At 63.1% G+C, this 55,450-nt stretch carries 59 protein-coding genes (2 of these 59 running past the window's edge); 33 read left to right on the forward strand and 26 right to left on the reverse strand.

Annotated elements, in window-relative coordinates:
- Together DT068_RS04120 and DT068_RS04125 are read right to left on the reverse strand one after the other, a co-directional pair.
- On the reverse strand, positions 1-574 hold the 5' portion of the coding sequence (locus DT068_RS04120) for a carbohydrate ABC transporter permease (RefSeq protein WP_119388513.1). The gene continues 329 nt to the left of window position 1, outside the view; only the first 574 of its 903 coding nucleotides appear in the window; its start codon is at positions 572-574; the stop codon falls past the left edge of the window.
- Between the two features lie 166 nt (positions 575-740).
- On the reverse strand, positions 741-2,177 hold the full coding sequence (locus DT068_RS04125; RefSeq protein ID WP_119388514.1) for a substrate-binding domain-containing protein: 1,437 nt from the start codon (positions 2,175-2,177) through the stop codon (positions 741-743).
- A gap of 339 nt (positions 2,178-2,516) precedes the next feature.
- Here DT068_RS04125 and DT068_RS04130 point away from each other — a divergent pair, with 339 nt between their 5' ends.
- A complete protein-coding gene (locus DT068_RS04130; RefSeq protein WP_368904420.1) occupies positions 2,517-3,782 on the forward strand; it encodes an ROK family transcriptional regulator in 1,266 nt (421 codons plus the stop codon).
- Between the two features lie 21 nt (positions 3,783-3,803).
- Here DT068_RS04130 and DT068_RS04135 read toward each other — a convergent pair whose 3' ends face one another.
- Positions 3,804-4,610, reverse strand: a complete 807-nt coding sequence (locus DT068_RS04135; RefSeq protein WP_119388516.1) for an SDR family NAD(P)-dependent oxidoreductase — start codon at positions 4,608-4,610, stop codon at positions 3,804-3,806.
- A 201-nt stretch (positions 4,611-4,811) separates the two neighbouring features.
- Between DT068_RS04135 and DT068_RS04140 the strand changes: the two genes are divergently transcribed.
- From DT068_RS04140 to aac(3)-IV, 7 genes are all read left to right on the forward strand, one after another.
- Complete coding sequence (locus tag DT068_RS04140) at positions 4,812-5,606, forward strand: DeoR/GlpR family DNA-binding transcription regulator (RefSeq protein WP_438816412.1); 795 nt, start codon at positions 4,812-4,814, stop codon at positions 5,604-5,606.
- A 24-nt stretch (positions 5,607-5,630) separates the two neighbouring features.
- A complete protein-coding gene (locus DT068_RS04145) occupies positions 5,631-6,431 on the forward strand; it encodes a BtpA/SgcQ family protein (protein WP_119388518.1) in 801 nt (266 codons plus the stop codon).
- 11 nt (positions 6,432-6,442) lie between these two features.
- Complete coding sequence (locus DT068_RS04150) at positions 6,443-7,954, forward strand: FGGY-family carbohydrate kinase (protein ID WP_119388519.1); 1,512 nt, start codon at positions 6,443-6,445, stop codon at positions 7,952-7,954.
- The gene (locus DT068_RS04155; protein ID WP_119388520.1) at positions 7,951-8,631 is read left to right on the forward strand and encodes an HAD family hydrolase; all 681 of its coding nucleotides are present in this window, start codon (positions 7,951-7,953) and stop codon (positions 8,629-8,631) included. Before DT068_RS04150 ends, DT068_RS04155 begins: the two co-directional genes overlap by 4 nt.
- Positions 8,632-8,633: 2 nt before the next feature.
- Positions 8,634-8,957: a N,N-dimethylformamidase alpha subunit family protein gene (locus tag DT068_RS04160; protein ID WP_119388521.1), complete on the forward strand. Its 324-nt coding sequence runs from the start codon at positions 8,634-8,636 to the stop codon at positions 8,955-8,957.
- An 18-nt stretch (positions 8,958-8,975) separates the two neighbouring features.
- Complete coding sequence (locus tag DT068_RS04165) at positions 8,976-11,246, forward strand: N,N-dimethylformamidase beta subunit family domain-containing protein (protein WP_119388522.1); 2,271 nt, start codon at positions 8,976-8,978, stop codon at positions 11,244-11,246.
- A 153-nt stretch (positions 11,247-11,399) separates the two neighbouring features.
- Entirely contained in the window at positions 11,400-12,188 is a 789-nt protein-coding gene (gene aac(3)-IV / locus DT068_RS04170; RefSeq protein ID WP_119388523.1) for an AAC(3)-IV family aminoglycoside N-acetyltransferase, read from the forward strand.
- Here aac(3)-IV and DT068_RS04175 read toward each other — a convergent pair.
- From DT068_RS04175 to hemP, 4 genes are all read right to left on the reverse strand, one after another.
- Positions 12,169-12,960, reverse strand: a complete 792-nt coding sequence (locus DT068_RS04175; RefSeq protein ID WP_119388524.1) for a heme ABC transporter ATP-binding protein — start codon at positions 12,958-12,960, stop codon at positions 12,169-12,171. The genes aac(3)-IV and DT068_RS04175 overlap by 20 nt on opposite strands.
- A 164-nt stretch (positions 12,961-13,124) precedes the next feature.
- A complete protein-coding gene (locus DT068_RS04180; RefSeq protein WP_119388525.1) occupies positions 13,125-14,186 on the reverse strand; it encodes a FecCD family ABC transporter permease in 1,062 nt (353 codons plus the stop codon).
- Positions 14,187-14,191: 5 nt separating this feature from the next.
- Positions 14,192-15,094 carry a heme/hemin ABC transporter substrate-binding protein gene (locus tag DT068_RS04185; RefSeq protein WP_368904423.1) on the reverse strand — a complete coding sequence of 301 codons (903 nt, stop codon included), beginning with the start codon at positions 15,092-15,094 and terminating at the stop codon, positions 14,192-14,194.
- A 7-nt stretch (positions 15,095-15,101) separates the two neighbouring features.
- Entirely contained in the window at positions 15,102-15,302 is a 201-nt protein-coding gene (gene hemP / locus DT068_RS04190; RefSeq protein WP_119388526.1) for a hemin uptake protein HemP, read from the reverse strand.
- 311 nt (positions 15,303-15,613) lie between these two features.
- Here hemP and hmuQ point away from each other — a divergent pair, with 311 nt between their 5' ends.
- Entirely contained in the window at positions 15,614-15,958 is a 345-nt protein-coding gene (gene hmuQ / locus DT068_RS04195) for a heme-degrading protein HmuQ (protein WP_368904425.1), read from the forward strand.
- Positions 15,955-16,464, forward strand: coding sequence for a heme utilization cystosolic carrier protein HutX (gene hutX / locus DT068_RS04200; RefSeq protein ID WP_119388528.1), 510 nt, complete (start codon positions 15,955-15,957; stop codon positions 16,462-16,464). The genes hmuQ and hutX overlap by 4 nt, the downstream gene beginning before the upstream one ends.
- An 88-nt stretch (positions 16,465-16,552) precedes the next feature.
- Here the strand turns inward: hutX and denD are convergent, their stop codons facing one another.
- From denD to DT068_RS04235, 7 genes are all read right to left on the reverse strand, one after another.
- The gene (gene denD / locus DT068_RS04205) at positions 16,553-17,539 is read right to left on the reverse strand and encodes a D-erythronate dehydrogenase (RefSeq protein ID WP_119388529.1); all 987 of its coding nucleotides are present in this window, start codon (positions 17,537-17,539) and stop codon (positions 16,553-16,555) included.
- Between the two features lie 75 nt (positions 17,540-17,614).
- A complete protein-coding gene (locus DT068_RS04210) occupies positions 17,615-18,397 on the reverse strand; it encodes an SDR family NAD(P)-dependent oxidoreductase (RefSeq protein WP_119388530.1) in 783 nt (260 codons plus the stop codon).
- 193 nt (positions 18,398-18,590) lie between these two features.
- A complete protein-coding gene (locus tag DT068_RS04215) occupies positions 18,591-19,361 on the reverse strand; it encodes an SDR family oxidoreductase (protein ID WP_119388531.1) in 771 nt (256 codons plus the stop codon).
- The gene (locus DT068_RS04220) at positions 19,358-20,353 is read right to left on the reverse strand and encodes an ABC transporter permease (RefSeq protein WP_119388807.1); all 996 of its coding nucleotides are present in this window, start codon (positions 20,351-20,353) and stop codon (positions 19,358-19,360) included. The genes DT068_RS04215 and DT068_RS04220 overlap by 4 nt, the downstream gene beginning before the upstream one ends.
- Positions 20,354-20,553: 200 nt before the next feature.
- Entirely contained in the window at positions 20,554-21,597 is a 1,044-nt protein-coding gene (locus DT068_RS04225; RefSeq protein WP_119388532.1) for a sugar ABC transporter substrate-binding protein, read from the reverse strand.
- A 183-nt stretch (positions 21,598-21,780) separates the two neighbouring features.
- A complete protein-coding gene (locus tag DT068_RS04230) occupies positions 21,781-22,563 on the reverse strand; it encodes an ATP-binding cassette domain-containing protein (protein WP_119388533.1) in 783 nt (260 codons plus the stop codon).
- Positions 22,560-23,732 (reverse strand): ROK family transcriptional regulator, encoded by a 1,173-nt coding sequence (locus DT068_RS04235; RefSeq protein WP_119388534.1) that lies wholly within the window; start codon positions 23,730-23,732, stop codon positions 22,560-22,562. The genes DT068_RS04230 and DT068_RS04235 overlap by 4 nt, the downstream gene beginning before the upstream one ends.
- Positions 23,733-24,019: 287 nt before the next feature.
- Here DT068_RS04235 and DT068_RS04240 point away from each other — a divergent pair, with 287 nt between their 5' ends.
- From DT068_RS04240 to DT068_RS04250, 3 genes are all read left to right on the forward strand, one after another.
- Positions 24,020-24,502 carry a DUF5681 domain-containing protein gene (locus tag DT068_RS04240; RefSeq protein WP_162913995.1) on the forward strand — a complete coding sequence of 161 codons (483 nt, stop codon included), beginning with the start codon at positions 24,020-24,022 and terminating at the stop codon, positions 24,500-24,502.
- A gap of 136 nt (positions 24,503-24,638) precedes the next feature.
- Positions 24,639-25,277: a Panacea domain-containing protein gene (locus tag DT068_RS04245; protein WP_162913996.1), complete on the forward strand. Its 639-nt coding sequence runs from the start codon at positions 24,639-24,641 to the stop codon at positions 25,275-25,277.
- A complete protein-coding gene (locus DT068_RS04250; RefSeq protein WP_119388537.1) occupies positions 25,264-25,491 on the forward strand; it encodes a hypothetical protein in 228 nt (75 codons plus the stop codon). The genes DT068_RS04245 and DT068_RS04250 overlap by 14 nt, the downstream gene beginning before the upstream one ends.
- Positions 25,492-25,666: 175 nt before the next feature.
- On the opposite strand, the gene DT068_RS04255 is transcribed toward DT068_RS04250, so the two are convergent.
- From DT068_RS04255 to DT068_RS04265, 3 genes are all read right to left on the reverse strand, one after another.
- On the reverse strand, positions 25,667-26,590 hold the full coding sequence (locus DT068_RS04255; protein ID WP_119388538.1) for an HNH endonuclease: 924 nt from the start codon (positions 26,588-26,590) through the stop codon (positions 25,667-25,669).
- Positions 26,591-26,963: 373 nt separating this feature from the next.
- Positions 26,964-28,235, reverse strand: coding sequence for an MFS transporter (locus tag DT068_RS04260; RefSeq protein ID WP_119388539.1), 1,272 nt, complete (start codon positions 28,233-28,235; stop codon positions 26,964-26,966).
- A 137-nt stretch (positions 28,236-28,372) separates the two neighbouring features.
- The gene (locus DT068_RS04265; protein ID WP_119388540.1) at positions 28,373-28,654 is read right to left on the reverse strand and encodes a hypothetical protein; all 282 of its coding nucleotides are present in this window, start codon (positions 28,652-28,654) and stop codon (positions 28,373-28,375) included.
- Positions 28,655-29,011: 357 nt separating this feature from the next.
- Here DT068_RS04265 and DT068_RS04270 point away from each other — a divergent pair, with 357 nt between their 5' ends.
- From DT068_RS04270 to DT068_RS04330, 13 genes are all read left to right on the forward strand, one after another.
- The gene (locus tag DT068_RS04270; protein ID WP_119388541.1) at positions 29,012-30,343 is read left to right on the forward strand and encodes an ABC transporter substrate-binding protein; all 1,332 of its coding nucleotides are present in this window, start codon (positions 29,012-29,014) and stop codon (positions 30,341-30,343) included.
- A 138-nt stretch (positions 30,344-30,481) separates the two neighbouring features.
- Positions 30,482-31,450, forward strand: coding sequence for a carbohydrate ABC transporter permease (locus DT068_RS04275; protein ID WP_119388808.1), 969 nt, complete (start codon positions 30,482-30,484; stop codon positions 31,448-31,450).
- Entirely contained in the window at positions 31,447-32,403 is a 957-nt protein-coding gene (locus tag DT068_RS04280; protein ID WP_119388542.1) for a carbohydrate ABC transporter permease, read from the forward strand. The genes DT068_RS04275 and DT068_RS04280 overlap by 4 nt, the downstream gene beginning before the upstream one ends.
- A complete protein-coding gene (locus DT068_RS04285) occupies positions 32,400-32,588 on the forward strand; it encodes a hypothetical protein (protein ID WP_119388543.1) in 189 nt (62 codons plus the stop codon). Before DT068_RS04280 ends, DT068_RS04285 begins: the two co-directional genes overlap by 4 nt.
- Before the next feature lie 276 nt (positions 32,589-32,864).
- A complete protein-coding gene (locus DT068_RS04290) occupies positions 32,865-33,968 on the forward strand; it encodes an ABC transporter ATP-binding protein (protein ID WP_119388544.1) in 1,104 nt (367 codons plus the stop codon).
- A 258-nt stretch (positions 33,969-34,226) separates the two neighbouring features.
- Positions 34,227-35,240 (forward strand): ABC transporter ATP-binding protein, encoded by a 1,014-nt coding sequence (locus tag DT068_RS04295; RefSeq protein WP_119388809.1) that lies wholly within the window; start codon positions 34,227-34,229, stop codon positions 35,238-35,240.
- 2 nt (positions 35,241-35,242) lie between these two features.
- Positions 35,243-35,842 carry a dihydroxyacetone kinase subunit DhaL gene (dhaL, locus tag DT068_RS04300; RefSeq protein ID WP_119388545.1) on the forward strand — a complete coding sequence of 200 codons (600 nt, stop codon included), beginning with the start codon at positions 35,243-35,245 and terminating at the stop codon, positions 35,840-35,842.
- 180 nt (positions 35,843-36,022) lie between these two features.
- Positions 36,023-36,421: a dihydroxyacetone kinase phosphoryl donor subunit DhaM gene (dhaM, locus tag DT068_RS04305; protein WP_119388546.1), complete on the forward strand. Its 399-nt coding sequence runs from the start codon at positions 36,023-36,025 to the stop codon at positions 36,419-36,421.
- Entirely contained in the window at positions 36,418-36,720 is a 303-nt protein-coding gene (locus DT068_RS04310) for an HPr family phosphocarrier protein (RefSeq protein ID WP_119388547.1), read from the forward strand. Before dhaM ends, DT068_RS04310 begins: the two co-directional genes overlap by 4 nt.
- Positions 36,704-38,296 (forward strand): phosphoenolpyruvate--protein phosphotransferase, encoded by a 1,593-nt coding sequence (gene ptsP, locus DT068_RS04315; RefSeq protein WP_119388548.1) that lies wholly within the window; start codon positions 36,704-36,706, stop codon positions 38,294-38,296. Before DT068_RS04310 ends, ptsP begins: the two co-directional genes overlap by 17 nt.
- Positions 38,296-38,730 (forward strand): hypothetical protein, encoded by a 435-nt coding sequence (locus tag DT068_RS04320; RefSeq protein ID WP_119388549.1) that lies wholly within the window; start codon positions 38,296-38,298, stop codon positions 38,728-38,730. Before ptsP ends, DT068_RS04320 begins: the two co-directional genes overlap by 1 nt.
- Complete coding sequence (dhaK, locus tag DT068_RS04325) at positions 38,727-39,716, forward strand: dihydroxyacetone kinase subunit DhaK (protein WP_119388550.1); 990 nt, start codon at positions 38,727-38,729, stop codon at positions 39,714-39,716. Before DT068_RS04320 ends, dhaK begins: the two co-directional genes overlap by 4 nt.
- Positions 39,717-39,723: 7 nt before the next feature.
- Positions 39,724-40,011: a hypothetical protein gene (locus tag DT068_RS04330; protein ID WP_119388551.1), complete on the forward strand. Its 288-nt coding sequence runs from the start codon at positions 39,724-39,726 to the stop codon at positions 40,009-40,011.
- A gap of 232 nt (positions 40,012-40,243) precedes the next feature.
- On the opposite strand, the gene DT068_RS04335 is transcribed toward DT068_RS04330, so the two are convergent.
- The 4 genes from DT068_RS04335 to hmgA form a co-directional block, all read right to left on the reverse strand.
- Positions 40,244-42,226 carry a VIT domain-containing protein gene (locus DT068_RS04335; protein ID WP_119388552.1) on the reverse strand — a complete coding sequence of 661 codons (1,983 nt, stop codon included), beginning with the start codon at positions 42,224-42,226 and terminating at the stop codon, positions 40,244-40,246.
- Entirely contained in the window at positions 42,213-42,569 is a 357-nt protein-coding gene (locus tag DT068_RS04340) for a helix-turn-helix domain-containing protein (RefSeq protein ID WP_119388553.1), read from the reverse strand. The genes DT068_RS04335 and DT068_RS04340 overlap by 14 nt, the downstream gene beginning before the upstream one ends.
- 261 nt (positions 42,570-42,830) lie before the next feature.
- A complete protein-coding gene (locus DT068_RS04345; RefSeq protein WP_119388554.1) occupies positions 42,831-43,841 on the reverse strand; it encodes a fumarylacetoacetate hydrolase family protein in 1,011 nt (336 codons plus the stop codon).
- On the reverse strand, positions 43,838-45,148 hold the full coding sequence (gene hmgA / locus DT068_RS04350; protein WP_119388555.1) for a homogentisate 1,2-dioxygenase: 1,311 nt from the start codon (positions 45,146-45,148) through the stop codon (positions 43,838-43,840). Before hmgA ends, DT068_RS04345 begins: the two co-directional genes overlap by 4 nt.
- A gap of 77 nt (positions 45,149-45,225) precedes the next feature.
- Here hmgA and DT068_RS04355 point away from each other — a divergent pair, with 77 nt between their 5' ends.
- Genes DT068_RS04355 through DT068_RS04365 form a run of 3 tightly spaced genes read left to right on the forward strand, consistent with a single transcriptional unit; the run spans position 45,226 to position 47,306 of the window.
- Positions 45,226-45,678 carry a MarR family winged helix-turn-helix transcriptional regulator gene (locus DT068_RS04355; protein WP_119388556.1) on the forward strand — a complete coding sequence of 151 codons (453 nt, stop codon included), beginning with the start codon at positions 45,226-45,228 and terminating at the stop codon, positions 45,676-45,678.
- Positions 45,675-46,316 (forward strand): maleylacetoacetate isomerase, encoded by a 642-nt coding sequence (maiA, locus tag DT068_RS04360; RefSeq protein ID WP_119388557.1) that lies wholly within the window; start codon positions 45,675-45,677, stop codon positions 46,314-46,316. The genes DT068_RS04355 and maiA overlap by 4 nt, the downstream gene beginning before the upstream one ends.
- A gap of 36 nt (positions 46,317-46,352) precedes the next feature.
- Positions 46,353-47,306: a DedA family protein/thiosulfate sulfurtransferase GlpE gene (locus DT068_RS04365; protein WP_119388558.1), complete on the forward strand. Its 954-nt coding sequence runs from the start codon at positions 46,353-46,355 to the stop codon at positions 47,304-47,306.
- A 273-nt stretch (positions 47,307-47,579) separates the two neighbouring features.
- On the opposite strand, the gene DT068_RS04370 is transcribed toward DT068_RS04365, so the two are convergent.
- On the reverse strand, positions 47,580-48,032 hold the full coding sequence (locus DT068_RS04370) for an Lrp/AsnC family transcriptional regulator (protein ID WP_119388559.1): 453 nt from the start codon (positions 48,030-48,032) through the stop codon (positions 47,580-47,582).
- Between the two features lie 108 nt (positions 48,033-48,140).
- Between DT068_RS04370 and hppD the strand changes: the two genes are divergently transcribed.
- Positions 48,141-49,253 carry a 4-hydroxyphenylpyruvate dioxygenase gene (hppD, locus tag DT068_RS04375; RefSeq protein WP_119388560.1) on the forward strand — a complete coding sequence of 371 codons (1,113 nt, stop codon included), beginning with the start codon at positions 48,141-48,143 and terminating at the stop codon, positions 49,251-49,253.
- 27 nt (positions 49,254-49,280) lie between these two features.
- Here hppD and DT068_RS04380 read toward each other — a convergent pair whose 3' ends face one another.
- On the reverse strand, positions 49,281-49,715 hold the full coding sequence (locus tag DT068_RS04380; RefSeq protein ID WP_119388561.1) for an Lrp/AsnC family transcriptional regulator: 435 nt from the start codon (positions 49,713-49,715) through the stop codon (positions 49,281-49,283).
- Between the two features lie 165 nt (positions 49,716-49,880).
- On the opposite strand from DT068_RS04380, the gene DT068_RS04385 reads away from it, so the two are divergent.
- Entirely contained in the window at positions 49,881-50,720 is an 840-nt protein-coding gene (locus DT068_RS04385; RefSeq protein ID WP_119388562.1) for an EamA family transporter, read from the forward strand.
- On the opposite strand, the gene sucD is transcribed toward DT068_RS04385, so the two are convergent.
- Genes sucD through DT068_RS04400 form a run of 3 tightly spaced genes read right to left on the reverse strand, consistent with a single transcriptional unit; the run spans position 50,721 to position 53,988 of the window.
- Complete coding sequence (gene sucD, locus DT068_RS04390; protein ID WP_119388563.1) at positions 50,721-51,611, reverse strand: succinate--CoA ligase subunit alpha; 891 nt, start codon at positions 51,609-51,611, stop codon at positions 50,721-50,723. It lies immediately after the preceding gene.
- Entirely contained in the window at positions 51,608-52,795 is a 1,188-nt protein-coding gene (locus DT068_RS04395; protein WP_119388564.1) for a malate--CoA ligase subunit beta, read from the reverse strand. Before DT068_RS04395 ends, sucD begins: the two co-directional genes overlap by 4 nt.
- Positions 52,796-52,797: 2 nt before the next feature.
- On the reverse strand, positions 52,798-53,988 hold the full coding sequence (locus DT068_RS04400; protein ID WP_119388565.1) for an aminotransferase class V-fold PLP-dependent enzyme: 1,191 nt from the start codon (positions 53,986-53,988) through the stop codon (positions 52,798-52,800).
- Positions 53,989-54,169: 181 nt separating this feature from the next.
- On the opposite strand from DT068_RS04400, the gene DT068_RS04405 reads away from it, so the two are divergent.
- A complete protein-coding gene (locus DT068_RS04405; protein ID WP_368904426.1) occupies positions 54,170-54,805 on the forward strand; it encodes a LuxR C-terminal-related transcriptional regulator in 636 nt (211 codons plus the stop codon).
- Positions 54,806-55,116: 311 nt separating this feature from the next.
- Positions 55,117-55,450: the start of an HpcH/HpaI aldolase/citrate lyase family protein gene (locus tag DT068_RS04410; RefSeq protein ID WP_119388567.1), read on the forward strand. Its footprint extends 644 nt past the window's final position; 334 of the gene's 978 nt are visible here — the first part of the coding sequence; its start codon is at positions 55,117-55,119; its stop codon lies off the right edge, out of view.

The following is a 55,450-nucleotide window of genomic DNA, read 5'->3' on the forward strand; positions in this document are numbered from 1 at the left end:
TCGAGAGCAGTCCGGCATAGAGGACGATGGCGAAGAACGGCGTCCATTGCCAGATATCGGCGAACAGCACGGCCCACAGCGCGGTGGTGCTCGAGCCGAGAATGCCTTGCGGCGGCAGCGGGATGCCGAGAGAGGTCAGAAGCCACGGGATGAGGCCGCCACCCGGGTCATACATGTAGCGGAACAGGAAGCCGACCACGATGGGCGCGATGGTCGTCGGCATGATGAGGAGGGCCCGCGTCATATTCATGCCCGGCACCTTGTGGACCAGCAGCAGCGCTATTGCGAGTCCGAGCGTGAATTCGATCGCCGTTCCGACGACGGTGATGAGCAGCGTGTTGAGAAGCGCGCCGAAGAAGAACCCGCCCGACAGCGCCATCTCGTAATTGCCCCAGCCGATGAAGCCCATGGGCGTCGGGCTCATCTGCAGGTTCCAGAAATAGAAGCTGTTCTTGAGGGCGAAGAGCAGCGGAAAGGCGATCAGCGCCACGAGCAGGATGATCGACGGGCTGATCAGCAGCCAGGGAATGAAGGCTGGCAGGCGCCGCGGTCTATGGGCCAAGGTGCTGTTCATCTACTGCCCTTTTCGTCATCCCGGCGAAAGCCGGGATCCCCTGAATTCGCTCCAGGCGAACAACGCTGCCCGCTTTCACCTGTTCAATGGATATCGGCTTTCGCCGGGATGACGGATTGGTGGAGGACGCGCGAGCCGGGAGGTGTGGCCCGCGCGCCCGTTCTCTCTACGCCAGCGAGGCCATCAAGGCCTTGGTGGCATCGAGCGTGTCGTCATAGGACGCCTGCTGATAGGGGATCAGGAAGTTGCCCTTGAGGATCGTCTGGAAGAACACCGAGGTTTCCTTCAGGCATTGTTCCGGCGTCAATTCTCCCGACAGCACCTTGTTGAGATTGAGGCCATAGATGCCTTCGAGCGTGGTGTAGACCGGGCAGGGCGGCCGCACGATCTTGCCATTGCCCTCCTCGAGATCGGCCAGCTGGCCCGGCAGATGCGGGTAGATCTTGATGAGATCGGGGTCCTTGTAGAGGGACGGTCTCGCGAAGTCGGAGAACTGGTAGCCGAACTTGTTGAAGAGGGCCATTTCCTTCTGCGTCTTGGCGGACGTCGCCCATTTGATGAATTGCCAGGCGGCATCGCGATTTTGGGTGTTGCCGGCGATGCCGAGGCTGTGGCCGCCGATGCTGACGACCTGCTTCTTGCCGGGCGCCGTCGGCAGCCGGGCAATGCCGATCTTGTCGGCGATGACGGAATCCTTGCCCGTCATATAGCCGTCCTTCTTGCACAGATAGGCGTAAGGCGTCCACCAGTAGAAGATGCCGATATCGCCCTTGGCGAAGCGCATGCCGGCATCGAACCAGTTATAGCCGACCGCCTCCGGTGGCGAATTCTTGTAGAGCGCCTGGAAGGTCTTGAGCGCTTCCAGCGTTTCGGGTGAATCGATGGTCGGCTCGAAATCCCATTTCCCGGTCGGGAATTGCTTGAACCAGTGCGTGCCCATGCTGGCGGCAAGCTGCGTGAACATATGCACGACCGGCGCCGGCTGCTGGCCCGAAACGACGGTGCCGGCCATCTTGGCGCCGGAGAAGTCCTTGCCGTTCAGTTTCTCGACGATCGCCAGATAGTCGGCCCAGCTCCAGCTTCCGTCGGTCGGGATCTTGACGCCGGCCTGCTCGACATAATCCTTGTAGTAGAGGACGGTCTGGCCATAGGTGGCCACGGGGAGCGTGCCGACCTGGCCGCGCCAGGTATTCATCGAATAGAGCGCCTGCGGCACATAATCGGCGATGTCGGTGTCCTTGTCCGCCTTGATGAACTCGTTGAGCGGCAGGATCCATTTGCTTTCGAGATACTGGCCGAGCCACATCTGGTCGACCGAGATGACATCGGCATCCGGCTGGTTGCTGATGAAGGACGAGGTGAGGCGCGCCTGCAGCGCCTCGAGCGAGATCGCCTCGATCTGCAATTTGATGCCGGTGGCCTGCTGGAACTGATCGGCAAGGCCTTCGATGGCGTAGTAGAAGGGATCGCCGGCAAGCAGGACGCGCAGCGTCTTGTCCTGCGCCGAAGCCCGCCTGGGCTTCAAGCCGAGGGCGCTGGTGCCGGCAAGGGCGGCGCCACTTTTCAAGACGGTGCGGCGGGAAATCTTAGGCGTCGTCATCATGGTCGTTCCTCCTCCTGTTGTGACGTCAAACGGATGTCTGGGTCATTTCTTTTGATGGGTCGGCTGGTGAGGACCGGCATCCGCCATTGCCTGGGGCAACAGCAGAATGAGCCCGTCGAAAGAGCTGGAGACCCATCGCCTGGGAAACCGGATCTTTTTAACTTGCCACCTTCTTATGTTTGTTTGATGCTTGCACATACTTACGGTATCGTCAAGGCGGCGCGCGAGCCGGAGGGGTGCAGCGCCATGGGATTCGCCGACAAGGCTTCCCGGTGCTAGGCCTCGCGCAGAGCATGTAGGATTCGCCCGGCCATGCCGGGTCGAAAAGGATCGAGAGCGATGGCGTCCGACGGAAGATCGTCGTCCGAAAAAGAAAAAGCCGGTCTGACGGCGATGAGCGAATTGTTCGATGAGGCGCGTCCCCGCCGAAGCCAGGGCCTGATCTCGTCCTCCGCCATCGGCCTCGCCAATCGCGGCCGCGTGCTGCAGGCGCTGTTCGATCTCGGCCCCACCAGCCGTGCCGAGCTCGCCCGCCATGTCGGCGTGAACCGCGCCACCATCACCGGCATCATCCAGCCCCTGATCGATCAGGGCCTGCTCGTCGATGGCGATCCCCTGCCGTCGAAGGGAAGCGGCGGCAAGCCGGCCAAGCCCATGTGGTTCGCCAGAGATGCGGCGCCGATCTGCGCCGTGCTCCTGATGCATGACAGTGTCCATTGCTGCCTGGTTTCGCTGAGCGGCACGATCACGGCGGAAGTCAAGGCGGACTTCCCGCCGGAAGCCGGCGAGGTCGAGATCCTGGCGCGCACGATCTTCGCCTCGATCAGCCAGACCCTGGCACTCGCCCACCGCCCGCCGCTCGGCATCGGCGTGGCGGCCGGCGGCATGATCGATACCGACAGGGGCGCGATCGTCGCCGTGAACCTGGCGCCGCTGCTGGCCCATTTCCCGTTGGGCGAGGAGCTGACGCGCCGTTTCGGTTTGACCACGCGCGTCGACCATCATCCGCGCGCGCTGCTGGTCGGCGACCGCTGGTTCGGCATCGGCCGCGGCAAGCGCAACTTCGCCGTCATCTATACGGGTGAGGTGCTGGGCGGCGCCCTGTTCCTCGATGGTCATCTCTATCGCGGGCGCGCCGGCGCCGGCGGCGAGCTTGGCCATACTTTCGTGGCCGTTGACGGCTCGATCTGCCGCTGCGGCCGCCGGGGCTGCTGGGAGACCATCGCCACGCTGGGCTGGCTGCGCCGCGAGGCCCGGCTCGCCGGCCTCGCTGCCGCGGAAATGATGGATTCGCAGCGTCTCGTTGCGCTGGCCGAGAGCGGTGCCGCGGGCGCCGCGGAACTGCTTGACCGCTATGCCCGCAATGTCGCGATAGGCATTGCTAATCTGCAACAGACCATGGCGCCGAACTTCATCGTCCTGCATGGCGATGTCGTCGGGGGCGGGTCTCGCTTGCTCGATGCCATAACTCAGCATGTTCGCGATCTCGTGCCTTGGCGCCCGGGTGGCGATATCGAACTCGTCATGGGAGATCTCGAGGACCGGGCGGCATTGCGCGGCGCCGCCGGCCTCGTTCTCTCGGAGTTGCTCCATTTCACCTTGTGAGAGTCCGCCGCCCTCACAAGATCAGCCCATGTAAACGCCGCCGGTCACATTGATCCCCTGCCCGGTCATGAAGCGGGCGGCATCGGAACAGAGAAACACGGCGAGACCTGCCACATCTTCCGGCTTTTCGAGCCGGCCGAGCGGCGTCTGGTTCACATAGTCCCTGATCACTTGTTCGGGCGTCAGGCCGCGCAATCTGGCTTCCCACGCCACTTCGCGTTCCTGCATCGAGGTCTTGACGAAACCGGGGCAGACCGCATTGACGCGGATGCCTTGCGCCGCGACCTCGCGCGCCAGCGCCTGCGTCCATCCGAGGACCGCGAACTTGCTGGCGGAATAATGCGCCAGCAAGGGCGCGCCGACCTTGCCGGCGAGAGACGCTGTGTTGACGATCACGCCCTTCTTCTTGGTCCTCTCGAAATAGCGGACCGCCGCCTGGTTGGTCAGGAAGATGCCTTTGATATTGACGGCGAAGTTGAAATCCCATTCCTCGTCGGTGAGGTCGACGGCGCGGTTCATGGTCGACACGCCGGCATTGGCGATCAGTATTTCATAGCCGCCGAGCGCCTGCTCGATCTCGGCGAAGGTTTTCTCGACCGATGCGCGCTGGCTGACATCGATGCCGAAGGCGGCATTCCCTGATCCGAGATCCGCGGCCGCTTTCCGGGCGGCAGCCTGGTCGAGATCGGCAATGACGATGCGCACCCCATGGGCCGCGAGTGCCGTGGCAATGGCCTTGCCGATGCCCGTGGCGCCGCCGGTGACGATGGCCGTCTGGCCTTTCAGGTCGGCCCCTAGCGTCGGAACTTTTTGTGAAGCGTCCGCCATGATTCCCGTTCAGTAATGTTTGAAACCACACATATCGTAACAAATATGAAGTGTAAAACACTTTGTTGTGTTCGATTTTGTTTGAACCACCCTGGAGCTGTGCTATCCCTTGATCGAAACCCATAAGGATTCGTTCATATGGCGACGCCCTCAGATCCGCCTGTTTCCCTGACCGAACCGCGCAGCGAAGTTGTCCGGCGGATGCCGGGAGAGCTGCGCCAGGCCCACATCGTCGAGCAATTGCGCAAATCGGGCTTCGTCTCGGTGGCCGAGGTCGCCGCGGCGCTCGCCGTTTCTGAAATGACGATCCGCCGGGACCTCATCGATCTCGAGGCCGAGGGCCGCCTGATCCGCACCCATGGCGGCGCCATCGCCCCCGAAGGGACGACGATGCCGGCTTTCGACCGTGAGGAGCCGGCTTTCGAGCAGCGCCTGCGCCAGAACAATTTCGCCAAGGAATCGATCGCATCGGAAGCGCTGAGTCTCATCAGCCCGCGCCAGACGGTGGCGCTCGACGTCGGCTCGAGCACATTCGTGCTCGCCGCGCGCCTCGCCAGCTTTCCCTCGATCAAGGTCTTCACCAATTCGCTGCGCATCGCCACCTTGCTGGGCCGCGAAAGGCGTGATGTCTATCTGCCGGGTGGCGAGGTGCGCGGCGACGAGATGTCGATGTGCGGGCCTACCGCCGTCGCCCAGTTCGAGCAGCTGTGGTTCGACATCGCGTTCCTCGGCGCATCCGGCCTCACCAAGGCCGGCTTTTTCGATTATTCGCTCGAAGACAGCGAGCTGAAGCGCGTCTATTTGCGCCGCTCCAGCCGCAAGGTTCTCCTGTGCAACGCCGCCAAGTTCAATCATCTGTCGCTGGTCCAGGTGGCCGGCCTCGAGACGATCGACATGCTGATCACCGACCAGGCGCCGGTCGGCGATCTGGCTGTCGCATTGGCTGAGGCCAATGTCGAGATCCGCATTGCCCGTCCCGCTTCCATTTCTTCGTGATCGATCCTCCAGGAGACTGTCCAGATGCCGTTTGAGTTCTTTGGGCCCAAGAAGAAGCCCGTCATTGCCATGGCCCATATCGGGGCTCTGCCGGGCGCGCCGCTCTACGACGCGAAAGCGGGCGTGGCCAGGCTGATCGAAGACGTGCTGAAGGATGTCGAGAAGCTGCAGGCCGGCGGTGTCGATGCCATCATGTTCGGCAATGAGAATGATCGTCCCTATGTCTTCTCGGCCCCTCTCGAAGGCATTGCGGCGATGACGGCGGTGGTCCAGGCGGTGAAGCCGGCGCTCAAGGTGCCGTTCGGCGTCAATTACCTGTGGGATCCGAAAGCCAGCGTTGCGATCGCGGCGGCGACCGGCGCCAAATTCGTGCGCGAGATATTCACCGGCGTCTTCGCCTCCGACATGGGTATCTGGGAGCCCGATTGCGCCGGCGCGGCGCGGCTTCGGACCAATCTCGGCTGTGCCGGCGTGAAGCTGCTCTTCAACATCAATGCCGAATTTGCCCATTCGCTCGACCAGCGTCCGATCGAATTGCGCGCCAAGAGCGCCGTCTTCTCCTCGCTCGCCGATGCGATCCTGGTTTCGGGCCCGCTCACCGGTGAGCCCGCGGCGCAGTCCGACCTGCGCAAGGTCAAGGATGCGGTGAAGTCGGTGCCGGTCTTCGCCAATACCGGCGTCAATCTCGACAATGTCGCCGATGTTCTCTCCGTCGCCGACGGCATCGTCATCGGCACGCATTTCAAGGTCGACGGCAATACCTGGAACGCCGTCGATGCCGCCCGCGTCAAGCGGTTCATGGACAAGGTCGGGACCTTGCGCTGACGAGCCCGCTCATGAGCTATGTCATCGGTTTCGATATCGGCACGACATCGACGATCGGCATTCTGATCGGCCTGCCTGACCGCATCCTTCACATCGCCACGCGCCCGGTGACGCTGACCGCCAAACATCCGGGCTGGGCCGAGGAGGATCCCGGGCAATGGTGGTCGAATGTCGGCGAGATCGCGCGCGAGCTCTTGGCGGTCGGCGGCATCAAGGCATCCGACGTGAAGGCGGTGGGCGTCACCGGCATGCTGCCGGCTGTGCTGCTGCTCGATGCCGACGGCAAGCTTCTGCGGCCCAGCATCCAGCAGAGCGATGCGCGCTGCGCCGCCGAGGTCGAGGACTTGCGTCGCAAGGTGGATGAGACGGAATTCACGCGCAAGACCGGCAACGGCGTCAACCAGCAGCTCGTCATCGCCAAGCTGCTGTGGATCAGGAAGCATGAGCCGGAAATTTTCGCGAAAATAGCGACCGTCTTCGGCTCCTATGACTATATCAACTGGCGGCTCACCGGCGAACGCGCGGTCGAGCAGAACTGGGCGCTGGAAGGCGGCTTCGTCAATCTCGAGACCCATGCGATCGATGATGAGCTGGTGAAGCTTTCGGACCTTCCCCGCAAGGCGCTGCCGCGCAAGACCGTCTCGCATGAGCTCCTGGGCCACATCACCGAAATCGCGGCCGGGGATACGGGTCTCGCCCAGGGGACGCCGGTCATTGCCGGGGCCGCCGATCATATAGCCTCGGCACTTGCCGCCGGCATCGCGCGCCAGGGCGAAGTGCTGCTCAAATTCGGCGGCTCTGTCGATGTGCTGATCGCCACCGATCGGGTGGCGCCCGATCCCCGCATGTATCTCGACTATCATCTGGTGCCCGGCCTCTATGTGCCCAATGGCTGCATGGCGACCGGAGGCTCCGGTCTCAACTGGTTTGCTGCGAGCTTCGCCGAGGGCGAGCGCGGCAAGGCGGAAGCGGCCGGCATGAGCGTGCATCAATGGCTCGACAGGCTGGCGGCCGGCATCCCGGCGGGTGCCGAAGGCGTGCAGATCCTTCCCTATTTCCTGGGCGAGAAGACACCGGTCCATGATGCCGATGTCAGGGGGGCCATCCTCGGTTTGAGTCTTGCCCATGGCCCCGCCCATCTGTGGCGCGCTCTGCTTGAAGCCTATGCCTATGGCATCGCCCATCATATCGAGGTGCTCAACGACATGGGCCATGCGACGGAGACCTATGTCGCTTCCGATGGCGGATCGAAGAGCGCGGTATGGATGCAGATCGTCGCCGATGTGCTGCAGAAACCGGTGCAGCGCCTCGCGGGCCATCCGGGCTCGTGCCTCGGCGCCGCCTGGACGGCGGCGATGGGCCTGGGGCTGGCCCATGACTGGTCGGCCATCTCGCGCTTCGTCAGCTTCGCCGATCGTCTCGAGCCCAACCCGGCTCACGCAGCCGTCTATGCCAAGGGCTATGCGTCCTTCCGGCGGCTCTATCAGCCGATCGCCGCACTTGAAATCAGGGAAACATCATGACCATTCGCGCCATTGCCTGGGATGTCGATGGCACGCTGGTCGACAGCGAGCCTCTGCATCATGACGCTCTCTTCGCCGCCTGCGGCAAATGGGGCGTAGACATCTCCGACATCTCCGATGATGAGTTTCGCGGCGTCCATATGGGCGATGTGTGGCGGGCGCTCGCCCCGCGCATGCCGGCATCGGCGCGCGAGGCTGACTGGGTGCAGGCCAATGACGACTACTATGTGAAGCATCGCAATCTCCTGGTGCCGATGCCACGCGCGGTCGAGACGGTCAGGCAGCTCGCCCAGGCCGGCATTGCCCAGATCTGCGTCTCCAATGCCAGCCGCCTGATTCTCGATGCCAATATCGATGCGCTGGGCCTGCAGGATGTGATCGAATTCTCGATCAGTATCGATGACGTCGGCCATGGCAAACCGCATCCCGAACCCTATGCCACGGGCTGCACGCGCTTTGGCCTCAAGCCGCATGAGGTCGCCGCCATCGAGGACAGTGCCACCGGCAGGCGCTCGGCCCGGGCCGCCGGCCTCCTGGTGATCGCTTACGATCATCTGAACGAAGGGGTGACCGATGCGGATCACGCGATCCGCGACCTGGCCTTGCTGCCGGGCTTGATCAGGGCGCACCCAGCTGCAAGCATAGGTGTGGAACTCGAGGGAACAGGCGGAGCCTGACGATGGTCTACAAGATCGATGCCGAGCGTGACCGGCAATATATCGAGGAATTCCGGGCGCAGCCCATTGGCGCTCACAGCCCGGGCCTGCAGCGCCTGCTCAACATCATGCGCAACGACACGACGGGCTATCAGATCGTGCTGATCTGCCGCAAGCCTTTCGCCGAATGGGTCCTCGGCACCATGCCGCCCAACCGGCTCGATGGCCCGATCGTCGTCGAGGACGAGCCGGTATTCACCAGCCGCGAGGAGGCGGAGTGGGAAGTCTTCCGCCGCCGCTGGCGCCGCTATACCGGCGAGGACATCAACTTGCCGTATCGCGATTGACGGGGAAACGGGAACGCCATGCTTAAGATCGTCGGATATCCGGACCGCTATAGTGTAGCACCTGGCGAGAAGATCGCTTTCAAGATATCGCTCGAAGAGGGCAGCCATTTCGACGCGCGGTTGGTCCGGGTCGTCCATGGCGATTGCAATCCGGAGGGGCCGGGGCTGAAATTCCGGCATGTGAAGACATCGGCCGATGGCCGCCACAAGGGCCGGCCGCAACGCGTCGATGCCGGCTCCTATATGGTGGTCGAGGACTTCCCGGCGCTGACATCGGGGCCTTTCACCTTCTGCGCGATGATCTGGCCGACATTGCCGACGCGTTCGGATCAGACTTTGCTGGCGCAATGGGATGGCGCGGCGCAAAGCGGTTTCCGCATCGCGATGACCGATGGCGGAGAGCTTTCGGTCACGCTCGCCGATGGATCCGGCGGGACGGCGGAGCTCAAGAGCGGCAGGCCGATGCTCGAGCGGCAATGGTATGCGGTCGCCGTCTCGATCGATCCCGCGACCGGCATGGTGACGCTCGACCAGCGCCCGCTCCAGCCCTATGCGCAGATTGCCGACCGCGCCCATGCGAGCGCCAGGCTTGCGGTCCTGCCGAAGGCCGTGACGGCGCCGCTCTTCATGGCGGGCTGCCCCGAGAAGGACGGCACGGTTGGCCGTCACTTCGACGGCAAGATCGACGATCCGCTGCTCTTGAGAGGCGCGCATGCGGCCGACCGGCACGATCTCTATCTGCGCCCCGTCATCGATCCCGCACTCCTTCCCGACATCATCGCAAGATGGGACTTCTCGCAGGGCATCCGCACCACGCGCACCATCGATATCGGCCCGTCGCAATATCCCGGCCGCATCGTGCATCTGCCGGCGCGCGGCATGAAGGGCTGGAACTGGACCGGCGAGGAAATGAGCTGGATGCGAAAGCCTGAGCACTATGGCGCCATCCATTTCCACAGCGACGATGTCTATGACGCCGGCTGGGAGACATCGGTGGAGCTCACCATACCCGTCGATCTCAAGAGCGGGCCTTACGCGCTGCATGTGAAATGCGGCGAGAATGACCGCGAGGCGACGCGCGAGGAATATATCGCCTTCTTCGTGCGCCCGCCGCGCCGCCACAAGGATCGCCGGGAGCGGCCCAAGGTGCTGGTGCTCGCCTCGACCGCTTCCTATATCGCCTATGCCAATCATGGCGAGCACATCACGGCGAGGGGCGCCGAGCGCCAGATGGGGCGCCTCCTGACATTCGGTCATACCGATCTCTATATGTATGACCATCCCGAGCTCGGCGGCTCGCTCTATGACCGCCACGCCGATGGGTCCGGCGTATGTTACTCCTCCAGGCTCAGGCCCAATCTCAATTTCTCGCCGCAATATCATTCCTGGCTCGGCGGCCATGGCTCGGCGCTCTATCAGTACAATGCCGATACGCATCTCTATGACTGGCTCGATCACAAGGGCGTCGATTACGATCTCATCACCGATGAGGACCTTCACACCGACGGCTATGAGCTTCTGCGCGACTATCGCGTGGTGGTGACCGGCACCCATCCCGAATATCATTCGACGCCGATGTGGGATGCGATGAAGGCGTGGATCGATCGCGGCGGCCGCCTCATGTATATGGGCGGCAATGGCTGGTACTGGCGCATCGCCTATCATGACGAATTGCCGGGTGTCATCGAGGTCAGGCGTGCCGAGGATGGCATCCGCACCTGGGAGGCGGAGCCGGGCGAATATCATCACTCCTTCACCGGTGAGTATGGCGGCTTGTGGCGGCGCGTCGGCCGGGCCCCCAATGTCATCTGCGGCGTCGGCTTCATCGCCCAGGGCTTCGACATCTCCTCCTATTATCGACGTGGCCCCGATGCCGACAATCCGCGCGCCAGCTTCATCTTCAAGGATGTGCCGGATGAGATCATCGGCGATTTCGGCCTGATCGGCGGCGGCGCGTCGGGCATCGAGCTCGACTGCATCACCACCAATCTCGGCTCCCCGCCCAATATGCTGAGACTCGCGTCATCGGAGAACCACAATTCGATGATGATGCTGGTGAATGAGGAATTCACCGTCGTGCCGCCCAATCTGGGCGGCGATCAGAATGAAAGGGTCAGGGCCGATCTTTCCTTCGGGGAGACGCCCTCGGGCGGCGCCCTCTTCGCGACATCCTCGATCGCCTGGTGCGGATCGCTCTCCCACAACAACTATGACAACAATGTCTCGAAGATCTGCTGGAACGTGCTGCAACGCTTCGCCGATCCCGAGCCGTTCAAGGGCGCCTTCTAGAGCATCGGATTATCCGAAAACCGCATGGCGCGTGATCAGGAAAAGTGTGCGCGGTTTTCCGTCCGATCACGCGCCAAATTTTTGGACTGGATGGCCGCCTCTCGGGGCGGCCATGGACTTTTCGGTCCGATGCTCTAGCGCCGAGCGCCGCTCATGATCGGGCGCGTCGAGCTGGTTCGGCAGCTGCGGTCTCTCGGCGTCGCGGAAGGCGACATTCTGCTGGTTCACACCTCCTTCCGCACCGTAGGTCCCGTCGAAGGCGGGCCGCTCGGCCTGATCTCTGCTTTGCGTGGAGCGCTGGGACCGGCCGGCACATTGGTCATGCCCTCCTGGTCGGGCGAGGACGATGAGCCTTTCGATCCGTTGAATTCACCCTCGGCATCCGATCTCGGCGTCACCGCGCAGATGTTCTGGCGCCAGCCGGGCGTGTTGCGCAGCGATCATTTTCACGCCTTTGCCGCAGCGGGGCCTGCGGCCGAGGCGATCCTTGCCGATCCCTTGCCCTTGCCGCCGCATGGGCCTCTGAGCCCGGTCGGGCGCGTGCATGAGCGCGACGGAAAGATACTGCTTCTGGGCGTCGGCCATGACGGCAATACCACCTTGCATCTGGCCGAGCTGATGGCCGATGTTCCCTACCGGACGCCGGGCTATTGCACCGTGCTGCACGACGGCAGGAAGCAGCGCATCGACTATGGCGAGAACAATCACTGCTGCCGGCGCTTCGCCCTCGCCGATGGTTGGTTGCGCGATGCCGGCCTGCAGGACGAGGGGCCGGTCGGTCAGGCGCCGTCGCGGCTGATGCGGGCGCACGACCTCGTGCGTCTGGCGCTGGCGCAGCTGGCGCGCGACCGCTTGCTGTTCCTGCATGGGCCGGAAGACCATTGCCACGAATGCGACGAGGCGCGCGCGAGCATATCGGAGATCAGCCGCCCGGCCGATTGATCTGCGCGAAGGGCCGCCCCGATTCGCGCGCGATCTCGACCGGCATGTCGACGCCATAGACATCGAGGATCGCGGCGCGATCGAGGATGGTGGATGGCGGGCCTTCGCGGAGGATGCGCCCCTCCGCCATCATGACGAGGCGGTCGGCATAGAGGGCGGCGAGATTGATGTCATGTAGGATCATGAGCGCGCCGCCGCCTTGCGCCACATGCCGGCTCACCGCTTCCAGCGTCTGCAGCTGGTGGTGGATGTCGAGATTGGAGACCGGCTCGTCGAGCAGCAGGAAGGCCGACCCATCGGGCCTGCCGGCCCAGGCCTGGCACAGCACGCGGGCGAGATGCACGCGCTGCTGCTCGCCGCCCGACAGCTCTTGGTGCAGGCGGCCTTCGAAGCCCGAAAGACCGACGGCGTTGAGCGCGCGCGGCAGCAGCCTTGCCGCTTCCGCCCGACCGATGCCGCCCTGCGCCGCGGCGAGACCGAGGCGCACCACTTCGAGCACCGTGAAGGGGAAGCTGAGCCCGGTCGATTGCGACAGCACAGCGCGGTCGCGCGCCAGGTCGCCGATTGCGATCTCGCCCAGGGGCTTGCCGTCGAAGCGGACCTCGCCCTTGTCCGGCGCGAGATCTCCCGTCAGGACCTTGAGCAAGGTGGATTTGCCGGCGCCATTGGGCCCGAGGATCACGACGAGCTCGCCGCGCCTCAGCTCTATGCTCACATCATCGAGCACGAGGCGCGGGCCGAGCCGCAGCGAGATATTGTCGGCAGCGATCATTTGACCGCCGCTCCCTCTCTGTCATCCCGGCGAAAGCCGGGATCCATTGAATAAGTGAAAGCCGGGCAGTCTTGTTCGTTCGGATGGAATTCAGGGGCTCCCGGCTTTCGCCGGGATGACGGAAAATGGATGGGCGGGAGATTTCGCATGACGTCTTTTGAGCCCTAGAGATCGACCAGGTTGCGGTTGCGCAGGAGGATCCACAGAAAGAACGGCGCGCCCAGCATCGCGGTGACGATGCCGATCGGCAGTTCCGCCGGCGCCACGATGGTGCGGCTCACCATATCGGCGCCGGTGAGCAGCACCGCGCCGAGGAAGATCGAGGCCGGCAGGAGATAGCGGTGATCCGGCCCGATGGCGAGGCGCAGGAGATGCGGCACGACGATGCCGATGAAGCCGATCGAGCCTGAGACCGCCACCGCGGTGCCGGTGAGGAGCGCCACGGAAATGATGGCGATGCGCTTCAGGACCTGCACGGGAATGCCGAGATGGCGCGCTTCCGCTTCGCCGAGCGCCAAAGCATTGAAGCCCGAGGCGACGCTTCCGCCGACAAGAAGGGCGAAAAGGATGAAAGGGGTGGTCGCGAATATCTTCGGCCAGCTGGCGCCGCCGAGGCTGCCCAGGCTCCAGAAGGTGAGCTCGCGCAGCTGCTGGTCGTTGCTCTTGAAGATGAGGACGCCGCTTGCCGCCATCATCATGGCGGCGATAGCGATGCCGCCGAGCAGCATGGTGGCGACCGAAGTGCGTCCGCGCCGCGTGGCGATGAGATAGAGGGTGATCGTGGCGAGGAGGCCACCGACAAAGGCGCCGATCGGCAGCACATAGATGAGGGCGGCGGCGCCGAGCAGCGCTTCGCCGAGAACGATGGCCGCGATGGCGGCAAAGGTCGCTCCCGCCGAGACGCCGATGATCCCCGGATCAGCAAGCGGGTTGCGGAACAGGCCCTGCATCATGGCGCCGGCGAAAGCGAGCGCGCCGCCCACCAGTATCGCAAGGATGGTGCGCGGCAGCCTGACGCTCCACACGATGGCCTGGTCGCGCAGATCGGCATTTTCAGGCGCGAAGATCGCATCGAGCACCGTCGCTATGCTGAGCGGCACCGGTCCGGTCATGATCGAGACGAGCGCGGTCGCGGCCAGGAGGACGGCGAGCAGGATGAGCGCCAGTTTCGCCCTGGCGCTGCGGTCGCCCGCAAGGCGTGCCGGCGGGGCCGCATCGGATTCCATCGCCGTCACAAGGAGAGACCGGGATGCAGTGCCTTGGCGAGTTCGCGCGCCGCCGCCGGCGTGCGTGGCCCGAAGCCCAGGAGATAGGAGCCGTCCATCTGGATGAGCTTCTTCGTCCGGGCGGCCGGGGTTCGCGAGAACGGTTCCTGGGCGAAGAGCGCATCGGCGCCGATATCACCATCGCGCCGCATCATGACGATGGCTTCCGGCGCCGCGGCGATGATGGCTTCGGCACTGGCCTGCTTGTAGCCCTCGAAGCCTTCGACCGCATTGGTGCCGCCCGCCAGCGTGATGATTTCATGGGCGGAGGATTTGGCGCCGCCGGCGATGATGCGCCCGCCGGTGAGGCTCAGCACGAACAGAGCGCGTGGCCGGCCGGCGCCGGTGAGGGCCGTTTCGAGCGCCGTGAGCTCGGCCTGGACCGTCCTATTGAGCGCATCGCCCTTCGCTTTGACATCGAGGATGTCGGCGATGAGGGCGACCTTGCCGGCAATGGCCTCGGCGCCTGGCCGATAGTCGACAAGCGCCAGCGGAATTCCACTTTTCTTGAGAGCGGCGATCACTTCCGGCGGCCCAGAGCCCGCGCTGGCAATGATGAGATCGGGCGAGGCCGAAAGCACGCCCTCGGTGGAGAGCGCCCGCATATAGCCGACCTTCGGCAGCTGGAAGGCCTCTCTCGGGAACATGCTGGTCGTGTCGGCGGCGACGACGCGCCGGCCTTCGCCGAGCGCGAAGATGATCTCGGTGACATCGCCGCCGATCGACAATATGCGATCGAGCTTGCCGAGCGCCACGTCATCGCCGGCCACGTCCTTGACGGTGCGGGCAAGAAGCGAAGCGGGAGTGGCCGCCGCGAGGATGGCCACGGCGCCGGCCGTCAGCAGGCGACGGCGGGAGATGATCTGCATGGCAGCGCTATTTGTTGAGCAGGAGCCCGCCGGAGCGGGTGATCCGGAGGCGGTACATTTCGCCCTGATGCTCGATACGGATCTCGGTCTTGTCGCGGAACAGGTCGCGCGAGGAATAAGTAGCTTCTCCGCCGCTCGCGGTCTCGCCTTCATAGGGAGCCGGAGTCTTCTGCGGGGCGAGTTCGTTGTTCGGGGCTTGATTTATCATTTGGCACCACTCCGCATGGAATTTGCGGAACGTGGCGATCAGCTAGTTCCGAGGTCGTTTTCAGAATAGTTGACTAATTAAGTCGGATATTGCTAATCGTCAAGCATCATGTGGGGTTAGGCGCTTCTCTGGAGGATGGAAAAGCGCTAAGCCCTGTCCTGCGCCAGCACGCGAGCAAGCCCGTCCCCTTTTCCTTGAGACGGCGAGCCAGCCAGCCAGAGCGAAAGTTGAGAGGGAAAAGCGTGCCGGATCGTGAAGATCAGGGCGCCTTTCCGGGTTGGTGAACGGAAAAGTCTTAAGGAAACATGCCCATGACATTCATTGCCATGAACCGCTTCAAGGTGCCCAAGGACGCAGGCGCCGAATTCGAGCAAGTCTGGCTCAAGCGCGACAGCTATCTTGACGAGATGCCGGGTTTCGTCGAGTTCCACCTGCTGCGCGGGCCCGAGCAGGAAGATCACATCCTCTATTCATCGCACACCGTGTGGCGCAGCAAGGCCGACTTCGAGGCCTGGACCAAATCGGAGGGCTTCCGCAAGGCGCATGCCCGCGCCGGCGACAGCACCGGCAAGAAGCTGTTTCTCGGCCATCCGCAATTCGAAGGCTTCGAGGCGGTGCAGACCTTGACGGCGACGCCGCGCGGAGAAGCGGCATGAATGTCGCCGTCAAGGAGAAGGCGCCTTCGGTCAGGGAGGCGCTTGCCCTGAAGCCGGACGGCGTACTCGAAATGATCGCCGCGCAATGCGGCGTTCCGCTCGCCCGCGTCTTCGAGGAATTGCCGCAAGGCGCGGCCGTGAAAGTCGAGGGCGCCCGGTTTGCGGAACTGTGGCAGGAGCTCACGCAGTGGGGCGATGTGCTGTTCATCGTGCATACGCGCGACATCGTGCTCGAATGCAAGGGACCACTGCCTCAGGGTTCGAGCGCGCAAGGCTATTTCAACATCCATGGCGACAGTCCGATCGGCGGCCATATCAAGGCCGATCGCTGTGCGGCGATCTATTTCATCGACCGCCTTTTCCACGGAAGGCGTTCCTGCTCGCTGCAATTCATGAATGGCGAAGGCGAGGCGATGTTCAAGGTTTTCGTGCGCCGCGACGACAAGCGTGAGCTCATTGCCGGCCAGCTGGCGCAGTTCGAGGCGCTCAGGGCGAAGATGGCCTGAAAAAAATTACCCCGGCCTCGGCCGGGGTAATGTTCTCCATCCTGATATTTCCCAATCCTGCAATCCGGTCCACGATTGCAAGTGAAATTCAGGCGACCTTGCCGCCGAGCTCCTCCTCGATATGGATGCGGATGATCTCATCGAAGCTCTGCTCCGCCTTGAAGCCGAGCGCCGTGGCGCGTCTCGCGTCGAAATTCTGCGGCCAGCCGGAAACGATGCGGATGATGGTTGGATCGGGCTCGCGCCTGATGCGGCGCACCGCCTTTTCGCCCGCCACCCGGCGCAGCGCCTCGATCTGCTCGGCCACCGTGGCCGAGAGGCCGGGCAAGGTGAGATTGCGCCGCGCCCCCAGCACCGAGAGATCCATCGTCATCGCATGGACGAGGAAGCCGACGGCCGCCCGCGGTGACGCATGCCAGTGGCGCACCGTGTCCTCGACCGGCAGCACCGCTTCCTGGCCCGCCAATGGCTCGCGCAGGATGTTGGAGAAGAAGCCCGAGGCCGCCTTGTTGGGCTTTCCCGGCCTGATGCAGATGGTCGGCAGGCGGATGCCGATGCCGTCGAAGAAGCCGCGACGCGAATAGTCCGACAGCAGCAGCTCGCCGATCGCCTTCTGCGTGCCATAGGAGGTGAGCGGCGTGGTGAAGAACTCATCGCCGATCTTGTCGGGGAAGGGCGCGCCGAAGACGGCGATCGATGAGGTGAAGACGAGGCGCGGCACATAGGGCGATTTGAGGCCTTCCTGGCGCACCGCCTCGAACAGAGCGCGCGTCGCGTCGAGATTGATGCGGTAGCCGCGGTCGAAATCGGCCTCGGCTTCCCCCGACACGATGGCGGCGAGATGCACGATCATGTCGGGCCGGCCGGCAATGAGCGCCTGGGCCACGCCGGCTTCGGCGAGATCGGCGGCGCGGGTCATGACCTTGCCGGCGAAGCCCTTAGGTCTCTCCGGCTCGAAGACATCGACGAGGCTCAGCTGTTCGATGGTTTTATTGCCGATGCGGCCGTCCTGAACCAGCCGGTTGGTAAGCTTGCGGCCGACCATTCCGGCGGCGCCAATAATAAGAATATGCATGTGGTGGTCTCTTGGGGTGGGAGAGGAAAGTCCGGGAACGCAATCTAGAACATCGGACCCGAAACTGCGAAGCGATTAATAAGTCGCGGTGAAGCCGCCATCGACGACGAGCACGGTGCCGGTGACATAGAGGCTGTCGTCGCTGGCGAGGAAGAGGATGGGCCCGGCGATGTCTTCCGGCTTGCCGGCACGCCGCAAGGGCATGCGGCCATATTTGAAGTAGATGTCCTGGAACCAGTCGGTCTTGTGCTCATGCGGCGTGTCCAGCTTCTGCTCGGCCATGCGCGTATCGATATAGCCGGGCGCCACCGCATTGGCCCGGATGCCGAAAGGCCCGAAATCCACCGCCATGCAGCGGGTGAGGTTGATGACCCCGCCCTTGGCCGTCGCATAGGCCATGGCATGGGGCTGGCCCCTGATGCCCTGCACCGAGGCGATATTGACGATGCTGCCGGACGGGCTCTGCTTGAGATGAGGCAGTGCTGCCTTGCTGACATTGAGCACGCTGTCGAGATTGACGGCGAGCACATGGCGCCAGCGCTCGCTATCCAGCTCCTCGACCGGCGTGTCGTCCGAGATTGCGGCATTGTTGACGACGATGTCGATGCGGCCCCAGTCGCGCGCCGCCTTCGCCACCATCGCCTCGATGCTGGCAATTTTGGCGACATCGCAGGGGGTTGCGGCGACGATGAAGCCTTCGCGGGTGAGCGATGCGGCGGCTTCGGACAACACCGTCTCGTCGATGTCGGAGAGAAGGACCCTGGCCCCTTCCTGCACCAGCCGGCGGGCCGCCGTGAAGCCGATGCCGCGGGCCGCTCCGGTAACGAGCGCAACGCGCTCGCTCAAACGTTTGGGCATTCAGTGCCTCCATTCCATTTCTTGTCCCTCCCCCTCGCGGGGAGGGTCCGCCCGACCTTGCTCCGCCGAAGCGAAGCCTCGGCTTCGCGAAGGCGAGAGGGCGGGGGTGGGGGTCGGGTGGTCTTTCCTGCACCACCCCCATCCGGCTCGCTTCGCTCGCCACCTTCCCCGCAAGGGGGGAAGGATGAGTGTGTCACTCCGGCCTGATACGGAAGTCCTTGCCCTCCGGCAAGGTCTGCCCGCCATCGACGATGATCGTCGTGCCGGTGATATAGGCGGCCTCGTCGCTGGCGAGGAACAGTACGGCATTGGCGATATCGGCGGGCGTGCCGAGGCGGCCGAGCGGGATGGTCTCCTCCATGCTGGTGATGAAGGCCTGCGAGCGTTGCTCGACAATGGCCTCGGTGAGGATATTGCCGGGCTCGACGCCATTGACGGTGATGCCGTAGCCGGCAAATTCGAGGGCCGCCGCCTTGATGAAGCCGTTGATGCCGGCCTTGCTCGCCGAATAATGGCCATGGCCAGGGCTGGTCACGCGCGGGCCCGTGATCGATGAGGTGAAGACCATCCGTCCATATTTTTTCTCGCGCATGACGGCAAGGGCGGCGCGCGCCGCGAGGAAGGTGCCCTTGAGATTGACCGCCATCACGCTGTCCCACTCCTCAGACGTGATGTTCTCGATCAGCGTCCACGGATAGATGCCGGCATTCTGCACCAATATGTCGAGCCCGCCGAGACGGTCGACGGTGAGCGCCACCGCCTGGTCGACATCCGGCTTGTGCGCGATATTCGTCTCGACGAAGAGTGCGCCGAGACGCTCCGCCGTTGCCGCACCCGCCACCGGCTCGCTGTCGGCGAGGACGACCTTGGCGCCCTCGGCGATGAAACGCTCGACCACGCCGGCGCCGATGCCGCGCGCAGCACCTATGACCAGCGCATTGCGGCCCCCGAGGCGCCCGCTCATGCGAGCTTCTGCCGGATCTGCAGCTTCACCGTATCGAGGAGGACGGCGGCCAGCACCATGCCGCCCAGGATCATCTGCGTGTAATGCACCGGCAGCGCCATGACATTCATCGCCGTCTGGATGGAGGAGAGCAGCAGCACGCCGGCATAGACGCCGGGCAACTGGCCGATGCCGCCCTTGAGGCTGACGCCGCCGATCACCACCGCGGCGAAGGCGCGGAACAGCATGCCGATGCCGAGATTGGCGGTGGCGCCCGAGGTGCGGATGGCGAGCAGCCAGCCGGCGAGGCCGGCAATGGCGCCGGCGAGGATGAAGGCAATGAGGACCAGACGGTCGACCTTGATGCCGGCCCGGAAGGCGGCGACCGGATTGCCGCCGATCATGGTGACATGCCGGCCGAAGGGCGTCCTGGCCATGATGAAGGTGAAGATGGCGAAGCAGAGTACCGCGATCCAGGCGATGAGCGGAATGCCGGCGAGTGTCTGGATGCCGATGAAGCGCAAGGCCGGCGCCAGGTCCTGCGCCGAGCGGCCGCCCGAGATCGCATCGACCATGCCGCGCACATAGATATAGGAGGCAAGTGTCACGATGAAGGCATTCATCCTGAGGCGCACCACCAGCCAGCCATTGATGCCGCCGATGACCGAGCCGGCCAGCAGCGCGATGATGAGCGAGACGGGGAGCACCAGCCATTCCGGCGTCAGCGTGATGCCCATGCCGATGCCGCGCGCGCAGAACAATATGCCGGTGATCATCGCGGTAAGGCCGGCGACGGATTCGACCGACAGGTCCATATGGCCGGCAATGACGACGATGGCGAGGCCGATGGCCATGACGCCGACAAAGGTCGACTGCTCGATGATGTTCACGAAGATCCCGGTCTGGAAGAAATTGGGGATCGTCGCCGAGAAGATCACCAGCACGATGGCCAGGATGAACCAGACGAGATTGTCGAGCACGAATTCGACAAGCGCCCGCTGCCGGGGTGAGATCATCATTTAGCTCCGAGAAACGGTCCCCTCAGGAATTCCCCCTCTCCCGTCCGGAGGATGGGAGAGGGTGCCCGAAGGGCGGGTGAGGGCTCTTTGCAGACTGCGTTGCGTCGCGAAAGAGCCCTCATCCGGCCTGTCGGCCACCTTCTCCCATGCTGCGCACGGGAGAAGGGGAGTTGTTGTTGCGGACTCGCTTACGTCTATTCGACCGGCTTCACCGGATCGGTCGGGGCCTTCATATTGCCCCAGAAGCGCGGCTCATCGATATTGTCCTTGGTGATCGCCGCACCCGGGATCTTGAGATTGGGACCCCAGCTCTCGATGGTGAGCGTCGAATCGAGGCCAAGCACGCTATACGTGCCCGGCTTCATTTCCTGCTTGTTCACCACCTTGTCGGCGAACATCGCGATCGCCGCGGCCTGCGCATAGAGCGGCTGCTCGACCTCGACATTCTCCCAGCCCTTGCGGATGAGATCGAGGCCGACCGGCGCGCCATTGGACGAGACGAGCATGACATCGCCCGGCTTCTTGCCTTTGGCCTCGAGCGAAGCGACGGCCGCGACGGCCAGATGCGCGGCATGGACGAATATAAGGTCGATGTCGGGATTGGCGACGAGCTGGTCGGCGACGATCGTGCCGGCATTCGACGCTTCCCACTGCATCGCGGGCAGCGAGATGATCTCGACGCCCGAGAATTCCTTCATCTTCTCCTCGAAGCCCTTCTGGATGTCGAGCGTATAGGGATCGGCCGGGTCACCCAGAACCTGCAGGATCTTGCCTTTCACATCGCCCTTCTTCTCTTTCAGGAGGCGCTGGATCTCGCCCGCCGCGACATAGCCGATCTCGACCGTGCCGGCGACCGAGGTGAAGTCTGACGGCGAGGAGGTGATCTGGCGGTCGAAGATCATCACCGGGATGCCGGCGGCGCGCGCTTTCTCCATCGAGGGGACGAGCGCGTTGAAGTCGACGGCGGCGAGGATGATCGCCTTGGGCTTGAGGTTGATGACGTCGTTCATCTGGCTCTGCTGGATGTCGGTCTTGTTGTCGGCATTGAGGGTCACGGCCTCATAGCCGACATCCGCGAGGAATTTCTCGATGGCCTTGACCGATTCGGTCTGGAACTCGTCCAGGAGCGTCGGGACCATGTAGTAGATCTTGCCCTTCGATTCCGCGAAGGCAGGTGACGTGAACGCGATGGCAGCGATCGCCAATGCGCCCAATAAGGCACTCAACAGTCGTTTCATGGGACTTCCTCCTTGGTTTTCTTACTCACATTCTGGGTTGATGCGGCAGCGGCATCTGACAACATCAACCGTCACCCCGGCGAAAGCCGGGGCCCAATAAATTCATTTCCGCGCGATCAGCGCTGCCCGCGCGGCGCTTACCCAATGGGTCCCGGCTTTCGCCGGGATGACGGAATGGTGCGTTCATGCTTGCGCCCTGGCCTCACCGGCGCGGCCGATCGTGGCCTCTCCGGTGATCATGCGGATGACTTCATCGGGTGTCGTCTGGTCGCGCGCCACATCGCCCGCCACCTTGCCCTGGCGGATGACCACCATGCGGTCGGCGACCTGGAAGGCCTGCGCCATGATATGGGTGATGATGACGACGCCGATGCCCTGCCGGGCGACACGCTTGATCATGTCGAGGCCGCGCCGCGTCTGCTCGACGCCGAGTGCCGCGAAAGGCTCGTCGAGCAGCACCAGCTTGCCGCCCCAATGGACGAAGCGGTTGAGCTCGATCGCCTGGCGCTGGCCGCCGGAAAGATGCTCGACATTGGTCCTGAGCGAGGGAATGCGCGTGCCGGCATTGGCGAGCGCCTTCTCGACCGCCGCGTACATGGCGCCCTCCTGCAGCACCGGCACGCCGAAATAGCGCTTCACGATCTCGCGGCCCATGAAGAAATTGGCGACGACATCGACATTGGTGCACAGCGACAGGTCCTGATAGACCGTCTCGATGCCGGCAGCCTTGGCCTCGGCGGGGGAATTGAATTTCTTCTCCTCGCCGTCGAACAGCATGCGCCCCGACGTCGCCTCGAGCCCGCCCGAGATGATCTTGACCAGTGTCGATTTGCCGGCGCCATTGTCGCCGAGCAGCGCCACCACTTCGCCGCGCGCGATATCGAAGCTCACGCCACGCAGCGCTTCGATGGCGCCGAAATTGCGGGTGATGTTCTCGAGCCTGAGGAGGGGGGCTTGCTCGGTCACGCGGCTTTCTCCGCTTTGGATTTCTGCATCAGAGGATCGTTGTCGTCATCGCCCGAGGTGCCGATGCGCGGCGCCAGGACATTGGAAAAAGCGAGCGCCGCGGCGCCGCGCAGCAGCGCCGCCTTGCCGGTGATCGACAGAGTGAAGCGCGGCACCTTGCGGTCGCGCCGCTCGGAGACGGAGGGCAGCAGCGGCTCGGCGGCGCGGGCGAGCTTCTTCATGACGCCTTCCGGCGCCAGGCCGCCGAAGATGATGGTTTCGGGATCGAAGAGATTCTCGATGGCGAGGATCGCTGTGCGCAGCAAGGGTGCCGCCTCCTTGATCCAGCCATCCTCGCCGACGATTTTCGAGCGCCGGTCGAAGGCTTCGACGGAGAGATAGCGCTCGAGGCAGCCGCGATTGCCGCAGGAGGGACAATATTCGCCATCCGGGATGAAGGGCACATGGCCGATCTCGCCGGCATTGCCGCGCGCCCCGCGCAGGACTTGTCCGCCATGCACGAGGCGGCCGCCGGTGCCGACGCCGAGATAGAGATAGTAGAATTCCTGCAGGTTGCGCCCGGCGCCGTAGAGGCGCTCGCTGAGCGCGGCGGAGGCGACGTCGCCGCCGACGAAGGCGGGCAGCCCTGTTGCGGCGGCGAGACGCTCGGCGATCGGCACGTCCTTCCAGCCTTGCAGCGTCGTGGGGCCGACGAAGCTCATGGCCTCGACATCGAAAGGCCCGGGCATCGCCATGCCGAGGCCGAGCATGCGGCCCGCGGGGCGCAAGCGGCGCAGGCCGGCGGCAATCCGCGCGATCTCGGCGAAAGCGCGGTCGGGATCGGGATTGACGATCTCGCGGCCTTCCTGGCCGATGATGTCGCCGGCGAGATTTATGAGCGCCACATCGACGCCGATCGGCGACACATTGGCGCCGATGGCGAAGCCGCCTTCCGGATTGAGGGTGAGGGCGGTGGCCGGATAGCCGCGGCCCTTGGGCTCTTCGCGGGCACCCTTGATGAAGTCCTGGAGCTCGAGCTCGCGGATGATGGTGGAGACGGTCTGCACCGTGAGGCCGACGCGCCGCGCGATCTCGCCGCGCGCGATCGGGCCATGCAGGCGTATCGTTTCGAGCACGATCCTGCGATTGTAAGGCCGTCCCGATTCCTGGTTGGTGCCGCGTAGGCTCATGGACTGGCGTCTCCCCGAGCCAACGCTATCACTGGGTAAAAGAATAAGTCAAATGGTTTTCAAAAAAACTATCGGATACAGGGAATTACAGGGAATTACAGGGAAAATTCGCAAAAAGAATCCGACCCCAGCAGGATCAAGGGGTTAGCCCTGTGAGCAGGGAATTTCGGTTCCTCCGGCGGTTGCTTCTCAAATTGCTTCATGCGGCTCCTGACACAACGCATATTGACTGTTGGAACAAATATAGAACAAACTGCCCGCAGCTGAAAGCGAAATCGGAGAGACCAATGGTTGATGATCGAGCATCGAGGGTGGACCCGGCGGCGACAGGTTATGGCAACCCGCCGAAAGCAACGCGCTTCCGCAAGGGACAATCCGGCAATCCCGCGGGCAAGCCCAAGGGGGCCAGAAACAAGCCGCGCCCCCAAAGCGAGCGGCTGAGATCGCTGATGCTCGAGGAGGCCTATCGTCCCATCAAGGTGAGCGACAATGGCGAGGAAGCAACCATGCCGATGGCGCAGGCCGTCTTCAGGTCGCTCGCCGCGGCAGCGGCCAAGGGCGAGGCGCGGGCGCAGGCCATGTTCCTGAAAATGGTGAGCGCGAGTGAAGCCGAGGCGGCGGCGATCGAGGAGATGATGGAGGAAACGCGCTGGGCGGAGGCCGAATACGAAGAGCCGGTGTTCGAGGTGAGGATCATCGATGCAAAGGATGGCCGCCCGACGGGCAAGGAGGAGATCTATCACCACAGTGATGACGATAGAGATGTATAGGCAAGTCCATCTGTCGGCTGCCCGTAGAAGCGGTGACGAGGCACAGTCTAAGTGCATGATTCGAATCGCTGAAAATCGTTCAGATTCAATAATTTGCCTGGCGCTCATGGAAGTGTTAAGCTGTAGGAAAGGTAACATGGGCAGGTCGACCAAAGGCGCGCAGATGCAATTCGACAAGGCCAAATTGAAGTCGGTCATTCTTTACGCATGCACCAGGTGCGACGGCGGAGAACTGGGTGCTGTCAAGATGCACAAGGTGCTCTACTTCCTCGACATGCTGCATTACGCCGATATGGGCGCGCCGGTCACAGGCTCGACCTATCGGAAGAGGGACATTGGCCCCACCAATGATCAGCTTCTGCCGACGCTTCGCGAAATGAAAGCAGCTGGTGAGATCGACGTGAGAGAGGTCGATTATTTCGGTTACCGCAAGGTGGAATATGTCGCGCGCGCCCAGCCGCGAACCGAGCTTTTCAGCAAGCGCGAGCTGGATCTCCTGGACGAAGTCATCGATTTCGTTTGCGCGCGGAATACCGCGAAGACGATCAGCGAGTTCAGCCATAACCGTGCATGGGAGATGGTCGAATTTGGAGCCGAGATTCCGTACAATAGTGTTTTGCTGATTCTGCCGACTCAAGTATCGCCCGAGGCGATCGAATGGGGCGCGTCCCAGGTAGGTGCGATTGAGGCTGAGAGATCGAAGGGTGACGCCATGGGTGGTACGGACTTCGGAGCTATTCGACGTCGCGTTCTGGAAAGGCATGGCGCAAGATGAGTCGGTCTGGGAAATATTCGACATCTTCGAAACCGCTCTGAAAGCCGATCCCTACAGCCCCGGCGAGCCTCATCCAGCATACAAGACGGGCAAGTTGCTGATTTACGAATCGCCCCCAGTTTCGCGCCTGCCGACGATCATTGTCCTCTATGAGATCTTCGAGGAGGAAGGCGTGATCAAGCTCTGGAATTTCCAGATGAGGCCGCGCCGATAGGATCAGCGATCCTTCCGATGGAAAAATCGACCGGAAGCCGGATGTTGGTGAGCGTAGAGTTGTCGCTCGGCCAAAGTCCATCGCTTCCTGCAGTATTCAGCGATCTTCGTGTTCTCCCCAGAACGGTTGAGGAAATCGTGCAGGAGCTTGCCTTAAGCTGTTCCAATTGGCTCGGTCAGCCTATCGCCCTGAAGCGCTCAAACCGCATCGCCAGTCGGTCGCGGTCCGGATAATCCTGCAGGCGGACAGGATGGCGGATGATTGCCCCCTTCAAGCTCTTCAGGGCGTCGAGCATCGGTCCGTCATTCTGGTCAAGGAGGCGATCGGACACGTGCAGGCGATAGTCCGGATCGATGCCGATCAGATGTGCGTCAAAGGCCGCATGATGGATTTTCGACAATGGAATTCCATTGGGGACGACGGGCTGGCCGAGCAATGCGTCCTGATCGGCAACGATGTGGGCTGCGTCGAGAAGCAGCGGTTCCGCGAGGCCCGAAATCGCGCACCGACTGTCATAGGCCGCAATGACCGCCTCCCGGAATGAAACCTGGTGCAGTCGTTGCTTGACCATGCGCATCGCATATCGCCGGTCGGGACCGCTCTCCGCAAAACCAGTGGCTTCGTGGTGGGGCGTGCCAAAGGCGACTTTTGCCTTCAGGGCGAGAGCATCCCAGTCCGCGATAAACGCCGGGACAATGGCTTGATAGCGGCCCGGCGCAATTCCAAGAAAATAGATAACATGCCTCTGGGCCTCGAAGGCGGCACGCAGCCAGCGATTGTCGGCGGCCTCGGGGTCCCGCCCCATGAAGGCATAATCGATCGTCTCGTCTCCGGCGTAGATCTGGCGATGCACGTCGATCTGGTCATCGTACCAGATCCTGCGGCCTGGTTTCGGAAAGACGGTCCTGATCGACAGAAGAAAACTCATCTGACGCGGCTTGAAGATGCCGCGCTGAGGATTGACAAGGGGGATGCGCTCGCCCTGAAACTCAAAGCCCGCAGTCAGATCAAGAGTGCTAAGATAATTCCGCGCGTCACCCATCCTGCGGACATGATCGAATGCGGCGAGCCGCATCAGTGTGTCGGTGTCGCTGGTCATTCCCGGCACCGGCGCTCAGCCCCTGAACCGATCGTCATGTGACAATCAGATAACCTGAATCAGGCCTCAGGCCAATGTTCGCCGGGGCAGCGTGCCGGCCTGTCCTGGCGCTGGATGAGCCCGGACGCCCTGCCGGCGTCCCGAGGGGCCTTTGTGCCCGGCAGGTCACGATCATGGTTGCCCAATGGAACTTTTTGGTGCAGCCTCTCTCATCCGCTTTTGAGGGGCGGGTATTCCCTAAAGAGCGGTAGGGCTCGCCGTGTGATTTCGCCGTCATCCCGGCGGGCCCGCCTTTCTCCCCAACCGGGCGTCGATCATCAACTGCTTGAAATGACAGCCAATATCGCCGTGCAGTGCGGTTTTCGCGCGCTGTCTAGGTGGCGGCAACCGAATCCCCGAGCGTCCGGCGCGAGCTCTCCTTGATCGAGAGCGCCGCGGCCGCCGAGATGGCGGCGCAGACCATAATATAGATGGCCGGCACGCTGTTATGGCCCGTCGCCTCGATGAGCCAGGTGGCGACGGCGGGCGCCGTGCCGCCGGCGAGGCCAAAGGCGACATTGTAGGCGGCCGAGACCGCCGAGCAGCGCACATGGCGCGGGAAGATCTCGCACATGGCAATCGGATTGACCGACCCATAGGCGCCGATCAGCAGGGCAAAGCCGAACTGGCCCAGGAAGACAAGGGCGATATCGCCCGTCTGCATGAGCCGCATCAACGGCCAGGACAGGATGGTGAGCGCGATCGCGGCGCCGGCCAGGATCGGCTTGCTGCCGATACGGTCGGCGAGCCGCGCCATGAAATAGACGGTGACCAGCAGGATGCCCATGTTGATCGAGTTGATCCACAGCGCCGTCTTCGCCCCGATATCGGCGGCGAGCTTCAGCCAGGCGATGATGTAGACGAACATCAGGTAGAAGGCGACGGCATTGACGAGGCTGATGCACACGGCCTGCAGCATCTCGAGGGGATGTTCGCGCATGGCCTGCAGCAAGGGAAAGCCTTCCGCCGCCGCCGGCTGATCGAAGGGCATGCGCCGCCTCAATATGTAGCCGGCGACGCCGACCAGCACGCCGAACAGGAAAGGTATGCGCCAGCCCCAGGCGACGACCTGATCGAGCGGCAGCAGGTTGAGCACGACCGCGCCGACCGCCGAGCCGAGGAGAATGCCGCCGACGGCGCCGATCGGCGCCCAGGCCGTGGCGGCACCGCGCCTGTCCGGATGCGCGGTCTCGGCCAGGAAGACGGCGGAGCTCGTATATTCACCGCCAACGGCCAGCCCCTGCACCATGCGGCAGATCAGCATCAGCACCGCCGCCCAGATTCCAATTTCGGCATAGGTCGGCAAGAGGCCCATGATCAGTGTCGGGATCGCCATCGCCACCACCGACCACAGCAAGGCCGGCCCGCGTCCGACCCGGTCGCCAATATGGCCGAACAGGATGGCCCCGATCGGCCGCATGAGGAAGCCGACGGCGAAAACGGCATAGGCGGCGAGCAGGGAAGTGGTGGGATCGTCAGCCGGAAAATAGAGGTGGCCGATGGTGCGGGCGAAAAACCCATAAATGGCAAAATCGTACCATTCCATCACATTGCCGACGATGCCGGCCGTGACCACCCGCCTGCGGTTTGCTTCGACGATCGACATTCGTGCGCCGGCCCCGTTCTTCACGCGACGATAACGGGAAGACTATTCGATCACAAGCCGCTTTCCCTTCTCGCGCCGGCGAGAAGACGAAACCTGGAGAAATGGCGCGGGTGGGGAGAGTGCGAGCGGCGCTTCGGTCAGCCTTGCCACAGGGAGCGGGTGCGCGGATCGACATAGACGATGAAGCTGCGGCCCTTCCTGACGACCCAGAACTGATAGATCGGCGTCACGCAGCTCTTGGTCTTGACGACCTTATACCCTCTCTCGCGCACCATGTGCCGGGCCGTGTTGCAGGAAATCCTGTCATTGCCATGGTGGCGATCCTTGAGGCGCAGCTTGTACTTCGCGGCTTCGCCCGTGTCGGGCACCGCAAGGGCGAAAAGCGAGGCGATGGCTGCAAGCGCGAGTAACTTCTTCATGATCGTCAACTCCGGGACGGTGGTCCTGAGGGTGAATACGTCCGAGCCCCCGGTCCGGCATCCACCCCACAGCTCAAATCTTTGCGAGGCCTCTATACGCCGCTGTCGCGGCTCTGCCGAGTTTTGAATTACTAAACAAAGAACTAAACTACTATGTTCAGCATCTTACCGTATTGCAGCGAGATTGCCTTCGCATATGCACTGCTACCCGCTTGAATTGTTTAGTAACAGATAGTTTAATAAACAAAATTACTAAACAACGAGATTCGGCAGTGGCCCTTCGGGCTCATGCCGGAAGCGTATCCGGGGAGCCTCGCGCGGCCGCCGGATGCGGAAATCGAAACGGGAGGAGACCTCATGAAGACTATGCTGAAGACTGCAGCGGCGTTCGGTCTTGCCGCTTTCATCGCCGTTGCCGGCCAATCCAAGGCCGAAGCGTCGGAACTGACCCTGTGCTGGGCGGCCTGGGACCCGGCCAATGCGCTTGTCGAACTGTCCAAGGACTTCGAGAAGCAGTCGGGCATCACCATGAAATTCGAATTCGTGCCCTGGCCGAATTTCGCCGACCGCATGCTCAATGAAATGAATTCGGGCGGCAAGCTGTGCGACCTTCTGATCGGCGACTCGCAATGGATCGGCGGCGCCGCCGAGAACGGCAACTATGTGAAGCTCAATGATTTCTTCGACAAGGAAGGAATCAAGATGTCGGACTTCGCGCCGGCCACCGTCTATGCCTATTCGACCTGGCCCAAGGGCACGCCGAATTACTGGGCGCTGCCGGCGATGGGCGATGCCAATGGCTGGTTCTATCGCAAGGACTGGTTCGCCAAGTCTGAATTGCAGGCCGAGTTCAAGTCGAAATACAACCGCGATCTCGGCGTTCCCAAGACCTGGGACGAGCTCAAGCAGGTGGCGGAGTTCTTCCAGGGCCGCGAGATCGACGGCAAGAAGGTCTATGGCGCGGCGATCTTCACCGAGCGTGCATCCGAAGGCATCACCATGGGTGCCACCTCGGCGCTCTATTCCTTCGGCTTCAAATATGAGACCGAGCCCGGCTCCTACCGGATGGAAGGTGCCGTCAATTCGCCCGATGCCGTCAAGGGCCTCGAATTCTACAAGTCGCTCTACAAATGCTGCACGCCGCCCGGCTATACCGACAGCTATATGGGCGAAGGTCTCGATGCGTTCAAATCGGGCCAGGTCGCCATGATGATGAACTGGTTCGCCTTCATGCCGGGCATGTACAAGGACGAGAAGGTCGGCGGCGAGCATGTCGGCTTCTTCGTCAACCCGGCCCAGAAAGTCGCAGCCTCGACGCTCGGCGGTCAGGGCATCTCGGTCGTCGCCAACACCGACAACATGGACGGCGCGCTCGCCTACATCAAATGGTTTGCGCAAACCGACGTGCAGAAGAAATGGTGGTCGCTCGGCGGCTACTCCTGCCTCAATGCGGTGCTGAACGATCCCTCCTTCAAGGACTCGCAGCCTTTCGCCGCGCAGTTCCTCGATGCGATGGCGGGCGTGCAGGACTTCTGGCAGGAGCCGGCCTATGCCTCGCTCCTCCAGGCCATGCAGAAGCGCCTGCATGACTATGTCGTCGCCGATCAGGGCACGGCCCAGGAAGCGCTCGACAAGCTGATCGTCGACTGGACCGAGGTCTTCAAGGAAGAAGGCAAGATCAACAATTGACCCTTTGCTCTCCCCATCGCGGGGAGGGCAGGGCAACTGAACTCAACCCATTGTCAGGCGCGCCCCCGGGCTTGACATGAAAGGGCGGCCCCGCCTCCATGGAGGCGGGGTGCGCTCCAAGAGCACCCAGAAATGAGCATGGCGACGACCGAAGATGGAACGGCAGGAAGGATCGCTGATCAGGCAGCGCGGGGAACCACGCCCGCAATTGCGCGCCGCATCCGCGGGCTCTCCGACAAGGCGATCGCCTGGCTGTTCATCGCGCCGACCATTCTCCTCCTCCTCGCCATCAACATCTTCCCGCTGATCTGGACGATCTATCTTTCCTTCACCAATTACCAGGCGAACCGGCCCAACCGGCCGATCACCCATGTCGGCACCAAATGGTATCAGGACATATTGAGCTCGCCCGATGTCTGGGCGGCGATGCAGGCGACGGCGCATTTCGTCTTCTGGACGATCCTGCTGCAGACGCTGATCGGCTTCGGCCTTGCCTATCTCATCGACCGCAAATTCCGCGGCCACGCTTTCTGGACGACCATCATCCTGATCCCGATGATGCTGTCGCCGGCAGTGGTCGGCAATTTCTGGAAATTCCTCTACCAGCCGCAGATGGGGCTGTTCAATTACATCGTTTCCTTCTTCACCGGCATTGAGCCCTCGTCCTTCGAGATGCTGGGCTCGGTCTCGCTCTCGCCCTGGTCGATCATCATCGTCGATACCTGGATGTGGACGCCCTATGTGATGCTGATCTGTCTCGCCGGCCTGCGCTCCATTCCCGATTACATCTATGAGGCGGCCGAGGTCGACCGCGCTTCGCCCTTGCGGCAATTCTGGTCGATCACGCTTCCCATGGCGCTGCCCTTCATCATGCTGGCCGTGCTGTTCCGCGGCATCGAGAATTTCAAGATGTTCGACATGGTCAATCTCCTGACCGGCGGCGGTCCGGGCTCGACCACCGAAGTGGCTTCCATCACCTTGAAGCGTGAGGCCTTCGAGAAATGGCGCACCGGCTATTCCTCGGCTTTCGCCATCATCCTGTTCGTCGCCGTCTTCGGTCTCGCCAATATCTATGTGAAGGCCTTGAACCGGGTGAAGCAGAGATGAGCCAGGCCCTGACCACCGCCCATTCCGTCGTGGCGCCGACGCCGCTCGCCAGGCGCATCGCCGCCACCATCGTCATCCTCTATGCGCTGGTGTCGATGATCCCGCTCGCCTGGATCCTGATGACCGGCTTCAAGACGCCGCCCGATTCGATCGCCTATCCGCCGAAGCTGGTGTTCCAGCCCTCGCTCGAGGGCTATTGCAATCTCTTCACCACCCGCACCCGCCAGACCGCCGACTATATCCAGTCGCTGGGTCCGCCGCAGACGATCTGCGATGAGATCACCCGCAAGCGCGACATGGTCATCGCCGGACCGTCCAATTATGCGCCGCGCTTCTGGAACTCGCTCATCATCGCCTTCGGCTCGACCTTCTTCGCCGTCTCGCTCGGCGTGCTCTCGGCCTATGCCTTTTCGCGTTTCCGCATCCCGCTCGCAGACGATCTGCTGTTCTTCATCCTGTCGACGCGCATGATGCCGCCGATCGCCGTCGCCATCCCGATCTATCTCATGTACCGCAAGCTCGGCCTCTCCGACACGGCGCTCGGCATGATCCTGCTCTATACGGCGGTCAATGTGTCGCTCGCGGTGTGGCTGCTCAAGGGCTTCATCGACGAGATCCCCAGGGAATATGAGGAGGCGGCGATGATCGACGGCTATACGCGCCTTCATGCCTTCTTCAAGGTCGTGCTGCCGCAGGCGGCGACCGGCATTGCCGCCACCGCGATCTTCTGCCTGATCTTCGCCTGGAACGAATATGCCTTCGCGGTGCTGCTGACCTCGGGCGAAGCCCAGACGGCGCCGCCTTTCATCCCGACCATCATCGGCGAGGGCGGCATGGATTGGCCGGCCGTCGGCGCCGGCACCACGCTCTTCCTCATTCCACTGCTGGTCTTCACCGTGCTGTTGCGCAAGCATCTGCTGCGCGGCATCACTTTCGGCGCGGTGCGCAAATGAGCGATCTCCTCAACCGGCTTCTCCGCCTGCGCCGCGGCCCGTGGGAAAATCTGGCGACCATCGTCATCGCACTGGGTGTCCTGATGCTGCTCCAGCCTCTGTCGCTGACGCTCTACACCTATTCCTTCGCCACCATGCTGGCGGGGACGCTGATGTTCGTCATCGTGTCGAAGTTTCCGGAATAGGTGATGATGATGTCGGAAAGAATCATCAGCTATACCGTCCACGCCAATTCCTCCCTCCACCGCCGAAGGCGGGGAGGGTGGCGCGCGGAACGCGCGACGGGTGGGGTGTCTATGCGAGGGAGGTCTCGCAAACGTGACAATTTGCGAGCACTTCAGGCCAATCATCGGACATGTCCCGGTGGAGAGACCCCACCCGGCGCTTCGCGCCACCCTCCCCGCGCTGCGCGCGGCGGAGGGAGATCGGGGCCTGGTCATGACGAGCGGGGGATATAAGCGATGGCTGAAATCCGCGTCGAGAACCTGCGCAAGGCCTTTGGCGATTTCATCGCGGTGAAGGATCAGAGCTTCACCATCCCGGACGGCTCTTTCTTCTGCCTGCTCGGGCCCTCGGGCTGCGGCAAGACGACGACCTTGCGCATGATCGCCGGTCTCGAGCTGCCGACCTCGGGGCGCATCCTGCTGGGTGGCGAGGATGTCGCCTTCAAGCGGGCCTCGGAGCGCGACATCGCCTTCGTCTTCCAGCTCTTCGCGCTTTATCCGCATATGAATGTCAGACGCAATATCGGCTTTCCGCTGGTATGCCAAAACGTGCCCTGGGCCGAAATCAAGACGCGCGTCGAGGAGACGGCGAAGCTGCTCCGCATCGATCATCTGCTCGACAAATCCGTGTCGGGCCTCGCCGGCGGCGACCGCCAGCGCGTCGCGCTGGGTCGCGCCATCGTGCGCCGGCCGCTGGCCTTCCTCATGGACGAGCCTCTGGGCACGCTCGACACCGAATTCCGTGATCTCATGTGCGAGGAACTGCGTCATCTCCACGACCGCATCAAGGCGACGACCGTCTATGTGACCCATGATCAGCTCGAGGCCATGTCGATGGCCGACCATATCGCCATCATGAACAGCGGCCGGGTCGAGCAACTGGGCACGCCGCAGGAGATCTATGACCGCCCCGCCACCATGTTCGTCGCCGATTTCGTCGGCTCGCCGTCGATGAATCTCATTCCCGTCGGCGATCGGCTCGCCAAGGGCGCGAAGACGCTCGCGGTCTCGGGCGCCAGCATCGCCATTCCGGAAATGCGCGAGGATGCGCCGGCCGAGGAGATCGTGCTGGGCGCGAGGCCGGAACATATCCGCTTCGATGATGCTTCGGCCTATCGCGGCGAAGTCTTCGGCACCGAATATCTTGGCACCATGCAGATCGTGACCGTGAAAGTGCCTCAAGGGCGGGTGAAGGTGAAAGTGCCGGCGAGCCTCCATGTGAAAAGCGGCGAGCAGGTCGGGCTGACTTTCCTGGGCGACCGCCTGTCGCTCTTCGACAAGGGCTCGGGCCGCGTCATCCGCTCGGCCTTGCATGATGCGCAGGCATCGGGGGGAATGTGATGCGTGCCGAACTGCTTCGATTGAGCCCTGGCGCTCTCTCAGGCTTTCCCTTCTCCCGCTTGCGGGAGAAGGTGGCCGACAGGCCGGATGAGGGTGTTGGTACAGCTTCTTCACAGTCGAAATGCTTGTTCCGAGCGATCTCCTCAGAAACGACGCGCAGTCATCACATTGTAAGAACACCCTCATCCGGCCTTCGGCCACCTTCTCCCGCAAGCGGGAGAAGGGGAAACCCGGCGTTGGCGGGTGGTGGAGGGCCGCATGGCTGACATTTCGCTGCGCAATGTCAGCAAGCGCTTCAAGTCGGTGACGGCGATCGACGGCCTGTCGCTCGAGATCGCAGATGGCCAGTTCACGGTGCTGCTGGGGCCGACGGGCGCCGGCAAGACGACGACCTTGCGCATCGTCGCCGGGCTGGAGAAGCCGGACCAGGGCGAAGTATGGATCGACGGCCGCAATGCGCAAGACCTCGAGCCCGCATCGCGCGACGTCACCTTCGTCTTCCAGCAATATTCGCTCTATCCGCATTTGAGCGTCTTCGACAATCTGGCCTTTCCCTTGCGCAGCCCGGCGCGCCGCGTGGCCGAGCCCGAAATAAGGAAGCGCGTCGAGGACGTGGCCTCGCTGCTGCGCATCGCCCACAAGCTCAAGAACAAGTCGACGCAATTGTCGGGCGGCGAGATGCAGCGCGTCGCCATTGGCCGCGCCCTGGTGAGGAGCCCCGCCATCTATCTGATGGACGAGCCGCTCTCCTCGCTCGACGCCAAATTGCGCGGCGATCTCCGCCTTGAGCTGAAGCGCATCCAGCAGGATCTGGGCGCCACCATTCTTTATGTCACGCATGACCAGATCGAGGCCATGACCATGGCTAACCGGATCGGCGTCATCGACAAGGGGAGCCTCATCCAGGTGGGAAGCCCGCGCGAGATCTATGAAGACCCGGATTCGGTCTATGTCGCCCAGCGTTTCGGCCAGCCGCAGATCAATCTCCTGCCCGCCGGACTGCTGCCCAATGGCGCCTTGCCCCGGAACGCGGTGACGGTGGGCGCCCGCACCGAGCATCTGGGGCTGAAGAAGGACCGGAGCGGCCAGGCTCTCGTCGAATGGGTGGAACATCTGGGCGACCAGAACCATTTGCATTTGCGCCTGGGCGAGCACCAGATCACCACCTTGACGCCGCCCGATACGCCGTTCAAATCCGGTGACCAGGTGGCGGTGGAGCTGATGAAGCCGCTTTATTTCGATGCCCGGGGCGTCAGACTGAGGAGTGCGTGAGAATGCCGGATCTCGGCAAAATGCTGGATGTCGTGGCTGAGCGCCTCATCGCCCATGCGGAGGAATTGACGGCGCTCGATTCGGCCATTGGCGATGCCGATCACGGCCTCAATATGAAGCGCGGCTTTGAGGCTGTGCTGGCCGACAAAGTGAATATCCTGGCGAAGCCGCTGCCCGAGGCGCTGAAGGCCATAGGCATGACGCTGGTGATGAAAGTGGGCGGCGCCTCCGGCCCGCTCTACGGCACTCTCTTTATGACCCTTGGCAAGGAATTGCCGGCCGAGCCTTCGCTCGCCGATGCGGCCAGGGCTCTCACCGCCGCGGTCGAGGCGGTCAAGGCGCGCGGCAAGGCCGATTTCGACAACAAGACCATGCTCGATGTCCTTGGTCCCGTCGCCCGGCATCTGGGCAATGGATCGGCGACCTTTGACAGCGTGCGCAAACTCGCCCATGACCGTGCCGAGGCGACCGTGCCCATGAAGGCGATCAAGGGGCGGGCGTCCTTTCTGGGCGAGCGCTCGATCGGCCATATGGATCCGGGCGCGCGCTCGAGCGAATTGATGATCACCGCGATATGTGATGGGCTGGAAGATAAGGGATGAAAATGCATCTGATCTCGGCCCCACCAACCACCCGTCACCCCGGCGAAAGCCGGGGCCCATTAAATTCTTTCCAGTTGAGCAGCACCTCCCGCGTTGCACTTATTCAGGGGGTCCCGGCTTTCGCCGGGATGGCAATGTATGGAAGAGTGCAATCAATGCAGGCCATGTGGAGTGTGAGAAATGCGGGCTAACGACAAGGTCGGCATCGTCATCGTCTCGCACTCGCCCGATGTGGCGCGGGGCACCGCTGACATGGTTCGCCAGATGGTGGGCGAGGACGTGCCTCTGGGCTATTGCGGCGGCAATCCCGATGGCGGGCTTGGCACCGATGTGGCGAAGATCCTGAAGGCGATCGATGAAGCCTGGTCGGAGAAAGGTGTCGCCATCCTGGTCGATCTGGGTGGTGCTGAGACCAACAGCGAAATGGCGGTCGAGATGCTCGATCCCGAAAGGCAGGGAAAGGTAGTGATCTGCAACGCCCCGATCGTCGAGGGCGCCGTGATGGCGGCGACCGAAGCCTGGGGCGGCGCCTCGCTCGAGGACGTCCGGCGCACTGCCGAGGAGCTGTCGCCGCAATGAATGACTGGAAATCATCTTCGGTCGTGATCAGGCATGAGGTCGGCCTGCATGCAAGGCCCTCGGTGAAGCTCACCAAGCTCGCCAAGACCTTCGCCTCGACGATCCAGATCTCAGGCTCGCCTGAGGGGCCGTGGATCGATGCCAAGAGCATCGTCAAGGTCATGGCCATGAAGGCGAAGCAGGATTCGACGCTTTATCTGCGGGCGAGCGGCGGTGACGCCGCTTCCGCTGTCGACGCGCTCAGAGGCCTGGTCGAACGGGACTTCGATGAGGATGCAGCCCATGCGGCATCCGGTTGAGCTCAAGGGCAAGCCCGCTTCGGACGGGATTTTTACGGGCCCGATCTGCTTCCTGAGTTCGGCTGCGGCCGAGCGCCGGGCCTCGGGCGATCCCGCCATCGAGCGCCGGGCCTTCGATGAAGCAGTTGCGCTGGCGGTTGCCGGATTGGCATCGCTCACCGAGACCGCTGAAGGTGAAGCCGCGGAAATGCTGGCCTTCCAGATCGCACTTCTCGAGGACGATGCGCTACTCGAGCCGGCACGCAGCCTGATCGCACAGGGCAGACCTGCGGATCTCGCCTGGCGCAAGACGGTCGATGCCGAGATCGTCGGCTATGAGATGTCGGATGACGATTATTTCCGGGCCCGCGCCGCCGATCTGAAAGACATGCGCGACCGTGTGCTGCGCCAGTTGAGCGGTCAGGATACGCATCAGGCGCAAGCCGGCGCCATATTGATTGGCGATGATGTTCCGCCCTCCTTGTTTCTCGAAGCCGACTGGTCGCAGGGCGGCGCCATCGCTCTGAGCCAGGGCAGCCCGTCGAGCCATGTCGCCATATTGGCGCGATCGCGAGGCATCCCGATGGTGGTGGGCCTTGGTGACATTGTCAGCAACGGCCATGCCGAAGCGGTGATCGATGGCGCCAGTGGACTGCTGGTACTGAGTCCGGATGGTGCGCAGAAGCGGCTCTGGTCGAAGAAAGCCGGCGAGCTGGCGGCGCAGCGTGAGCGGGACGCGCTTTTCCTCGACAAGCCGGCGCGGCTGAAGGATGGCTCGCGCATCGAGCTTCTCATCAATGTCGCAGGCGCCGACGAGCTCGATCATCTGGACAGCGGCCATTGCGACGGCATCGGCCTGATGCGCTCGGAATTCCTGTTTCGCGACGGCAAGCCCTTGCCGGACGAGGAGATGCAATATCAGGCCTATCGCCGCTTCCTCGAATGGGCGGGTGAGAAACCGGTCACCATCCGCACCCTCGATATTGGCGGCGACAAGCCGATCACCGGCCTGACGCCGGAAGGCGAGCGCAACCCGTTTCTGGGCCTGCGCGGCATACGCCTGACGCTCGAACGCGAAGACGTGTTCATAACGCAGTTGCGCGCTTTGGCGCGCGCGGCGGTGCATGGCAATCTCAAGATCATGGTGCCGATGATCACTGTCGCCAGCGAGCTGGCCCAGACGGCTACGCTGCTCGATCGCGTGATGGCTGATCTTGCGCGCCAGGGCAGCGAAGCGAAACGGCCGCCGCTCGGCATCATGGTGGAAGTGCCGGCGGTGGCGGTGGCGCCAGAGCTCCTGGCCGCGGCGGATTTCTTCTCGATCGGCTCCAACGATCTCACCCAATATGTGATGGCCGCGGCGCGCGATGAAACCTCCGTCGCCTCCCTGAGCGATCCGGCGCATCCGGCGGTGCTGCGCCTCATCGAGAATGTCGCGCGCTATGGACGCGAGCATGATATCCCGGTCAGCCTGTGCGGCGACATGGCGAGCGAGCCGCGTCACCTGAAGGCGCTCATCGCCGCAGGGCTGCGCACCCTCTCCGTGTCGCCCGCTTCCATCGCGCGGGTGAAGGCGGCGCTGGCGGAGATCGGGTGATGGCCGAGCCGCAACTGCAGACCCCGGCCGCGGTTGCCGCCTATAAGAAGCTTCTCAACGATGTGATCGATCGCAGGCCGTCCGGCACGCGCCAGCGCCTGGCCGCGGCGCTCGGCAAGAACCGCAGCTTCGTCTCGCAGATCACCAACCCCTCCTATGCGGTGCCGATCCCGGTCGCCCATCTCGATATCATCTTCGAGGTCTGCCATTTCTCGCTGGAAGAGCGGAAGAATTTTCTGGGGCTTTATCTCGCCGCCCATCCCAACCGGCCGGCGCCGATCCATGCCGCGCACAAGGTGAAGGCGCATACCGTTTATCTGCCCGATCTCGGTGATGACGACAGGAATGCCAGGCTCCATACGCTGATCAGCGATTTCGTCCGCCAGGTGGCGAAGCTGATCGAAGACGAACCGCAAAAGGGGAAACGCCGATGAAGAAGCTCATCAACGCGATCGAGACCGTGCTGCCCGAAAGCCTCGATGGCTTTGCCGCGGCGCATGCCGATCTTGTGATGCTGGGCGATGAGCGCAAATTCATCCGCCGCAAGGCGCTGAAAGCCGGCAAGGTGGCGCTGATCTCTGGCGGCGGCTCGGGCCACGAGCCTTTGCATGGCGGCTTCGTCGGCCATGGCATGCTCGATGCCGCTTGCCCCGGCCAGGTCTTCACCTCGCCGACCCCCGACCAGATGATCGCCGCCGCGGAGGCGGTCGACCAGGGCGCCGGCGTTCTCTTCATCGTCAAGAATTATGAGGGCGACCTCATGAATTTCGAGATGGCGAAGGAAATGGCGGGCCGCGACATCGAGACGGTGATCACGGATGACGATGTGGCGGTGGAGAATTCCTTATATACGACCGGCCGCCGCGGCGTCGCCGGCACGCTGGTGGTCGAGAAGATCGTCGGCCATGCGGCGGAGGAAGGCGCCGATCTCAAGACGCTGAAAGCCCTGGGCGACAAGGTCAACAAGCGCACCCGCTCGATGGGTGTGGCGCTGACCAGCTGCACCGTGCCCGCCGCCGGCAAGCCGACCTTTGCCATTGGCGAGGATGAGATGGAAATGGGCGTCGGCATCCATGGCGAGCCCGGCCGCCGGCGGGTGAAACTGCAATCGGCCGACCAGATCGCCGAGGAGATGATCGGCGCCATGCTGGGCGATCTGGCGGAAGCGAAGAAGACGGGCGTGCTGCTCTTCGTCAATGGCTTCGGCGGCACGCCGGCGATGGAGCTCTATCTCATGTATCACGCCGCCGCGGGCGTGCTCGCGAAACACGGCGTGAAGATCAGCCGCTCGCTGGTCGGCTCCTATGTCACCTCGCTCGACATGGCGGGCTGCTCGCTCACGGTCTCGGCCTTCGACGAGGAGATGACGAAGGGCTGGGACGCGCCGGTCCATACGGCCGGGCTGAGGTGGGGTATGTGAAGCGCCAATGACCACTGAAGATAAGCCGGCAAGCTTTGCTTATCTTGAGGTTGGGTTTGCCATCTTCCTTTGCATCGCTCTTGTCCGACTTCTGTGGAATGCTTTTGTTGATTTGAGATTCTATTGGAGCAGCGGCTGGGATTTTTCAAAGCCTAGCGGTCGTAATTTGCATTACGGATTCGCTGGCGCGGCGACTGGACCCATGCCGAATAAGTTGAGATTGCTCGTGGGATATCCATTTATGATCGCTGTGATTTCCGTTGCTCTGCTTTTTATGGTCCGCGGTTGGACTTAAGCCACTTCGGGATTCAATTTCCACTTGCTGACCGGCGCGCCTTTCCTTGTCCGTCATCCCGGCGAAAGCCGGGATCCCCTGAATAAGTGAAATCTGGGAAGCGCTGCTTGCACCGAAGGAATTTAGTGGATCCCGGCTTTCGCCGGGATGACGAATTGGAGGGCGTGCGGTGGCGAAGCTTCTACTCCCTCCTCACCGATTTCAGATTCGGCTACGCCGGAATGTAGCCGGCTCAAGCCTCAAGACAGTGCGCGTGCTTCTCGATCAGCACCTCATCGCATTGCCCGAGCAACCGGTGTGCGACCCGGGCCGCCGCGCGATTGCCGGCACGGCCGGCTTGACGGGCGAGGAGGGCAATCACCAGGAGCAGGGGTGTTAACCCAAGCATCGCCGCGGACCGCTTCACGCTGTCCCGTTGTGCCATCTCCAGCAGGATCTCCCCGACGGTGGCGGGCAGCTGTGAAAGATCGCCGGCGATCAGCCGGGCAGGATCGGATGCCCAATCGATCTGGCGCGCGGAGTCAATTGCCGGGGGGCGGATCTGCGATGTGAAGTTTTGCACGGCCTTGCGCAGTCTTTTGACCACGGAGCCTTCCGGTTGCAGCGCACCAGACGCTCGCCGCGCGAAACGGCGCGATGAGGGCGCCGCATCAAAGATGTCCATCGGAGCCGGAGAGCATGCGGCGGGAAGCGGCAGGGCGACCGGACGCTGGCCGGGAAGCGTCTCCTGCGTGGCGCCCGCCTCATCCACCAGGACGAGGCTGGTCAGATGCGATACGATGCCTTCGCGCTCGGCAAGCGCCATCGCCACGTCCTTTGTCAAAGTCGGCAGCAGGAAGCTCGCAGCGGCGGCGGCGACGGCGCGCTTTTGCAGCGTCTGTTCGGCGCCTGAAGGTGACGCGCCATGGCTCACCTTCACCATCATGCCGGAACGCCGGAAATCCTTCTCGCTCAAGGCTCCACCGCCGCCCTTCACGGAGCCGAGCGCCGCTTCGAGGAGATCGCCGATATCGGCGCCGCCGCTGACGAAAATGTCGCCGCCGGTGAGCGCGGCAAGATAGCCGACATTCGCTTCAAGACTGTCCTCGCCGACCAGGACGACGCTGATCCTTCGTCCCCTTCGCGCCAGGTCCTGAACATCGAGCGCATGGCTCTTGCCATCGGTGATCAGCAGGATGTCGCCTGCCGATGAACCCGCAATCGAGGTGGCGAGGGCTCTGCCGATTTCCGTTCCGCCTGCCGGCGGCGAAAGACCATCGACAAGCCCGCCGAGCTTGCCGGAACCTAAATGGCGCACATGGTCGTCGAACTCCCACAGGTCGGTGGTGTCTTCGGGCGACAGCCTGGCGGCCAGCCGGCGGAGCGCCGCAAGCACATGTTCGTGCTTGGTCGAGGGCCGCGCCCACGAGCGCACCAGGTCTTTCATCGAGCCGGAATGATCCACCAGGATGGCAAGGTCGAGCGGCGCTTCCCGCTCGGGCGCCGGCTGCAAAGTGAGATGAACAACGCGGCCATCGGCGGCAATTCCCTCCACGACCCCCGGGCGCCAGTTCTCGACCACGAGATCGATCGGCCGGTTAAGGAGGAGCCGCGCTTTTCCAGCTTCGAGTGATCCGCCGACAAGACGAATGCGGGCATCAGCGGACGCATGGATCTCGAGTGTCCCGGACAAGGTCCGGCCGCCGATCTTGATATCGTCCGATTCGGCAAGGGGTGAACTTCCATAGACATCGCCAACGGTGACCGGAATGCGCAAATGGCCTGCCGACGAAATGACGGTGAGGGTCGTCACCCATTGGGTCCGGACCTCGATCTCAGCACCGGCGGGGATATTCGCCACCGAGAGCATATGGATGCCGCGCAGGACTTCTTCATGGAGTACCGTCGATTTGCCGCGATCGATGGCATCTTCATAGACCGCGCGGGCGCGGTCGCGCGCATGGGCCTTGGCGGTGAGCTCACGCTCGCCCACCCTGACCTTGAGATCGAAGAGCGTGGCATGAACGGGCATCGGAAAGGTGAGCGTGGCTTCGATCGGACTTTCCTCTTCATTGCGGAAGACGCGCGTCGTCGTGACGATCGCGAGCCCGCCTTCGATGGTGACAGCGAAATCGGTGCTGACCAAGGGGACGGGACGCTGGGCGGACGGCGTCGCGCGCTTCTCGAGAAAAATCTGCAGAGGATCACGCAGCAGCGCAGGGTTAGCGGTCGGCATCGGGACTCTCCTTGAGGATAGCTTTGAGAAGCGACTGGACCGCGGCCGCGATCGGCTCGGGATCGGCTCCGCTCTTGAGCAGGCCAGGCGCAATGATGAGGGTGACGTCAGGCGTGACCGGGAAGGGAATGCCCTCCTTTGCCTCCAGCATCAGCTTGATGGCGGCGGGCGGAAAGCCAAGGTCACGTAGACGGTTGTAGCGCTGGATGGCGTCCAGGTGATTTTGGCCATAGGAGGCATTCGCCCGCCCGCCTTCGGGCGGCGGCATGAAGCCTTCCGAAATCAGGTAGCGGACCTGGCGTTCGGTGATTTGGGTCGCTGCGATAAGTTCACGGATATTCATGCCGGGCTTCCTTTTGACAAAAATTATGTCGAAAGGAAGCCGGATGCAAGGTCTTTTTACAAAAATCTTGTCGAAAGGAATCGGCAGCGCGCATCCCGGCGAAGTGGGATCACTTCGTCGGGAAGGATTCGCGCCAACTTAGTATTTGGGGGCAAATCCTTATCGCTAGAGTCTTCGGATCATGAAGGATAACGGGCTGTTGTAGCATCAGCCACGCCCGGCCTCATATTCCCCTCCCCGCAAGGGGGAGGGGCATTATGATTACGCCTTCTCCACCTTCTGCTCGATGGCGCCGAAGATCGTGCGGCCCTTGCGATCGAGCATCTCGATCCGGATCTCATCGCCGAAGCGCAGGAACGGCGTCCTGGGCGCGCCATCGCGGATGGTCTCGATCATGCGCAGCTCGGCGATGCAGGAATAGCCGCGCCCGCCGTCGCCGACCGGGCGTCCGGGCCCGCCATCCTGGTCCTTGTTCGACACGGTGCCGGAGCCCACGATCGAGCCTGCGGCAAGGGGCCTCGTCTTCGCCGCATGCGCGATGAGCTGGCCGAAATCGAAGGTCATGTCCTTTCCGGCATCGGCGCGTCCGAAAGCCTTGCCGTTGAGATCGACATGAAGCGGCAGATGGAGCTTCGCCCCATCCCAGGCATCGCCCAGTTCGTCCGGCGTCACGGCGACGGGCGAGAAGGCCGATGAGGGCTTCGACTGGAAGAAGCCGAAGCCCTTGGCGAGCTCGGCCGGGATCAGCCCGCGTAAGGAGACATCATTCACCAGCATCACCAGCCGGATGCGATTGCGGGCCTCCTGCGGCGTGATGCCCATGGGCACATCGCCCGTCACCACCGTGATCTCGCCTTCCATGTCGATGCCCCAAGCCTCGTCCGCCATCCTGATCGGATCGCGCGGGCCTGAGAAGGAATCCGACCCGCCCTGATACATCAGGGGATCGCTCCAGAAGCTTTCGGGCATTTCGGCGCCGCGCGCTTTGCGCACCAGCTCGACATGGTTCACATAGGCCGAGCCGTCCGCCCATTGATAGGCGCGGGGCAGGGGTGAGGCGCAGTCATGCTCATGGAAGCGCATCGACGGCACCGCGCCATGTTCGAGCGCTTCCGCCAGATCCGCGAGCCTGGGCGATATGCGGTCCCAGTCGTCGAGCGCCGATTGCAAGGTGGGCGCGATATTGAAGGCCTGTGTCGCGCGGGTGAGATCGCGCGCAACCACGACCAGGCGGCCATCCCGCGTCCCGTCGCTGATGGTCGCGAGCTTCATGGGGTGCCGGTGAATCTCTTGTCGAGCCCGGTCCAGCAGTCGATATAGTCGGTCTGCAAGGTCTCGACGCTTGCCGCATAGGAAGTGAGATGCTGCGGATAACGCGTCTCGAACATGAAGGCGAGCGTGTTGGTGAGCTTGTGCGGCTTGAGCTCGACGGTGCTCGCCTTCTCGAAGGCCGTTGCATCGGGGCCATGCGGCAGCATGCAGTTGTGCAGGCTGATGCCGCCCGGCACGAAGCCCTCGGGCTTGGCGTCATATTGCCCGTAAATGAGGCCCATGAATTCCGACATGATGTTCATGTGATACCAGGGCGGCCGGAAGGAGTGTTCGGCGACCGACCAGCGCTCGGGGAAGATGACGAAATCGACATTGGCCGTGCCTTCTTCGCCAGAAGGCGCCGTCATCACCGTGAAGATCGAGGGATCGGGATGGTCGAACAGGATGGCGCCCACAGGTGAGAAGGTGCGCAGGTCATATTTGTAAGGCGCGTAATTGCCGTGCCAGGCTACGACATCGAGCGGCGAATGGCCGATCTTCGTCTTGTAGAACTTGCCGCACCATTTGACCGTGAGCTCGGAGGGCGTCTCCTTGTCTTCATAGGCGGCGACCGGTGTCTTGAAGTCGCGCGGATTGGCGAGGCAGTTGGCGCCGATCGGTCCGCGGTCGGGAAGCGTGAACTTGGCGCCGTAATTCTCGCAGAGATAGCCGCGCGCCGGACCGTCGAGCAGCTCGGCGCGGAACTTCATGCCGCGCGGGATGACGCAGATCTCGCCCGGTGTCACCTCGATGCGGCCGAGCTCGGTGAAGAAGCGCAAGCCCCCCGACTGCGGCACCACCAGCATCTCGCCATCGGCATTGAAGAAATACTCATCGATCATCGACTGGTTGACGAGATAGACGGAGGCCGCCATGCCGGTCTGGGTGTTGACATCGCCCGCCGTCGTCATGGTGCGTATGCCGGAAATGAAGTTTGTGCCCTCATTCGGCATGGGCGGCGGTCCCCAGCGCAACTGGCCGATGGGGAGGTCATGGTCATCGAGGCAAGGGGCGGTCTTCCAGAAGGGCAGGCTCGCTTTGCCGAACCGCCCGGTATGCCTGACCGAGGGACGCATGCGGTAGAGCCAGGAGCGCTCATTGATGCCGCGGGGCGCGGTAAAGGGCGAGCCCGACAATTGCTCGGCATAGAGCCCATAGGCGCAAGCCTGCGGCGAATTCTGGCCATGCGGCAGGGCGCCGGGCAGCGCCTCGGTCTCGAAATCATTGCCGAAGCCCGGCATGTAGCCGTGAAGGATCGCGCTTTTCATGGGCGCCTCCCGAATAATGGTTGCGTATGAAACCAGTTAATAGTTGCATCTGAAACTAGTTATGTCAAGATGCCGCCATGCCCGCCTTTGAGCTCGCCCGCTTCCTGCCCTTCCGCCTGAACCGTCTGGCGGCGGAAATATCGGAGCAGTTGTCCGCCCTTTATGCCGAGCGTTTCCAGATCGACATTCCGCAATGGCGGGTGCTCGCCACCTTGTCGGCGGGCGGCGACTGGACCGCACGCGCCATTGTCGCCTCGACCCGCACCCACAAATCGACGATCAGCCGGGCGGTGGAGGCCTTGGAAGACCGCGGCCTGATCGAGAGCGTCCAGTCGAAGGAAGACAAGCGCGAATACCGGCTTCGGTTGACTTCTTCCGGGCGGCGGTTGTTTCGCGAGCTCGAGCCTCTGGTGCTCGACTATGAAAGGAGGCTCCTGAACCAGCTTGGCGACAGCGAGGAGCGGCGCATGGAAAAGGCGATCGGCGCGCTCGAACGGGCGCTGGGCCTCGGCCAGGAGAGTGCGAAATGAAACTCTACGGTTACTTCCGCTCTTCCGCCGCCTATCGGGTGCGCATCGCGCTCAATTTGAAGGGGATCGAGGTCGAGCAGGTCGGCGTGCATCTGCTGAAGGATGGCGGCCAGCAACACCAGCCGTCCTTTCGGGCCCGCAATCCGCAAGGCCTCGTGCCGGCGCTCGAGCTCGATGACGGAACGATCCTGACCCAGTCGCTGGCCATCATCGACTATCTGGATTCCATCCATCCCGAGCCGCGCCTGGTTCCGGCCGAACCTGTTCTCGCCGCAAAAACGCGCGCCGCCGCATTTGCGATCGCCTGCGATATCCATCCACTCAACAATCTGCGCGTTCTCGGTTATCTGAAAGGCCCTCTCGGCCGCAGCCAGGCCGAAGTCGATGAATGGTATCGCCACTGGCTGCTGCAAGGCGGTCTCGAGCCGGTGGAGGCGATGATCGAGGGCGGGCGCTTCTGCTTCGGCGATCAGCCGAGCCTCGCCGATATCTGCCTCATCCCGCAGGTCTTCAATGCACGCCGTTACAAGGTCGACATATCGCATCTGAAGAAGATCGAGGCGGTCGACGCGCATTGCAAGACATTGCCGGCCTTCCTCGCCGCACACCCCCTGCGGCAGCCCGATGCCGAGCCATAGCTTTACCTCTTCCGGTTATTGGTGGAGCATGGGTCCATGCAGGACCTGATCAGCCTTGTCCAACATTACGGGTTGGCCATTGTTTTCGCGAGCGCCTTCATCGAGCAGCTCGGCCTGCCGCTGCCGTCCTATCCGGTGCTCCTGGTTGCCGGCGCCCTCAGCTACGCCGGCGGCGACTCCCTTGTTCCGATCGTGGCCATAGGGGCCCTGGGCGTGGTGATGGGCGATCTCCTGATCTATGCCATCGGCGCCCGGTTCGGCCGCCGGGCCTTGTCCCTTGTCTGCAAGCTCAGCCTGGCGCGCGACAATTGCGTGCGCCAGACGGAAGACAGATTCGCCCATTACGGACCGAGGGCGCTTCTCTTCGTGAAATTCGTGCCGGGATTTGCCCTGGTGCTGATCCTCCTCTGCGGCGTCGCGAGGCTCGCCATTCCGACATTCCTTCTGCTCGACGGGACCGGGGCGCTCGCTTATGTCGCCCTTCCGGTCGTATTGGGCGGCATCTTCCATGACGCCATCGATTCCGCCCTGCAGGCGATCACCCGGTGGGGAGAATTCGGCACGGTGCTCGTCGTCGTCATTCTGGCTCTCTATTTCATCTACCGCCTGGTCGATCGGCAGCTCTTCATCCGGCGGCTGCGGATGGCGCGGATTTCCGCGCCGGAGCTCGCGGGCCTCATCGATGCGGGCGAGCACCCGATCATTTTCGATGTCCGCTCCGCCGAGGCCCGCAGCAAGGAGGGCATCATACCGGGCTCGATCGGCGCGCGTCCCGACGAGATATCGGCGCTTGCCCGGCAATATGAGCGCGATGCGGTGATCATCGTCTATTGCTCCTGCCCGAACGAGGCCTCCGCCGCAGTCGCCGCCTTGCATCTCAAGCGCGCCGGCTTCCGGAATATTCGCCCGCTGCTGGGCGGGATCGAAGCCTGGGGTCAGGCCGGGCGGCCGATTGAGCTTGTTGCCATGGGCGCTTCCGTCACCAGTTGAGGTGTCCGTCTACCCCCCCTGGGGCTATCATATGCACACGATTCATCCTTCCCCCTTGCGGGGAAGGTGGCGCGCAGCGCCGGATGGGGGTCGGGCAACGAGCGAAACTCGGCGAAAGTGGGAGCTGATATCTCAGCGCTGAGAGCATCAGATCGCTTAACTCATCAATACCGTTCTCGCGGCACTACCCCCATCCGTCTACCCGGCCAGGGCCGGGTAGACACCTTCCCCGCAAGGGGGAAGGATGAAAGCCCTTGTGGGGAGGGGAATCCTTCACAGCACCAGCAGCTGATCGTCGCGCAGGATCTCGAGCACGATCTCCGAGCGCACCCGGTCGACCGTCGCATGCATCAGCAGCACGCCATTGACGAGATCGCGCAAGGCATCGAGATCGGCGACGCAGATCTTGAGCAGGTAATCGAAATCGCCGGTCACCGCATGGGCCTCGAGAATGCCGGGGGTGAGGCGCACCAGGTCGCGGAAGCGCCGCGCATTGCCGTCGGAGTGGCCTTTCAGCTTCACATGCACGAAAGCGGTGACGGCCAGGCCGAGCGCCCTGGCATCGAGATCGGCGCGATAGCGCCGGATGGCGCCCGACTGCTCCAGGGCCTGGCGCCGGCGCACGACCTGTGATTCCGACAGGCCGACCTGGCGGGCGAGGTCGGCGCGGCCCGCGGCACTGTCGCGCTGCAGGGCGTTGAGGATCTTCCGGTCAAATTCATCCATGGGATGCGCGTTTCCAGGCAAAGCTGGGTGGGGTGAAGCTCATTATGACCGAAAACGGCAGGCTTGGCGACCTATCATAAGCGAAACCGCTTCGCTGGAGGATCAGCCATGGGACCCTATCCGCACGACGCCCCGCCGCCCGAGATCGGCAAGGACAATCCGGCCGGCACCGACGGCTTCGAATTCGTCGAATTCGCCCATCCCGACCGCGAGACGCTGGCCGAGCTCTTCCGCAAATTCGGCTTCACCCCGGTCGCCCGCCATAAAAGCAAGGACATCACCGTCTGGCGCCAGGGCGACATCAATTACATCCTCAATGCCGAGCCGGGTTCCTTCGGCATGAATTTCGTGACCCGCCATGGTCCCTGCGCGCCCGCCATGGCCTGGCGCGTCGTCGATGCCGGTCATGCCTTCCGCCATGCCGTGTCGCTGGGGGCGGAGCCCTATGAGGGCACCGACAAGACGCTCGACGTGCCCACCATCAAGGGCATCGGCGGCAGCCTCATCTATTTCGTCGATCGCTATGGCGCCAAGGGCTCACCCTATGCGGATGAGTTCGAGTGGCTAAGCGAGATCGATCCGAGACCCAAGGGCATCGGCTTCTATTATCTCGATCACCTCACCCATAATGTCTTCCGCGGCAACATGGACAAGTGGTTCGGCTTCTATGCCAAGCTCTTCAACTTCCGCCAGATCCGCTTCTTCGACATCGAAGGCAAATATACCGGGCTGTTCTCGCGTGCGTTGAATTCGCCCTGCGGCAAGATCCGCATCCCGATCAATGAGAGCGCCGACGACAAGAGCCAGATCGAGGAGTACTTACGCAAATACAAGGGCGAGGGCATCCAGCATATCGCCATCGCCACCGAGGACATCTATGCCGCGACCGATTCTCTCGCCGCCAATGGCGTGAAATTCATGCCGCCGCCGCCCGCGACCTATTACGAGAAATGCTCGGGTCGTGTGAAAGGCCACCAGGAGCCGGTCGAGAAGCTCAGGAAGCATGGCATCCTCATCGACGGTGAAGGTGTCGTCGATGGCGGCGAGACCAGGGTGCTCCTGCAGATTTTCTCGAAGACCGTGATCGGCCCGATCTTCTTCGAATTCATCCAGCGCAAGGGCGATGATGGTTTCGGCGAGGGCAATTTCCGCGCCCTCTTCGAGAGCATCGAGGAAGACCAGGTGCGCCGCGGCGTGCTGGGGCCATCGCGGGCTGCGTAAGCTCGAGCATGATCCGGGAAAGCGGGATTACAAAGGCGGCAGCCGCCGCTTCAGCAGCTGTGCCTTGACGATCGCGGTATTGGTCTCGGCCTTGTCCCCGATGCGGTCGATGATCTCGTCCATTTCCGTGATCGAACGCACGAACAGCCGGGCGATGAAACAATCATCGCCGGTGACCTTGTCGCATTCGGTGAATTGCGGGATCTCCTCGATCAGCTTCTGTACCCGCGACAATTGCCCGGGCAGCGGGCGGATGCGCACGATCGCCTGCAGCGTATAACCGAGAGTCTGCGGCTCCACCTCGACAGTGAAGGCCCGGATCACGCCGCGGTCCTCCAGCCGCCTGAGCCTTTCGGAAGCGCTGGGCGAGGACAGATTCACCCTTGCGGCCAGCTCCTTGAGCGAGATGCGGGCATTCGCGGCCAACAGATCGACAATGCGCCGGTCCATATCATCCAGCATAACGCAGATATTCCGTTTTGCCTGTGCAAATTAGGATACTGACACGTCTGGCCTAATCAATTCCATATAATAAGAGCTCACGGCCGAATAGTCTCACGGCCCCTTGAATAAAGGAGGCGGGTCTTGCAGAGCGATTGCAACAGTGCGGTTTCCGGTGCCGGGACAATGACGTCGCAGACCAGCCTGGCTGTACTCATGGCCGTCACCTCGATGATCGTGGTGCAACTGGGTGCGGCCTTTGCGCATCCGACCATGGCGGCCTATGGGCCTGTCGCCACCACCTGGGGGCGGCTCACCTGGGCGGCGATCATCCTCGTTCTGGTCGTGCGTCCCGACATTCGCCGCTATGGCAGGAGCGAACTTCTTCCGGCTCTGGCGCTCGGCGTGACGATCGCCATGATGACGCTCTTCTTCTATGTGGCGATTACGCGTGTGCCGCTGGGGCTCGTCGTCGCCATCGAATTCCTGGGTCCGCTCGGCGTGGCGGCCTGGGGTTTTGCCCGGAGCTGGCGCCTCGCCTGGCCGGCTTTGGCTGTCTTCGGCGTGCTCCTGCTGTCGCTGACCAGGGAGGGCTGGGTCGTCGATATCGCCGGTTTCGGCTTCGCGATCCTGGCTGGCATAGGCTGGGGGGCCTATATCATCCTCAGCAAGCGGATCGGAAAATCCTTCCACGGCCTCGATGGCCTGGCAATATCCTTGGTCGCCGCCGCGGTGATCTCGATGCCTTTCGGCCTCTACGAGACCGGCTTCACCTTGCCGACAGGCCTTGTCGCGCAGACGATGGGCCTCGCCATCCTCACACCGCTGCTCCCCTATGCGCTCGAGATGATGGCCCTGCGCCGCCTGCTTTCGGCGACCTTCGGCATATTGATGAGCCTCGAGCCCGGCATGGGTGCGTTGGCCGGATATCTGGTGCTCAACGAACAGCTCAGCCTGCAGCAGATGGGCGGCATTGTTTTCGTCATCTTCGCCGGCGCCGGCGCGGTGGCCAGCACGCGCGAATAATCATGCCGCCTTCTTGAGGAGGCTCTCCATGGTGCGGCCGATCTCCGACGGTGACGGCGAGATCGCCACACCCGCATCGCGCAGCAGCTCGACCTTTTCGCTGGCACTTTCGCCGAAGGCCTGGATGATGGCGCCGGCATGGCCCATGCGCCTTCCCTTGGGCGCCGAGAGCCCCGCCACATAGGCGGCGACCGGCTTCGTCATATGGTCCCTGATGTAATTGGCGGCTTCCGCCTCCTGCGGCCCGCCGATCTCGCCGATCATCATCACCGCATGGGTGTCGGGATCCTTCTCGAACAGCTCGAGCATGTCGCGGAAGGACGAGCCGTTGATCGGATCGCCGCCGATGCCGACGCTGGTCGAGATGCCGATGCCGAACTCCTTCATCTGCGCCGCCGCCTCATAGCCGAGCGTGCCGGAGCGTCCGACGACGCCGATATGGCCGGGGAGATAAATATGGCCCGGCATGATGCCGAGCAGCGACTTGCCGGGCGAGATGATGCCGGCGCAATTGGGCCCGATGAGCTGCATGCGGTTCTCACGGGCATAGCGACGCATATAACGCTTCACCCGGATCATGTCCTTGGCCGGGATGCCGTCGGTGATGGCGACGCAGAGCTTGAGGCCCGCATCGGCGGCTTCCATGATCGAATCGGCGGCGAAGGGCGGCGGCACGAAGACGATGGCCGCCGTGGCTTGGGTCCGGTCGACGGCTTCCTTGATCGTGTCGAAGACCGGCACATTATGGACGCTGCTGCCGCCTTTGCCGGGCGTGACACCGCCCACGACATGGGTGCCATAGGCGATCATCTCCTGCGTATGGAAGCTGCCGATCTTGCCGGTGATGCCGAGGACGAGAACCGGTGTCGCGCGGTCGAGAAGGATTGTCATGAGGCCACCTGTGTGAGTGAGTCGTTGCGCCAGGCGGCAACCGCCCGGCTGGCCGCTTCGGCCAGCGTCGCGGCGCGGATGATGGGAAGGCCGGAGCGCGCCAGGATCTTGCGGCCCTCTTCCACATGCGTGCCGGCAAGCCTGACCACCACCGGCATGTTGACCGGCGACTTCTGCAGCGCCATCACGATGCCTTCCGCCACCCAGTCGCAGCGATTGATGCCGGCGAAGATATTGACCAGGATGGCGCGCACATTCTCATCCGAGGTGACGAGCCGGAATGCCTTGGCGACACGCTCGGGCGTGGCGCCGCCGCCGATATCGAGGAAATTCGCAGGCTCTCCGCCCGCCGCCTTGATCATGTCCATGGTCGCCATCGCAAGGCCTGCGCCATTGACGATGCAGCCGATCTGGCCGTCGAGCCCGACATAGGAAAGGCCGCGATCATTGGCGCGCGTTTCGCGCGCATCCTCCTGCGACTTGTCGCGAAGCTCCGCGATATGCGGCAGGCGAAACAGCGCATTGTCGTCGAAGGTCATCTTGGCATCGAGGGCGATCAGCCGGTTGTCCTCGGTGACGACGAGCGGATTGATCTCGACCATCGTCGCGTCGAGCTCCTCGAAGGCCTTGTAGCAGCCGAGGATGGTGGTGACCGCCTGCTGCGTCAGCGCCGGCTCGAGACCGAGGCCGAAGGCGATCTCGCGCGCCTGGAAGGCCGGCATGCCGACCGCGGGCTCGACCACGCTGCGGATGATGGACGAAGGCTGGCGCTCGGCGATCTCCTCGATCTCCATGCCGCCGGCGCTCGACGCCACCACCATCACGCGCTCCGACTTGCGGTCGAGCACCAGGCCCAGATAGATCTCGCGCTTGATGGCGACGGCGCCCTCGACATAGACGCGATAGACGGTCTTGCCTGAAGGGCCGGTCTGATGGGTGACGAGCCGCTTGCCGAACAAGGCATCGGCCGCTTCCTCGACCTGATGCTCGGACGAGCAGAGCTTGACGCCGCCTGCCTTGCCGCGCCCACCCGAATGGATCTGCGCCTTGACGATCCATTTGGCTCCGCCGATATCGCGGGCGCGATAGGCCGCCTGTTCGGGGCTGTAAGCAAGTCCGCCCGGCGGCACCGCGACGCCGAAACGTGCCAGGATTTCCTTCGCCTGATATTCGTGGATGTCCATGATCAAGCTGCCTTCGCCAATTGAGCGGGTTGGGTGCGGTGGAAATACTCGATCGCGGCGGCGACGCCGCTGCCGGCGGTGAAGGGCACGCCCTGGTCGCGCAAAGTGAGCTCGACGCCCGAGAGGGCGGTCAGCACCATGAGCTCATTCAGATCGCCCAGATGGCCGATGCGGAAGACGCGGCCCGCCACTTTCGCAAGCCCGACGCCGAGCGAGAGCCCATAGGTCTTGTAGGCATGCCGCACAAAGGCGTTGGAATCGAAGCCCTCGGGCAGATAGATCGCGCTCACCGTATCGGACTGCCAGTGCTTCTCTGTCGCGCAAAGCTTGAGGCCCCAGGCTTGGACCGCCTTGCGCACGCCCTCGGCGAGGCGATGATGGCGGGCGAACACGTTGTCGAGACCTTCCGCGAAGAGGAGGTCGAGCGAGGCGCGCAAGGCCCGGAACATATGGGTCGGCGGCGTATAGGGGAAATAGCCGTCCTTGTTGGCGCGCGCCATGTCGGCGAAATCGAAATAGCAGCGCCGGGATGTGGCGGTCTGCGCCGCTTCGAGCGCCTTCTGGCTGACGCACAGAATGGCGAGGCCCGCCGGCAGCATGAAGCCCTTCTGCGAGCCCGACACCGCGACATCGATACGCCAGTCCTCCATGCGGAAATCGATGCTGGCGATCGAGCTGACGCCATCGGCGAAGAGGAGCGCCGGATGATCGGCCTCATCGAGCGCCTTGCGCACGCCCGCCACATCGCTGGTGACGCCGGTCGCCGTCTCATTGTGGGTGACGAGCACCGCCTTGATCTTGTGGTGGCGGTCGGCCCTGAGCTGCGCGGCAAAGACATCGACGGGCACGCCTTCGCCCCAGGGCACGTCGACCACTTCGACCTCGAAGCCGAGGCGGATGCACATGTCGATCCACAGATGCGAGAACTGGCCGAAGCGGGAGGCCAGGATCTTGTCGCCGGGCGACAGCGTGTTGGTGAGCGCCGCCTCCCAGCCGCCGGTGCCGGAAGAGGGGAAGAGGAAGGTCTGGCCGGTCTTCGACTTGAAGACCTTCTTCACATCCTCGAGCAAGGGCAAGGTGAAGTCGGGAAGGTCGGGCGCCCGCTGGTCCTCCATCGGGACATCGAGGGCCCGGCGCACGGCGTCCGGCACATTGGTGGGCCCCGGAATGAATAGGCCGCGGACACCTGGCATGAGATCCTCCCTGGCAGTTATTTGCTTATGCCCATTATCTCTCCGGGTAGGGTACGGCGCGCAACGTCCCTATCACCTGCCTTCGAGTGTCCAGAGGGGTAGGAAATTTACTATCCTTTAGAGTGGCGAAGAGGCATAATACCTCGACAACGCCTATCCATCAGCATGGGATTTGCCGGACATGACCGATCAACCTGTCGATATCGCTCTGGGCGACGGCAACCCGCTGATGCTGGCGGCCCTGTCCGATTTCATCGACCGTGACAAGGGATTCAGTCTGGTGGCGACGGCGGCAAGCGCCGAAGGCTTCCTTGCCGCCGTGACCCGTGTGCCGGTGGCGGTCGGCCTCATCGACTGGAACCTGCCGGTGATGGGTGGTGAGCGCTTGCTCGACACGCTGCGGCTGAGGCCCGCACCGCCGCGCATGATCGTCTATGGCGCGCCCGAGGAGCCCGAGATCCTGAGGCGTGCCATGGCGGCGGGCGCGGCCGGCTTCTCGCCCCGCCATCAGGCGCCTGAGCAGCTTCTGGTGATGGCGCGCGCGGTGGCGGGAGGCCAGATGATGTTTCCCTTCGTCGATGTGCGCGAGCTCGGCCGCGACCCGGCAGCCGCTCTCACCCTGCGCGAGCGCACCTTGCTCGCAGCACTCGCCCGCGGTCTCGACAACAAGTCGCTGGCGCGCGAGCTCGACATCTCGGTCAACACGGTGAAATTCCATCTGCGCAATCTCTATGACAAGCTCAATCTCGCAAGCCGCGCCCAGGCCATCGCCTTCTACTATTCCTCCGGCGCGCATAGGGAGGAGGGCAATCGTTGAACACCCTCGCCCCGCTTTAGCGGGGAGAGGGTAGGGGCCCGCCGCGTAGCGGCGGGAAGGGTGAGGGGCCTTCCAGCAGGACTATCTTCTCCCGATCAGTTCGCCTTGGCTCACATCGAGACCAGTCTCGAAGAGGCCCCTCACCCTCCCGTTGCTTTCGCAACGGGTCCCTCCCTCTCCCCTCTTCGAGGGGCGAGGGTAAAAGTCATCCGTCTACGGATGTTTCACCTCCTGCGACCGAATTGCCGCTTGACGCATGGCCTCATTCTCCTGTTGTCTCGCGGGCCGTCACGTCAGATGAGGAATCCCCCATGAGCTTCCACACCGTCGAACAGGCGCCCGCAAGGCTCAACCGCAGCGAGCTCGCCGTGCCCGGCAGCCAGCCGCAGCTCTTTGAAAAAGCGGCGAAATCGGCCGCCGACGTGATCTTCCTCGATCTCGAGGATGCGGTCGCGCCTGACGACAAGGAGCAGGCGCGCAGGAATATCATAAAGGCGATCAACGATGTCGACTGGGGCGCCAAATCTCTGTCGGTGCGCATCAACGGCCTCGACACTCACTATATGTATCGCGATGTCGTCGACGTGCTGGAGCAGGCGGGCGACCGGCTCGACCTCATCATGATCCCCAAGGTCGGCACTGCCG

This window comes from Taklimakanibacter lacteus (genome assembly GCA_003576695.1).
Classification (GTDB): Bacteria; Pseudomonadota; Alphaproteobacteria; order Rhizobiales; family Aestuariivirgaceae; genus Taklimakanibacter; species Taklimakanibacter lacteus.

Coding starts and splice junctions, on each gene's coding strand:
- DT068_RS04125 (WP_119388514.1), bottom strand. CDS start 2,177: ATGATGACGACGCCTAAGATTTCCCGCCGCACCGTCTTGAAAAGTGGC.
- DT068_RS04130 (WP_368904420.1), top strand. CDS start 2,517: ATGGCGTCCGACGGAAGATCGTCGTCCGAAAAAGAAAAAGCCGGTCTG.
- DT068_RS04135 (WP_119388516.1), bottom strand. CDS start 4,610: ATGGCGGACGCTTCACAAAAAGTTCCGACGCTAGGGGCCGACCTGAAA.
- DT068_RS04140 (WP_438816412.1), top strand. CDS start 4,812: ATGCCGGGAGAGCTGCGCCAGGCCCACATCGTCGAGCAATTGCGCAAA.
- DT068_RS04145 (WP_119388518.1), top strand. CDS start 5,631: ATGCCGTTTGAGTTCTTTGGGCCCAAGAAGAAGCCCGTCATTGCCATG.
- DT068_RS04150 (WP_119388519.1), top strand. CDS start 6,443: ATGAGCTATGTCATCGGTTTCGATATCGGCACGACATCGACGATCGGC.
- DT068_RS04155 (WP_119388520.1), top strand. CDS start 7,951: ATGACCATTCGCGCCATTGCCTGGGATGTCGATGGCACGCTGGTCGAC.
- DT068_RS04160 (WP_119388521.1), top strand. CDS start 8,634: ATGGTCTACAAGATCGATGCCGAGCGTGACCGGCAATATATCGAGGAA.
- DT068_RS04165 (WP_119388522.1), top strand. CDS start 8,976: ATGCTTAAGATCGTCGGATATCCGGACCGCTATAGTGTAGCACCTGGC.
- DT068_RS04175 (WP_119388524.1), bottom strand. CDS start 12,960: ATGATCGCTGCCGACAATATCTCGCTGCGGCTCGGCCCGCGCCTCGTG.
- DT068_RS04180 (WP_119388525.1), bottom strand. CDS start 14,186: ATGGAATCCGATGCGGCCCCGCCGGCACGCCTTGCGGGCGACCGCAGC.
- DT068_RS04185 (WP_368904423.1), bottom strand. CDS start 15,094: ATGCAGATCATCTCCCGCCGTCGCCTGCTGACGGCCGGCGCCGTGGCC.
- hemP (WP_119388526.1), bottom strand. CDS start 15,302: ATGATAAATCAAGCCCCGAACAACGAACTCGCCCCGCAGAAGACTCCG.
- hmuQ (WP_368904425.1), top strand. CDS start 15,614: ATGACATTCATTGCCATGAACCGCTTCAAGGTGCCCAAGGACGCAGGC.
- hutX (WP_119388528.1), top strand. CDS start 15,955: ATGAATGTCGCCGTCAAGGAGAAGGCGCCTTCGGTCAGGGAGGCGCTT.
- denD (WP_119388529.1), bottom strand. CDS start 17,539: ATGCATATTCTTATTATTGGCGCCGCCGGAATGGTCGGCCGCAAGCTT.
- DT068_RS04210 (WP_119388530.1), bottom strand. CDS start 18,397: ATGCCCAAACGTTTGAGCGAGCGCGTTGCGCTCGTTACCGGAGCGGCC.
- DT068_RS04215 (WP_119388531.1), bottom strand. CDS start 19,361: ATGAGCGGGCGCCTCGGGGGCCGCAATGCGCTGGTCATAGGTGCTGCG.
- DT068_RS04225 (WP_119388532.1), bottom strand. CDS start 21,597: ATGAAACGACTGTTGAGTGCCTTATTGGGCGCATTGGCGATCGCTGCC.
- DT068_RS04235 (WP_119388534.1), bottom strand. CDS start 23,732: ATGAGCCTACGCGGCACCAACCAGGAATCGGGACGGCCTTACAATCGC.
- DT068_RS04240 (WP_162913995.1), top strand. CDS start 24,020: ATGGTTGATGATCGAGCATCGAGGGTGGACCCGGCGGCGACAGGTTAT.
- DT068_RS04245 (WP_162913996.1), top strand. CDS start 24,639: ATGGGCAGGTCGACCAAAGGCGCGCAGATGCAATTCGACAAGGCCAAA.
- DT068_RS04250 (WP_119388537.1), top strand. CDS start 25,264: ATGGCGCAAGATGAGTCGGTCTGGGAAATATTCGACATCTTCGAAACC.
- DT068_RS04255 (WP_119388538.1), bottom strand. CDS start 26,590: ATGACCAGCGACACCGACACACTGATGCGGCTCGCCGCATTCGATCAT.
- DT068_RS04260 (WP_119388539.1), bottom strand. CDS start 28,235: ATGTCGATCGTCGAAGCAAACCGCAGGCGGGTGGTCACGGCCGGCATC.
- DT068_RS04265 (WP_119388540.1), bottom strand. CDS start 28,654: ATGAAGAAGTTACTCGCGCTTGCAGCCATCGCCTCGCTTTTCGCCCTT.
- DT068_RS04270 (WP_119388541.1), top strand. CDS start 29,012: ATGAAGACTATGCTGAAGACTGCAGCGGCGTTCGGTCTTGCCGCTTTC.
- DT068_RS04275 (WP_119388808.1), top strand. CDS start 30,482: ATGGCGACGACCGAAGATGGAACGGCAGGAAGGATCGCTGATCAGGCA.
- DT068_RS04280 (WP_119388542.1), top strand. CDS start 31,447: ATGAGCCAGGCCCTGACCACCGCCCATTCCGTCGTGGCGCCGACGCCG.
- DT068_RS04285 (WP_119388543.1), top strand. CDS start 32,400: ATGAGCGATCTCCTCAACCGGCTTCTCCGCCTGCGCCGCGGCCCGTGG.
- DT068_RS04290 (WP_119388544.1), top strand. CDS start 32,865: ATGGCTGAAATCCGCGTCGAGAACCTGCGCAAGGCCTTTGGCGATTTC.
- DT068_RS04295 (WP_119388809.1), top strand. CDS start 34,227: ATGGCTGACATTTCGCTGCGCAATGTCAGCAAGCGCTTCAAGTCGGTG.
- dhaL (WP_119388545.1), top strand. CDS start 35,243: ATGCCGGATCTCGGCAAAATGCTGGATGTCGTGGCTGAGCGCCTCATC.
- dhaM (WP_119388546.1), top strand. CDS start 36,023: ATGCGGGCTAACGACAAGGTCGGCATCGTCATCGTCTCGCACTCGCCC.
- DT068_RS04310 (WP_119388547.1), top strand. CDS start 36,418: ATGAATGACTGGAAATCATCTTCGGTCGTGATCAGGCATGAGGTCGGC.
- ptsP (WP_119388548.1), top strand. CDS start 36,704: ATGCGGCATCCGGTTGAGCTCAAGGGCAAGCCCGCTTCGGACGGGATT.
- DT068_RS04320 (WP_119388549.1), top strand. CDS start 38,296: ATGGCCGAGCCGCAACTGCAGACCCCGGCCGCGGTTGCCGCCTATAAG.
- dhaK (WP_119388550.1), top strand. CDS start 38,727: ATGAAGAAGCTCATCAACGCGATCGAGACCGTGCTGCCCGAAAGCCTC.
- DT068_RS04330 (WP_119388551.1), top strand. CDS start 39,724: ATGACCACTGAAGATAAGCCGGCAAGCTTTGCTTATCTTGAGGTTGGG.
- DT068_RS04335 (WP_119388552.1), bottom strand. CDS start 42,226: ATGCCGACCGCTAACCCTGCGCTGCTGCGTGATCCTCTGCAGATTTTT.
- DT068_RS04340 (WP_119388553.1), bottom strand. CDS start 42,569: ATGAATATCCGTGAACTTATCGCAGCGACCCAAATCACCGAACGCCAG.
- DT068_RS04345 (WP_119388554.1), bottom strand. CDS start 43,841: ATGAAGCTCGCGACCATCAGCGACGGGACGCGGGATGGCCGCCTGGTC.
- hmgA (WP_119388555.1), bottom strand. CDS start 45,148: ATGAAAAGCGCGATCCTTCACGGCTACATGCCGGGCTTCGGCAATGAT.
- DT068_RS04355 (WP_119388556.1), top strand. CDS start 45,226: ATGCCCGCCTTTGAGCTCGCCCGCTTCCTGCCCTTCCGCCTGAACCGT.
- maiA (WP_119388557.1), top strand. CDS start 45,675: ATGAAACTCTACGGTTACTTCCGCTCTTCCGCCGCCTATCGGGTGCGC.
- DT068_RS04365 (WP_119388558.1), top strand. CDS start 46,353: ATGCAGGACCTGATCAGCCTTGTCCAACATTACGGGTTGGCCATTGTT.
- DT068_RS04370 (WP_119388559.1), bottom strand. CDS start 48,032: ATGGATGAATTTGACCGGAAGATCCTCAACGCCCTGCAGCGCGACAGT.
- hppD (WP_119388560.1), top strand. CDS start 48,141: ATGGGACCCTATCCGCACGACGCCCCGCCGCCCGAGATCGGCAAGGAC.
- DT068_RS04380 (WP_119388561.1), bottom strand. CDS start 49,715: ATGCTGGATGATATGGACCGGCGCATTGTCGATCTGTTGGCCGCGAAT.
- DT068_RS04385 (WP_119388562.1), top strand. CDS start 49,881: ATGACGTCGCAGACCAGCCTGGCTGTACTCATGGCCGTCACCTCGATG.
- sucD (WP_119388563.1), bottom strand. CDS start 51,611: ATGACAATCCTTCTCGACCGCGCGACACCGGTTCTCGTCCTCGGCATC.
- DT068_RS04395 (WP_119388564.1), bottom strand. CDS start 52,795: ATGGACATCCACGAATATCAGGCGAAGGAAATCCTGGCACGTTTCGGC.
- DT068_RS04400 (WP_119388565.1), bottom strand. CDS start 53,988: ATGCCAGGTGTCCGCGGCCTATTCATTCCGGGGCCCACCAATGTGCCG.
- DT068_RS04405 (WP_368904426.1), top strand. CDS start 54,170: ATGACCGATCAACCTGTCGATATCGCTCTGGGCGACGGCAACCCGCTG.